Source organism: Pseudomonas sp. S2_A02 (assembly GCF_054668495.1).
The window spans coordinates 5,055,977-5,113,647 of the sequence record NZ_CP162776.1 but is presented as its reverse complement, the minus strand read 5'-3'; the positions used below and the strand labels follow the sequence as shown (position 1 = coordinate 5,113,647).

General features: G+C 59.7%; 48 protein-coding genes and 2 pseudogenes (2 of these 50 running past the window's edge). 24 read left to right on the top strand and 26 right to left on the bottom strand.

The window, feature by feature from the left end; translation table 11 throughout:
- The 5 genes from AB4O41_RS23390 to AB4O41_RS23370 all read left to right on the top strand — a co-directional run.
- A protein-coding gene (locus AB4O41_RS23390) for an RHS repeat domain-containing protein (RefSeq protein WP_460144862.1) crosses the window boundary here: on the top strand, nt 1-1,891 show its 3' portion. It extends 869 nt beyond the left edge of the window; 1,891 of the gene's 2,760 nt are visible here — the last part of the coding sequence; the start codon falls outside the window, past its left edge; the stop codon is at nt 1,889-1,891.
- Nucleotides 1,892-1,994: 103 nt separating this feature from the next.
- Nucleotides 1,995-3,755 (top strand): sensor histidine kinase, encoded by a 1,761-nt coding sequence (locus tag AB4O41_RS23385; RefSeq protein WP_460144861.1) that lies wholly within the window; start codon nt 1,995-1,997, stop codon nt 3,753-3,755.
- Nucleotides 3,755-5,089 carry a sigma-54-dependent transcriptional regulator gene (locus tag AB4O41_RS23380; protein WP_460144860.1) on the top strand — a complete coding sequence of 445 codons (1,335 nt, stop codon included), beginning with the start codon at nt 3,755-3,757 and terminating at the stop codon, nt 5,087-5,089. The genes AB4O41_RS23385 and AB4O41_RS23380 overlap by 1 nt, the downstream gene beginning before the upstream one ends.
- A gap of 283 nt (nt 5,090-5,372) precedes the next feature.
- Nucleotides 5,373-6,692 carry an MFS transporter gene (locus tag AB4O41_RS23375; RefSeq protein ID WP_460144859.1) on the top strand — a complete coding sequence of 440 codons (1,320 nt, stop codon included), beginning with the start codon at nt 5,373-5,375 and terminating at the stop codon, nt 6,690-6,692.
- A gap of 238 nt (nt 6,693-6,930) precedes the next feature.
- On the top strand, nt 6,931-7,560 hold the full coding sequence (locus tag AB4O41_RS23370; RefSeq protein ID WP_460144858.1) for a flavin reductase family protein: 630 nt from the start codon (nt 6,931-6,933) through the stop codon (nt 7,558-7,560).
- On the opposite strand, the gene AB4O41_RS23365 is transcribed toward AB4O41_RS23370, so the two are convergent.
- Complete coding sequence (locus AB4O41_RS23365) at nt 7,561-7,791, bottom strand: hypothetical protein (protein ID WP_007938844.1); 231 nt, start codon at nt 7,789-7,791, stop codon at nt 7,561-7,563.
- Nucleotides 7,792-7,832: 41 nt separating this feature from the next.
- Nucleotides 7,833-8,186: a putative quinol monooxygenase gene (locus AB4O41_RS23360; RefSeq protein ID WP_447793880.1), complete on the bottom strand. Its 354-nt coding sequence runs from the start codon at nt 8,184-8,186 to the stop codon at nt 7,833-7,835.
- Between the two features lie 425 nt (nt 8,187-8,611).
- On the opposite strand from AB4O41_RS23360, the gene AB4O41_RS23355 reads away from it, so the two are divergent.
- Nucleotides 8,612-9,541, top strand: a complete 930-nt coding sequence (locus AB4O41_RS23355) for an AraC family transcriptional regulator (protein WP_460144857.1) — start codon at nt 8,612-8,614, stop codon at nt 9,539-9,541.
- Nucleotides 9,542-9,694: 153 nt separating this feature from the next.
- Here the strand turns inward: AB4O41_RS23355 and AB4O41_RS23350 are convergent, their stop codons facing one another.
- From AB4O41_RS23350 to AB4O41_RS23325, 6 genes are all read right to left on the bottom strand, one after another.
- Nucleotides 9,695-10,750 carry an ABC transporter ATP-binding protein gene (locus AB4O41_RS23350; RefSeq protein ID WP_460144856.1) on the bottom strand — a complete coding sequence of 352 codons (1,056 nt, stop codon included), beginning with the start codon at nt 10,748-10,750 and terminating at the stop codon, nt 9,695-9,697.
- Nucleotides 10,751-10,763: 13 nt separating this feature from the next.
- Nucleotides 10,764-11,612, bottom strand: a complete 849-nt coding sequence (locus AB4O41_RS23345; protein WP_460144855.1) for an ABC transporter permease — start codon at nt 11,610-11,612, stop codon at nt 10,764-10,766.
- Nucleotides 11,609-12,517: an ABC transporter permease gene (locus AB4O41_RS23340; protein ID WP_030128156.1), complete on the bottom strand. Its 909-nt coding sequence runs from the start codon at nt 12,515-12,517 to the stop codon at nt 11,609-11,611. Before AB4O41_RS23340 ends, AB4O41_RS23345 begins: the two co-directional genes overlap by 4 nt.
- A 193-nt stretch (nt 12,518-12,710) precedes the next feature.
- On the bottom strand, nt 12,711-13,814 hold the full coding sequence (locus AB4O41_RS23335) for an ABC transporter substrate-binding protein (protein WP_008010017.1): 1,104 nt from the start codon (nt 13,812-13,814) through the stop codon (nt 12,711-12,713).
- 218 nt (nt 13,815-14,032) lie between these two features.
- Nucleotides 14,033-15,493: an aldehyde dehydrogenase family protein gene (locus tag AB4O41_RS23330; RefSeq protein WP_460144854.1), complete on the bottom strand. Its 1,461-nt coding sequence runs from the start codon at nt 15,491-15,493 to the stop codon at nt 14,033-14,035.
- Nucleotides 15,490-17,127: a 5-guanidino-2-oxopentanoate decarboxylase gene (locus tag AB4O41_RS23325; RefSeq protein ID WP_460144853.1), complete on the bottom strand. Its 1,638-nt coding sequence runs from the start codon at nt 17,125-17,127 to the stop codon at nt 15,490-15,492. The genes AB4O41_RS23330 and AB4O41_RS23325 overlap by 4 nt, the downstream gene beginning before the upstream one ends.
- Before the next feature lie 158 nt (nt 17,128-17,285).
- Here AB4O41_RS23325 and AB4O41_RS23320 point away from each other — a divergent pair, with 158 nt between their 5' ends.
- Nucleotides 17,286-18,167: a LysR substrate-binding domain-containing protein gene (locus AB4O41_RS23320; protein WP_460144852.1), complete on the top strand. Its 882-nt coding sequence runs from the start codon at nt 17,286-17,288 to the stop codon at nt 18,165-18,167.
- Nucleotides 18,168-18,302: 135 nt separating this feature from the next.
- On the opposite strand, the gene AB4O41_RS23315 is transcribed toward AB4O41_RS23320, so the two are convergent.
- A complete protein-coding gene (locus tag AB4O41_RS23315) occupies nt 18,303-18,917 on the bottom strand; it encodes an NAD(P)-dependent oxidoreductase (RefSeq protein ID WP_460144851.1) in 615 nt (204 codons plus the stop codon).
- A 163-nt stretch (nt 18,918-19,080) separates the two neighbouring features.
- The gene (locus AB4O41_RS23310; RefSeq protein ID WP_460144850.1) at nt 19,081-19,962 is read right to left on the bottom strand and encodes an MBL fold metallo-hydrolase; all 882 of its coding nucleotides are present in this window, start codon (nt 19,960-19,962) and stop codon (nt 19,081-19,083) included.
- Between the two features lie 114 nt (nt 19,963-20,076).
- Here AB4O41_RS23310 and AB4O41_RS23305 point away from each other — a divergent pair, with 114 nt between their 5' ends.
- Entirely contained in the window at nt 20,077-20,982 is a 906-nt protein-coding gene (locus AB4O41_RS23305; RefSeq protein WP_460144849.1) for a LysR family transcriptional regulator, read from the top strand.
- Between the two features lie 532 nt (nt 20,983-21,514).
- Here AB4O41_RS23305 and AB4O41_RS23300 read toward each other — a convergent pair.
- Nucleotides 21,515-22,411 (bottom strand): helix-turn-helix domain-containing protein, encoded by an 897-nt coding sequence (locus tag AB4O41_RS23300; RefSeq protein ID WP_401174156.1) that lies wholly within the window; start codon nt 22,409-22,411, stop codon nt 21,515-21,517.
- Nucleotides 22,412-22,599: 188 nt separating this feature from the next.
- Here AB4O41_RS23300 and pobA point away from each other — a divergent pair, with 188 nt between their 5' ends.
- Both pobA and AB4O41_RS23290 read left to right on the top strand, forming a co-directional pair.
- Nucleotides 22,600-23,784: a 4-hydroxybenzoate 3-monooxygenase gene (gene pobA, locus AB4O41_RS23295; protein ID WP_460148410.1), complete on the top strand. Its 1,185-nt coding sequence runs from the start codon at nt 22,600-22,602 to the stop codon at nt 23,782-23,784.
- 77 nt (nt 23,785-23,861) lie between these two features.
- Nucleotides 23,862-25,379, top strand: a complete 1,518-nt coding sequence (locus AB4O41_RS23290) for an MDR family MFS transporter (RefSeq protein ID WP_460144848.1) — start codon at nt 23,862-23,864, stop codon at nt 25,377-25,379.
- 135 nt (nt 25,380-25,514) lie between these two features.
- Here the strand turns inward: AB4O41_RS23290 and AB4O41_RS23285 are convergent, their stop codons facing one another.
- From AB4O41_RS23285 to AB4O41_RS23270, 4 genes are all read right to left on the bottom strand, one after another.
- Nucleotides 25,515-26,363, bottom strand: a complete 849-nt coding sequence (locus AB4O41_RS23285) for a cache domain-containing protein (RefSeq protein ID WP_460144847.1) — start codon at nt 26,361-26,363, stop codon at nt 25,515-25,517.
- Nucleotides 26,364-26,634: 271 nt separating this feature from the next.
- A complete protein-coding gene (locus tag AB4O41_RS23280) occupies nt 26,635-27,504 on the bottom strand; it encodes an ATPase (protein WP_460144846.1) in 870 nt (289 codons plus the stop codon).
- 117 nt (nt 27,505-27,621) lie between these two features.
- Nucleotides 27,622-28,614 (bottom strand): NAD-dependent epimerase/dehydratase family protein, encoded by a 993-nt coding sequence (locus AB4O41_RS23275; protein ID WP_460144845.1) that lies wholly within the window; start codon nt 28,612-28,614, stop codon nt 27,622-27,624.
- An 82-nt stretch (nt 28,615-28,696) separates the two neighbouring features.
- Nucleotides 28,697-29,590 carry a LysR family transcriptional regulator ArgP gene (locus AB4O41_RS23270; protein WP_048395587.1) on the bottom strand — a complete coding sequence of 298 codons (894 nt, stop codon included), beginning with the start codon at nt 29,588-29,590 and terminating at the stop codon, nt 28,697-28,699.
- A gap of 96 nt (nt 29,591-29,686) precedes the next feature.
- On the opposite strand from AB4O41_RS23270, the gene AB4O41_RS23265 reads away from it, so the two are divergent.
- The 3 genes from AB4O41_RS23265 (at nt 29,687) to AB4O41_RS23255 (ending at nt 31,469) form a co-directional block, all read left to right on the top strand.
- Nucleotides 29,687-30,088 (top strand): ACT domain-containing protein, encoded by a 402-nt coding sequence (locus AB4O41_RS23265; RefSeq protein WP_460144844.1) that lies wholly within the window; start codon nt 29,687-29,689, stop codon nt 30,086-30,088.
- Nucleotides 30,089-30,093: 5 nt separating this feature from the next.
- Nucleotides 30,094-30,696, top strand: a complete 603-nt coding sequence (locus AB4O41_RS23260) for a LysE/ArgO family amino acid transporter (protein ID WP_038981898.1) — start codon at nt 30,094-30,096, stop codon at nt 30,694-30,696.
- A gap of 176 nt (nt 30,697-30,872) precedes the next feature.
- Complete coding sequence (locus AB4O41_RS23255; protein ID WP_007898423.1) at nt 30,873-31,469, top strand: superoxide dismutase; 597 nt, start codon at nt 30,873-30,875, stop codon at nt 31,467-31,469.
- Nucleotides 31,470-31,682: 213 nt separating this feature from the next.
- Here AB4O41_RS23255 and AB4O41_RS23250 read toward each other — a convergent pair whose 3' ends face one another.
- The gene (locus tag AB4O41_RS23250) at nt 31,683-32,051 is read right to left on the bottom strand and encodes a DUF6124 family protein (protein ID WP_460144843.1); all 369 of its coding nucleotides are present in this window, start codon (nt 32,049-32,051) and stop codon (nt 31,683-31,685) included.
- 628 nt (nt 32,052-32,679) lie between these two features.
- Here AB4O41_RS23250 and AB4O41_RS23245 point away from each other — a divergent pair.
- The 7 genes and pseudogenes from AB4O41_RS23245 (at nt 32,680) to AB4O41_RS23215 (ending at nt 44,653) form a co-directional block, all read left to right on the top strand.
- Nucleotides 32,680-34,737 carry a putative bifunctional diguanylate cyclase/phosphodiesterase gene (locus AB4O41_RS23245; protein WP_460144842.1) on the top strand — a complete coding sequence of 686 codons (2,058 nt, stop codon included), beginning with the start codon at nt 32,680-32,682 and terminating at the stop codon, nt 34,735-34,737.
- A gap of 313 nt (nt 34,738-35,050) precedes the next feature.
- The gene (locus AB4O41_RS23240) at nt 35,051-36,394 is read left to right on the top strand and encodes an imelysin family protein (RefSeq protein ID WP_460144841.1); all 1,344 of its coding nucleotides are present in this window, start codon (nt 35,051-35,053) and stop codon (nt 36,392-36,394) included.
- Between the two features lie 267 nt (nt 36,395-36,661).
- Nucleotides 36,662-38,089: a di-heme oxidoreductase family protein gene (locus AB4O41_RS23235; RefSeq protein WP_460144840.1), complete on the top strand. Its 1,428-nt coding sequence runs from the start codon at nt 36,662-36,664 to the stop codon at nt 38,087-38,089.
- A gap of 27 nt (nt 38,090-38,116) precedes the next feature.
- The gene (locus AB4O41_RS23230) at nt 38,117-39,181 is read left to right on the top strand and encodes an imelysin family protein (RefSeq protein ID WP_460144839.1); all 1,065 of its coding nucleotides are present in this window, start codon (nt 38,117-38,119) and stop codon (nt 39,179-39,181) included.
- 14 nt (nt 39,182-39,195) lie between these two features.
- Nucleotides 39,196-40,296 (top strand): DUF1513 domain-containing protein, encoded by a 1,101-nt coding sequence (locus tag AB4O41_RS23225; RefSeq protein WP_460144838.1) that lies wholly within the window; start codon nt 39,196-39,198, stop codon nt 40,294-40,296.
- A 169-nt stretch (nt 40,297-40,465) separates the two neighbouring features.
- On the top strand, nt 40,466-41,614 hold the full coding sequence (locus AB4O41_RS23220) for an efflux RND transporter periplasmic adaptor subunit (RefSeq protein ID WP_460144837.1): 1,149 nt from the start codon (nt 40,466-40,468) through the stop codon (nt 41,612-41,614).
- 13 nt (nt 41,615-41,627) lie between these two features.
- A pseudogene (locus tag AB4O41_RS23215) lies at nt 41,628-44,653 on the top strand (multidrug efflux RND transporter permease subunit).
- A gap of 181 nt (nt 44,654-44,834) precedes the next feature.
- Here AB4O41_RS23215 and AB4O41_RS23210 read toward each other — a convergent pair.
- The 5 genes and pseudogenes from AB4O41_RS23210 to colR all read right to left on the bottom strand — a co-directional run bounded on the left by AB4O41_RS23210 (nt 44,835) and on the right by colR (nt 48,079).
- A complete protein-coding gene (locus AB4O41_RS23210) occupies nt 44,835-45,062 on the bottom strand; it encodes a hypothetical protein (protein ID WP_460144836.1) in 228 nt (75 codons plus the stop codon).
- Nucleotides 45,059-45,151 (bottom strand): annotated as a pseudogene (locus AB4O41_RS23205) (lipopolysaccharide kinase InaA family protein); the annotation flags it as partial. The pseudogene AB4O41_RS23205 and the gene AB4O41_RS23210, both read right to left, overlap by 4 nt.
- Before the next feature lie 106 nt (nt 45,152-45,257).
- A complete protein-coding gene (locus AB4O41_RS23200; protein WP_460144835.1) occupies nt 45,258-45,929 on the bottom strand; it encodes a class I SAM-dependent methyltransferase in 672 nt (223 codons plus the stop codon).
- Nucleotides 45,930-46,125: 196 nt separating this feature from the next.
- On the bottom strand, nt 46,126-47,406 hold the full coding sequence (locus AB4O41_RS23195; protein ID WP_460144834.1) for a sensor histidine kinase: 1,281 nt from the start codon (nt 47,404-47,406) through the stop codon (nt 46,126-46,128).
- Nucleotides 47,396-48,079 (bottom strand): two-component system response regulator ColR, encoded by a 684-nt coding sequence (gene colR, locus AB4O41_RS23190; protein ID WP_123358022.1) that lies wholly within the window; start codon nt 48,077-48,079, stop codon nt 47,396-47,398. The genes AB4O41_RS23195 and colR overlap by 11 nt, the downstream gene beginning before the upstream one ends.
- A 214-nt stretch (nt 48,080-48,293) precedes the next feature.
- On the opposite strand from colR, the gene AB4O41_RS23185 reads away from it, so the two are divergent.
- Nucleotides 48,294-49,037, top strand: coding sequence for a phosphatase PAP2 family protein (locus AB4O41_RS23185; protein ID WP_460144833.1), 744 nt, complete (start codon nt 48,294-48,296; stop codon nt 49,035-49,037).
- A gap of 174 nt (nt 49,038-49,211) precedes the next feature.
- On the opposite strand, the gene groL is transcribed toward AB4O41_RS23185, so the two are convergent.
- The 4 genes from groL to AB4O41_RS23165 all read right to left on the bottom strand — a co-directional run bounded on the left by groL (nt 49,212) and on the right by AB4O41_RS23165 (nt 52,720).
- On the bottom strand, nt 49,212-50,855 hold the full coding sequence (gene groL, locus AB4O41_RS23180; RefSeq protein ID WP_074874047.1) for a chaperonin GroEL: 1,644 nt from the start codon (nt 50,853-50,855) through the stop codon (nt 49,212-49,214).
- 49 nt (nt 50,856-50,904) lie between these two features.
- Nucleotides 50,905-51,198 carry a co-chaperone GroES gene (locus AB4O41_RS23175; RefSeq protein WP_030128183.1) on the bottom strand — a complete coding sequence of 98 codons (294 nt, stop codon included), beginning with the start codon at nt 51,196-51,198 and terminating at the stop codon, nt 50,905-50,907.
- 247 nt (nt 51,199-51,445) lie between these two features.
- Nucleotides 51,446-51,922, bottom strand: coding sequence for an FxsA family protein (locus AB4O41_RS23170; protein ID WP_038981886.1), 477 nt, complete (start codon nt 51,920-51,922; stop codon nt 51,446-51,448).
- Nucleotides 51,923-51,988: 66 nt separating this feature from the next.
- Nucleotides 51,989-52,720, bottom strand: a complete 732-nt coding sequence (locus AB4O41_RS23165; protein WP_460144832.1) for a HugZ family pyridoxamine 5'-phosphate oxidase — start codon at nt 52,718-52,720, stop codon at nt 51,989-51,991.
- 163 nt (nt 52,721-52,883) lie between these two features.
- Between AB4O41_RS23165 and AB4O41_RS23160 the strand changes: the two genes are divergently transcribed.
- Entirely contained in the window at nt 52,884-53,642 is a 759-nt protein-coding gene (locus AB4O41_RS23160; protein ID WP_460144831.1) for an SDR family oxidoreductase, read from the top strand.
- Between the two features lie 108 nt (nt 53,643-53,750).
- On the opposite strand, the gene apbC is transcribed toward AB4O41_RS23160, so the two are convergent.
- Complete coding sequence (apbC, locus tag AB4O41_RS23155; RefSeq protein WP_008069516.1) at nt 53,751-54,845, bottom strand: iron-sulfur cluster carrier protein ApbC; 1,095 nt, start codon at nt 54,843-54,845, stop codon at nt 53,751-53,753.
- A 366-nt stretch (nt 54,846-55,211) separates the two neighbouring features.
- Between apbC and metG the strand changes: the two genes are divergently transcribed.
- Complete coding sequence (metG, locus tag AB4O41_RS23150; protein WP_460144830.1) at nt 55,212-57,263, top strand: methionine--tRNA ligase; 2,052 nt, start codon at nt 55,212-55,214, stop codon at nt 57,261-57,263.
- A gap of 143 nt (nt 57,264-57,406) precedes the next feature.
- On the top strand, nt 57,407-57,671 hold the 5' portion of the coding sequence (locus AB4O41_RS23145; RefSeq protein WP_460144829.1) for an Rnf-Nqr domain containing protein. The gene runs 305 nt beyond the window's last position; only the first 265 of its 570 coding nucleotides appear in the window; its start codon is at nt 57,407-57,409; its stop codon lies beyond the right edge, outside the window.

Sequence of the window (57,671 nt, the reverse complement as noted above, 5' to 3'; positions counted from 1 at the left end):
CACCCGCATCCTCGACCATGCGTTCATCACCAGCCACTTCGGGAATCAGCGCGTCGATGGCCACCGTGAATTCAGCTACGACTCCCTATACCAACTGATCACCGCGACCGGTTACGACGACGCTCCGCCTTCAGACCTTCCGGGCCGGCCGGCACCGACCGCCCCAGATGATCGACGCAACTACACCCAGACTTACACTTACGATCCCGGCGGCAACCTGATCGGGCTACGCCATGTGCGCGACGGTGCCAGCCATACCCGCGAGATGTTTATCGATCCTGACAGCAACCGTGGTGTGCGTTGGACTGAGGGTGATCCCATCCCGGATTTCGACAGGCTGTTCGACCGTCACGGCAACCTGCTGGCACTGCAGTCCGGCCAGCCAATGCAATGGGACGCCCGCGATCAATTAACGTCGATGACGCTGGTGCATCGCGAAAACGGTCCTGACGACGAAGAGTCCTACCGCTACAGCCAGGGCGTGCGGGTATATAAACGCCACGACACACACACCGCAACGACCAGCCATTTTCACGAGGTTCGCTATCTACCCGGTCTGGAAATCCGCGCCAAGGACAATGGCGAAGAACTGCACGTCATCATCCTCGCGGCCGGCCTCGGCAGCGTCCGCTGCCTGCACTGGGAGAAAGACCCGGCGAACATCGGCAAAACCCAGATGCGCTATACCTTGGATGACCATTTGGGCTCGTGCCTGATGGAACTGGATCAACAGGCACAACTGATCAGCCACGAAGGCTACTACCCGTTCGGCGCCACCGCATGGATGACAGCGCGCTCGTCGGTGGAGGTCGATTACAAGACCGTACGTTATTCGGGCAAGGAAATGGATGTCAGCGGGTTGTATTACTACGGCATGCGTTATTACGCACCGTGGCTGGGTCGCTGGACGCAGCCGGATAAATCCGGAACCGTGGATGGATTGAATCTGTACCGGATGACTGGAAACAACCCGATCAACTTTATTGATGAGCAAGGGGCCATGATGGCGCCCCCTCCTTTAACCCCTGCACAAACAACAATTAATATGTCATCCCCATCGTCTAATGCGACATCCCCATCGCCTTCACGCAGAAGTTCCGTCGCAAGCAGTACGTCGCAAGCCTCTAATTCACCTGCGTTGGTGGACAATCCTGAAGCAAACCCTCCCGGCCACTTGCCGCCCAAGCCTGAGCAGTCGTGGCGTGAATGGGGCAAGGAAATGGTTTTGGCGGCCGTCAACTCTAAAGTCGGGTTAGCCGTGCTTCCGACCGCAACCTCGTCTCCTGCTTCCCCAGTGATCGTTACGGTGCTTGCCACCAATGCAGTATTGTTCGCGGTAAACGCAACTCTCTCTAATCCGGGTTGGTCTATGGCTGGCACTTGGCCTGAAGCAATAGATGGTACACCCCCACCCTATGAGGTAACCCAAGCTGTCAATCGCAGTTATCAGTTAACCGTAGCTGCCGCAAACCTCGTCGCTGCGGCGGTCGGGCCTCCACTGGCCCTACTCGTCGGCGGTTATATCGACGAGCTCAGAGGCACCAAGGCAAAAGGTGAAAAAAAAGCCATGGCCGCTGAGATGACAACCACAATCAACAGACTAACTGCCGAGCAACGTTTGTTAGAGAACGTGACCAAGAAGGCGCAGGACTCGCTCCATGAGCAGGTACTGGAAGTCGAAAGCTTGATCGGCATTACGTGGAACACCATGGCGATGCTTGAGAGAATTCAAAATCTGAGGCCTGGAATCGATAGTGTGAGCGGCGCGTCCTCGCGTCGAAGCTCGGCTTCCTCTCGAACGTCCGTTAGCAGCAGCATTCGTCAAAGACCTCAACTAAACCGAACCCCGCTGCGCTCCAGTAACAGTTCCGTGCAGCACACTCGCCTTTAACAAACAGGGCATTCGGGACTCCAGAATTTCTGGTTTCCCTTTCTCTTACGGCGGGCACACCATGCTATGGTGCCCGCCCGACTTTCTACCTGTTTGCGCCAGCATGCTGCCGACTTCCCGTACCGTGCGTTTTTCGTTGTACACCCTGCTAATCCTCGCGGGTGCAGCACTCGCCGCCACCCTGGCCATCCGCCACACCGAACGCCAGGCGTTGGTGGAAGATGCCGCACGCGCCAATCAGCAACTGGCGCTGTACGCCAACTCCCTGCACACCCTGATTGACCGCTACCGCGCCCTGCCCGCCGTATTGGCGCTGGACCCGGAATTGCGCGCCGCGCTAAACGGTGAAGTGAGCCCCGAAGAGCAGCTTGCATTGAATCGCAAACTGGAAAAAATCAACGGCGCCGCGCAGTCCTCGACCCTGGAACTGCTAGACCGCACCGGTCTGGCCGTGGCCGCCAGCAACTGGCGCTTGCCCAGCAGCTACGTCGGCCACAATTATGGCTTTCGCCCTTACTTCAGCCAGACCCGAACCCAGGGCACCGGGCGCTTTTACGCGGTGGGTGTGACCAGCGGCATTCCCGGCTACTTTCTCTCCAGCGCGGTGACCAGCGACGGTGGTGAGTTCCTCGGGGCCATGGTGGTCAAGCTCGAATTCCCGGAACTTGAGCGCGAATGGCGTCAGGGCAGTGACACGTTGCTGGTCAGCGACGCACGCGGAATTATCTTCATCGCCAATCAACCTGGCTGGCGCTATCGCCAATTGAAACCGCTGAGCGACAGCGACCGCGCCGAGCTCAAAGCCACCCGCCAATACGACAAACAGCCGCTGACCCCGCTTGACTATCAATCGGTGCGACGTTTCGACGACAACAGTGCCCTGACTCGCGTCGTTGGCCCCGACGGGACGGCGGATTACCTCTGGGAATCGCTGCCGCTGGCCGCCGAAGGCTGGACGCTGCACCTGTTGCGTCGCCCGCAGGTCGCGTTCGAAGACCGGCGCAACGCCGGGCTCGCCGCCGCTGGTGCCTGGCTAACGCTGGTGTTTTTGCTGCTGTTCCTGAACCAGCGCTGGCGCCTGGCCAAGATGCGTCAGCGCAGCCGCGAAGAACTCGAGCGACTGGTTGAAGAACGCACCCGGGATTTGCGCACCGCCCAGGACGGGCTGGTGCAATCGGCGAAACTCGCGGCGCTCGGCCAGATGTCTGCGGCGCTGGCCCATGAAATCAATCAGCCGCTGACCGCCCAGCGCATGCAGCTTGCTACTCTGAGGCTGCTACTCGATCACGGCCGGGTCGAGGACGCCTACAAGGCGCTCAAACCGGTAGACGACATGCTCACCCGCATGGCCGCTCTCACCGGCCACCTGAAAACCTTCGCCCGCAAAAGCCCCAGCGGTTTGCGCGAACGGCTGGACCTGGCGGCGGTGGTCGATCAATCCTTGCAGTTGCTGGATGCGCGCCTGCGTGACGAGCACATCAGCACCGTGCTGCATCTGACTCGCCCGGCCTGGGTGCGTGGCGATGCGATTCGTCTGGAACAGGTGCTGATCAACCTGCTGCGCAATGCCCTGGATGCGATGCATGACAAACCCTGCAAACGTCTGGAAATCCGCCTCGAAGCCGATGAACAATTGTGGCGCCTGACCGTCGCCGATAACGGTGGCGGCATTGCCGAAGAAAACCTGGGTAAAGTGTTCGACCCGTTCTTCACCACCAAACCGGTGGGCGACGGACTGGGCCTCGGGCTGGCCGTCTCCTTCGCTATCGCTCACGAAGCGGGCGGACGCCTGAGTGCCGATAATGGCGAAAACGGCGCGGTGTTTACCCTGACGTTGCCCATTGATCTGGAGGTGTCTGGCTGATGCTCAATTCGGTGATGGTGGTTGATGACGAAAGCAGCATCCGCAGCGCCGTCGAACAGTGGCTGAGCCTCTCAGGTTTCGAAGTGCAACTGTTCAGTCGCGCCGATGAGTGTCTGGCGCAACTGCCGAAGCATTTCCCCGGGGTGATTCTCAGCGACGTGCGCATGCCAGGGATGACGGGGCTGGAGCTGCTGGCCGAAGTCCAGCGCCGTGATGCTGACTTGCCGGTGATCCTGCTGACCGGTCACGGTGATGTGCCGATGGCCGTCGAAGCGATGCGCGACGGCGCTTATGATTTTCTCGAAAAACCTTTCAGCCCGGAAACCCTGCTGAGCAGCCTGCGTCGCGCGCTGGACAAGCGTCGGCTGGTACTGGAAAACCGTGCCCTGCATGAGCAAGCGGACAATCGCGCCAAACTCGATGCCACTCTGCTGGGGGTTTCCCGTGGTTTGCTGACATTGCGCCGGCAGGTGCTGGACCTCGCGACGTTGCCGGTCAATGTGCTGATCCGTGGCGAAACCGGCAGCGGCAAGGAATTGGTTGCCCGTTGCCTGCACGACTTCGGCCCTCGCGCAGACAAGCCTTTTGTGGCGCTGAACTGCGCGGCGATTCCCGAGCAGTTGTTCGAGGCCGAACTGTTCGGCCATGAGAGCGGCGCGTTCACGGGCGCCCAGGGCAAACGCATCGGCAAGCTGGAATACGCCGACGGCGGCACGCTGTTTCTCGATGAAATCGAAAGCATGCCGCTGGCCCAGCAGGTGAAACTGCTGCGGGTGTTGCAGGAGCAGAAGCTTGAGCGTTTGGGTTCCAACCAAAGCATCCACGTGGACTTGCGGATCATTGCCGCGACCAAACCCGACTTGCTGGATGAAGCCCGGGCCGGACGTTTTCGCGAAGACTTGGCGTATCGCTTGAACGTCGCCGAGTTGCGTTTGCCGCCGTTGCGCGAGCGGCGTGAAGACATTCCCCTGCTGTTCGAGTTCTTCGCGCAGAGTGCCGCCGAGCGTTTGGGCCGCACCTTTGCGCCCTTGAGCGGGCCGCAACTGAGCCACCTGCTGAGCCACGACTGGCCGGGCAATGTGCGCGAACTGGCGAACGTCGCCGAGCGACAAGTGCTGGGCCTCGGCGAGCCGGAACCGGCGGGGATCGACCCCGGCCAGTCACTGGCGGCGCAGCAGGAAGCCTTCGAAGCGCACTGCTTGCGCGCGGCACTGACTCGGCATAAAGGTGATGTGAAAGCGGTGCTTGAAGAGCTGCAACTACCGCGCCGTACCTTTAATGAAAAGATGCAGCGGCATGGACTGACGCGCGAGATGTTTTTGCAAGACAGCTGAATGATCGTTCCCACGCTCCGCGTGGGAATGCAGCCCGGGACGCTCTGCGTCCCAAAAGCCGAACGCGGAGCGTCCGTTGAGGCATTCCCACGCGGAGCGTGGGAACGATCAGCTCCGGCGGATTTCCGCTTGCCAACCCCAATTCCATAAGCGGATTTCCGCTCAATAAAACCCGCTCCCCCCTCTAAACCGGCCCTCCTTTCCTTGGCACAGCTCCTGCTATAGCTCTAGCAGGCTGCGTTTTAACGCGCTCCACAAAAACAATTAAATGAAGGATCCTTCAATGGATAACTCCAACGCCTTGCCTCTTGGGTCGGCTGCTGCGCCGGCTAAAGAAAGAACCACCGCTAGCCGGATCAAATCGATCTTCAGCGGCTCTGTCGGCAACATGGTCGAGTGGTACGACTGGTACGTCTACGCCGCCTTCTCCCTGTACTTCGCCAAAGCCTTTTTCCCTAAAGGCGACACCACCGCACAACTGCTCAACACCGCCGCGATCTTCGCCGTGGGCTTCCTGATGCGCCCGATCGGTGGCTGGTTGATGGGTCTCTACGCCGACAAGGCGGGTCGCAAACGTGCGTTGATGGCTTCGGTTTACCTGATGTGCTTCGGCTCGCTGCTGATCGCCCTGAGCCCGGGTTATGAAACCATCGGCATCGGCGCGCCGATCCTGCTGGTGTTCGCCCGCCTGCTGCAAGGTTTGTCGGTCGGGGGTGAGTACGGCACCTCGGCGACTTACCTCAGTGAGATGGCGACCAAGGAACGTCGCGGCTTTTACTCCAGTTTCCAGTACGTGACCCTGATCTCCGGCCAGCTCATCGCCCTGGCGGTGTTGATCGTGCTGCAACAGACCCTGACCACCGAGCAGCTGTATGCCTGGGGCTGGCGCATTCCGTTCGCCATCGGTGCGCTGTGTGCCGTGGTCGCGCTCTACCTGCGTCGTGGCATGGAAGAAACCGAGTCGTTCACCAAGAAAGAGAAAGCCAAGGAAAGCGCGATGCGCACCTTGCTGCGTCATCCGAAAGAACTGATGACCGTGGTCGGCCTGACCATGGGCGGCACGCTGGCGTTCTACACCTACACCACGTACATGCAGAAATACCTGGTGAACACCGTCGGCATGAGCATTTCCGACTCCACCACGATTTCCGCGGCCACGCTGTTCCTGTTCATGTGCCTGCAACCGATCATCGGCGGGCTGTCGGATAAAGTCGGGCGTCGGCCAATCCTGATCGCCTTCGGTATTCTCGGGACGCTGTTCACCGTGCCGATCCTGACCACACTGCACACTGTCCAGACCTGGTGGGGCGCGTTCTTCCTGATCATGGCGGCACTGATCATCGTCAGCGGCTACACCTCGATCAACGCGGTGGTTAAAGCCGAACTGTTCCCGACCGAAATCCGTGCGTTGGGTGTTGGTTTGCCGTACGCACTGACCGTGTCGATCTTCGGCGGCACCGCTGAATACATCGCGCTGTGGTTCAAGAGCATCGGCATGGAAACCGGTTACTACTGGTATGTCACGGCGTGCATCGCGGTGTCGTTGCTGGTGTACGTGACCATGAAAGACACCCGCAAGCATTCGCGGATCGAGACGGACTGATCCCTGAACACAACACCACAGCCCGGCCTTGGTCGGGCTTGGTCGTTTCTGGGGAAGCATACAAAACCTTGTGGGAGCGGGCTTGCCCGCGATGAGGCCATAACATTCAACATCTGTGTTGACTGTAAAACCGCTATCGCGGGCAAGCCCGCTCCCACAGTGATCGAGGATGGACTGGAAATATGTCTCCGGTCCTTGCACCATGACCGCCTCCCGATAGACCGCAGGAATTCACTGTATGCCCGACGACATCCACTTCTACGAACCCACCAATGGCCATGGCCTGCCGCATGACCCGTTCAACGCCATCGTCGGCCCACGTCCTATCGGCTGGATTTCCTCCCAGGACGCCAACGGTCGCTTGAACTTGGCGCCCTACAGCTTCTTCAACGCCTTCAACTACATTCCGCCGATCATTGGGTTTTCCAGTGTCGGGCGCAAAGACAGCCTGAACAACATCGAGCAGACCGGCGAATTCGCCTGGAACCTGGCGACCCGACCACTGGCCGAGCAGATGAACCAGAGCTGCGCCATGGTCGGACCTGAGGTCAATGAATTCGAACTGTCCGGGCTGACCACCGCCGCGTCGAAAATCATTCAGGTACCACGGGTTGCCGAAAGTCCGGTGTCCTTCGAGTGCAAGGTCACGCAGATCATTCAGTTGCAGCGCGCAAACAAGGAAGTGGTGCCGAGCTGGCTGATTCTCGGCGAAGTGGTCGCCGTGCATATCGCCAAATGGCTGTTGAAGGATGGGGTGTACGACACCGCCGCGGCAGAACCGATTCTGCGCGGCGGCGGGCCGGCGGATTACTTTCAGCTGGGGCCAGAGGCACTGTTCAAAATGTTCCGCCCGGGGGCGGTCAAGTAATTACCAGAGCAGATCGGCGTCTTCTTTAACGTCTTTGAGGCGGGTCAGCTCTTTGGCCGCGGCCTCGTCGGCTTCATGAGCGGTCTTGAAGGTCTGGCCTTCCAGCACTTTGTGAAAAACCGGGGCACCGGAACCGCCGAGGGCTTTGACGGCAATCGCGGCGTGGTAACCGCCCTCGCCCGGTACTACTGCTGAAACGGCTTCGAAGTGTTCAAAGGCTTTGCGTGCCATGTCGCGGATCCTGGCTAATGGAGAATTGCGCCATTAAACCCTCAACCGGCGAGTTTGTGTACCGCTGCCTTGGACTGACCAAGGGCCTGAGCCGCCGAGACATCCTTGAAGGTATGGAAATCCAGGCTGTTGACCACCAGCTCCTGCACCAGCTCGGCAAAAATCTGCATCGCCGGGCTGCCGAAGTAAGCGGTCATGGCCTGTTGGTTGTCCCAGAAACCGGACACCAGCCACAGCTCCGGATCGCATTGCGAGTGCTGCAGGGCAAAGCTCAGGCAACCGGGCGCGTTGCGCGATGGCTCGATCAGGGCGCTCAGGCGCGCACCGAGTTCTGCCGAACGCCCGGCACGGGCGCGAACGAAGGCCATATGACTGACGGGGATTTGCGTAGACATGTTCAACCCTCCCAGGTCATCCAGTGGCAGCCGGGGACGGGCTGCGACAGGATCCAAGATTAGGCGGCACTCCCTGGTCGTCGTTAGTCGATTCCTGCCGGCTTGTTGCACAATCCTGCGCGGCCGTCATCGCCACCTGCAACAAGCTGTAAACCACGGTCATGGCACTGTCATATGAGATTCGAGCAAGTGTGCTGAACTCAAGTAGGAGCTGCCGTAGGCTGCGATCTTTTGATTTTGAAAGACCAAGTCAAAAGATCGCAGCCTGCGGCAGCTCCTACGCAAGCAAAGACGCGCCAGGCAAACGTTGGAGCGCAGAGCCACCCCATGCAGAATCAGGCAAGCATTTCGCAGAATGTGTCTACCGCCTCGGCTTGCACAAACTTATGCTCTGCACCATTCCACCTCCTCTGAGGAAGCCGTGCATGCCTTCACTCGATCACCTTCAGGCCCCGCTGGATGCCGACATGGAAAAACAGCGTGCGGAACTGGCCGCCCTCATCCGCCGTAACACGATGGAGGATGGCACTTATGCCACCGCCGTAGGTTCGCTGTTCATGTCGCGCCACAGCCAGAACCACGACTTCGCCCCGGTGCTGGCGCAGCCGGCCCTGTGCATCATGGCCCAGGGGCGCAAGGAAGTACGGCTGGCGGACGAATACTTCAATTACGACCCGCTGAATTACCTGGTGGTGTCGGTCTCGATGCCGTTGAGCGGGCGGGTGGTGAATGTCTCGCCCGAGGAGCCGATCCTCGCCGTACGGCTGGACATCGACCCCGCGGAAATCAGTGCGCTGATTGCCGACGCCGGCCCCATCGGCGTGCCCACGCGGCCCACTGGCCGCGGCCTGTATGTCGAGCAGATCGACACGGCAATGCTCGATGCCGTGCTGCGTCTGGCGCGTTTGCTGGACACACCGAAAGACATCGCGATGCTGGCGCCGCTGATTCGTCGGGAGATTCTGTATCGGCTGTTACGCAGCCAGCAGGGTCATCGGCTGTATGAGATTGCCATTGCCAACAGCCAGAGCCATCGCATCAGCCAGGCGATCAAATGGCTCAACGGAAACTTTGAACAACCGCTGCGCATCGATGATCTGGCGCGGGAAGTGAACCTGAGCGTGTCGACATTGCATCACCGGTTCAAGGCGATGACGGCGATGAGTCCGCTGCAGTATCAGAAGCAGTTGCGTCTGCAAGAGGCGCGGCGGTTGATGCTGGCCGAAGGGCTGGAAGCTTCGGCGGCGGGTTATCGGGTGGGGTATGAAAGTCCTTCGCAATTCAGCCGGGAGTACAGCCGATTGTTCGGGGCGCCGCCGCTCCGGGATTTGGCGCGGTTGCGGTTGTCGGTTTGATCCGACTTTTTCTGTGCTGCTACTGACGCCTTCGCGAGCAAGCCCGCTCCCACATTGGATCTGCGGTGTTCACTTATTTTGTGTCCACCACAAATCCCCTGTGGGAGCGGGCTTGCTCGCGAAGGGGTCGGCAAAGGCAACCCTCCTCTAAAGTCAGGCGCTTAGTACGCGGCAAGCCTCAGACGGCAATGTCACCGACACCGGATTGCCAATGCTCAACCCAACCCCCTGACACGGCGTGCTCAACGCGGTAAACGACACTCCGGAACACTCGACGGTGGTTTCAATCGTCGCCCCGATATCCCGCACAAACGTCACGTTCCCGAGCAGACGATTCCCCGCCGTGGCCTGGGGTTGCGACAGTTGAAGGTCTTCCGGGCGAATCAGCATTTTCACCTTCTCCCCCACCACAATGCTGCTGCAGATTGGCACTTGCAGCGCATCGCCACCGGGCAAGCTGACCTTGCCGTTGCCCAACACCGTGGCCGGAAAAATGTTCCCCGAACCGATAAAGTCCGCGACAAATTCATTGGCCGGATGCCGATAGATTTCAATCGGCGTACCCACCTGCTGCACCCGATGCTCACCCAACACCACCACGATGTCGGCCATGGTCATGGCTTCGCGCTGGTCGTGGGTGACCATGATGGTGGTGATGTTCAAACGCTGTTGCAGCTGACGGATTTCCACCTGCATCGATTCACGCAACTTGGCGTCCAGCGCCGACAGCGGTTCGTCGAGCAGCAGGATTTTCGGCCGCGAGGCAATCGCCCGGGCAATCGCCACGCGCTGACGTTGCCCGCCAGAGAGTTTCGCCACCGGGCGATCAATCATTTCCTGCAGCTGAATCAGCTCCAGCAACTCCACTACCCGCGCCTGTTGATCAGCCTTGCTGACCCCGCGCAGTTTCAGCGGATAGGCGATGTTCTCCCCCACCGTCATGTGCGGAAACAGCGCCAGCGATTGAAACACCATGCCGAAATTACGCTGGTGCGCCGGCGTATGGCCGATGTCTTCACCGTCCAGACGAATCTCGCCACCAGTCAGGGTTTCGAGCCCGGCAATCATCCGCAGCAAGGTGGTTTTGCCGCAGCCCGAAGGGCCGAGAAAACACACCAGTTTGCCCTCGGGCAAATGCAGGTTCACATCCTTTACCGCGCAAGCCGAGCCGTAATGTTTCTCGACGTTTTCCAGAATCAGACCAGTCATGTTGCACCTCAAATCAAAAGGAAACGCCACCTTCACCGACTAGCTTCTCCAACGCCCAAATGAGGACGAAGTCGATCAGCACAATCAGCACGGCAAACGAGAAAACGGTTGGGTCGAGCGAAGACACGGTGCGGCTGTACATCCAGATCGGCACGGTCATGACGTCGATGGTGTAGAGGAAATAGGTCACGGTGAATTCGTTGAACGAGACGATGAACGCCAGCAGCATGCCCGCCAGAATCCCTGACTTCATCAGCGGCACCACCACATCGACAATCGCCCGAGTCGGTGAAGCGCCGAGCATTTGCGCGGCCTCCTCGACTTCGCTGCCGATGGAGAGCATCGCCGCCGTGCAGTTTTTCACCACGAACGGCAGCGCCAGAATCACGTGGGCAATTACCAGCCGCGAGGTGGTGATCTGGAACGGCAGGCTGTCGAACACCAGCAGCAAGGCCAGGCCCAACACCACCATAGGGAACACCAGCGGCAGCGACATCAATTGCAGCGCCACGGCCTTGCCGCGGAACTCGCAACGGGTCAGGGCGTAGGCTGCCGGCACCGCGATAATCGTGGCGAAAACCATGGTCAGGCAGGCCACCATCAAACTGGTGGTCATGGCTTTGCCGAGGCTCAGCACGTCGCTGGAGTCTGGTGACACGAAGGTGTTCCAGGCAGCCTTGTACCATTGCAGGCTATAACTGCTGGGCGGGAAGTCGAGGTTCGACGCACCACTGAACGACATGACGATCATGGTCAGAATCGGCAACACCGCCAGCAGCAAAATGAAACCCGACAGGATGCCGGCGAACTTGCCGGTATCGCCCGGCAGCAGCGAGTGGCGCTTCTTGATCACAGAGCTCATTGCGAAGCCTCCAGCATGCGCCGACGACGGCCAGTGATGTATTCGGACAAGGTCATGATCGCCAGGGTGGTAACGATCAGCACCACACCGGCAGCAGACGCGGCGGGCCAGTTCATCAGCGGAGCGATCTGGTCATGCACCATCACCGCCAGCATCGGCACGCGTCGACCACCGAGCAGCAGCGGCACCACAAAACTGCTGGCGTTGTAGGCGAACACCAATGTCGCGCCGGTGATGATCCCCGGCAAACTCATCGGCAACACCACCTGGCGAAACACCTGCAAGCGACTGGCGCCGAGGGTGGCAGCGGCTTCTTCGTAAGTGCGGGCAACGCCGCGCATGGCGCTGGCAATCGGCAGCACGGCCAACGGGAACGCGGTTTGCACCAGGCCCATCAACACGCCGTTCTGGTTGTACAGCAGCATGATCGGGCGCTTGATCAGGCCCAGGCCCATCAGCGCCTGATTGAGCATGCCGCCGGGGCCGAGAATCACCAGCCAGCCGTAGCTTTGCAGCAGCAGGTTGACCAGCAAGGGCAGCAGCACCGCCGCGAGGAAGATCCGCCGCACAAACGGTGAGGTCAGTCGTGACATGGTGTAAGCCACCGGGATCGCCAGCAGCACCGCGATCACCGCGCTGATCAGCGCCAGGCGCAACGTCAGCAGCAACGATTTGAGGTAATAGGGTTCCAGCAATTGGGCGTAACTGGCCAGGCTGAACCCGGTCCACTCCGCGCCTTTGGTACCGACGCTCATGCGCAGCACCAGCAGGCTGGCGGCAATCAGCACGCCGAGAAACAGCATCGACGGCGAGAGGAAAAGCCAGGCACGCGCCGTCGGTGAGACACCCCGATTGATGCGCACGGGTGCGGCGCTTACCGGATGGGTCAGAGGTTGGTGTTCCATAGCAAAGGGTCTCGTCAATGGAAAGCAGCTGACAAACACAAGACTTGAAACCACATTGGCCCCTGTGGGAGCGGGCTTGCCCGCGATAGCAATCTGTCAGTCACATCGTTGTCGACAGGGAGGCCGTCATCGCGGGCAAGCCCGCTCCCACAGGGATCTTCAGTGGTTTGAAGATCCTGTATTCGCCACTCGATCAGGAAGAAAAGATTTCCGTGTAACGACGAATCCATTGGTCATGCACGGTGGCCAGGAAGGCGTTGTCATGCATGATCGCCTTCTCGGCAATCTGCTCCGGCGTGAGGATGTACGGGCTCTTGCGTGCTTCGGCGGAGATGATTGCCTTGGCGTTGACCGGGCCGTTGTAGATGTCTTCGGCCATCTTGCCCTGTACCAGCGGGTCCAGAGAGTGGTTGATGAAGGCGTAGGCCAGGTCGGTATCGCCCGGACGATTCTTCGGCATCACCGACAGCATCAGGTCGGTGTAGAAGCCTTCCTTCATGCCGAAGGTGGCGCCCAGACCGTAGGCCGGATCGCGAATCTGTTTCGGGAAAAACGCCGGCGCGTACAAGCCACCCATGTCCAGCGAACCGGTGCGGAACAGCTCGGCGATCTGGTTCGGGTTTTCGCCCAAGGTCACGACGCGATCCTTCAGCTCGGCGAGTTTCTTGAAGCCTGGCTCGATGTTGTGTTCGTCACCACCAGCCAGTTTGGCGGCGATGATGATCAGGTCCATGGCCTCGGTCCAGTTCGGCGGCGGCAGGAAGATGTTCGGTGACAGCTCCGCGTCCCACAGGGCGGCGTAGCTGTCTGGCGCTTCTTTGATGGTGCGGGTGCTATAGACCAGGCTGTTGCACCACAGCAGGTAACCGATGCCGTGACCGTTGGCGCCAGTGCGGTATTGCTCCGGCACGTCGATCAGGTTGGGGATGCGGTTGAGATCGGGTTTTTCCAGCAGGTTGGCGGCGGCCAGACCTTCAGCGCCGACGCCGGCCAGAGTGATGATGTCGTACTGCGGACGATCGCCGCCGGCCTTGAGTTTGGCGACCATTTCCGAGGTGCTGCCGGTGCGGTCAGCGATGACCTTGCAGCCGTACTTGGCTTCGAAGGTTGCCGCGATATTGCGCAATGCTGCAAGGCCGGTGTCATCGGACCAAGTCAACAGGCGCAGGGTCTTGCCCTGGAAACGTGTGTCGCTGGCATTGGCCTTGATGAACGGCATGCTCATGGCCGCCGCAGCCACGGACGCGACGCCCACGGTTTTGATGAATTGACGTCTGTTCAGATCGTGCTCGCCCATGAAGGACTCCCTTTGTTTTTTTAAGTATGAGGTTGGTCGCAACCGTTGCATCCGCGCGGCCAGATCAGCTTCAAGCCCCCGGTTTCAATGGGCCTTGGCGATGCCAGCGGGTTCATCCTGAGGTCGTGCAAAACACCTGACTATCGATAAAAACTCATTGAAGCCATGACGCTGGCGCATGCCTCATCGCGAGGCATGCGCTCACCTTTTTCGTGCCTTCAGACGGCCCGAATCACGTGTTTGATTTCCTGGAAAGCCTGCAAGCCCCACGGCCCCAATTCGCGACCGATGCTGCTCTGTTTGTAGCCACCCCAAGCGGTTTGCGGGAAGATCACTTGCGGCGCATTGATCCACACAAGCCCCGCCTGCAAAGCGTTGGCAACCCGATTGGCCGCTTCGGCGTCGCGCGTGACCACGCTGGCCACCAAGCCAAACTGGCTGTCGTTGGCCAAGGCAATTGCCTCGGCTTCAGAGGTGAAACTACGCACGCAGATCACCGGGCCGAAAATCTCTTCGCACCACAACGCACTGTCGAGGGGCGCGTCGATGAAAATAGTCGGCTGCAAAAAATAGCCGCGTGGCAGATCCGCCGGACGATTGCCGCCGCAGATCAACTTCGCGCCAGCGCTCAAACCGCGATCGATGTGACCCAGCACACGTTGGTATTGCGCCTGATTGACCAGTGCGCCCATTTCCACGTTGGGGTTGAACGGGTCGGCCACACGAATGGCTTCGGCGCGGGCCTTCAATCGTGCTACAAATTTATCCGCCAGCTCATCGGCGACCAGCACGCGGCTGGTGGCGGAACACATCTGCCCGGCGTTGAAGAAACCACCGCCACAGGCCACTTCCACGGCCAGCTCGATGTCGGCATCGGCGAGTACCAGCAGCGAAGATTTGCCGCCCAGTTCGAGGCTCACACCTTTCACGGTTTCTGCCGCCCGCTGCATCACCTGCACGCCCACCGCGTTGCTGCCGGTGAAGGAAATCTTGGCGATGCGCGGATCAGCCGACAGCGGCGCGCCAACAGCCAAGCCGGTGCCGCAGACCAGATTGAACACACCGTTTGGCAGGCCCGCCTCGGCAATGATCGTTGCCAGTTCCAATTCCGGCAGCGGTGTCACTTCAGACGGTTTAAGCACCACGCAGCAACCGGCGGCCAGGGCCGGGGCGAGTTTCCAGGCGGTGGTGACCATCGGGAAATTCCACGGCACGATCAGCCCCACCACTCCGCATGGCTCGCGGCGCAAACGGGCGCTGAAATCGTCGCTCGGCAATGCCACGACGCTGTCCTGTTTCGCGTCCAGGCCTTCGGCCAGCTCGGCGTAATACTCGAACGTGGCGATTACATCGTCGACATCAATGGCCGCTTCAAACAGCGGTTTGCCGTTGTTGCTCGACTGCAATTTCATCAACTGCTCACGACCGGCGTGTACGCCAGCGGCGATTCTGCGCAGGATCACCCCGCGTTCGGCGCCGGTGGTTTTCGACCACGCTTTGAAAGCATGAGTCGCCGCCGTAACAGCCTGATCGACAGCGCGTTCATCGCCGCCGTTAACGGTTGTCAGCAGTGCTTCCGTCGCAGGGTTGATCACGCGCAGATGTTCGTTGCCGGCCGACCATTGACCGTCGATGTACAGACCATCAAGCGTGGTCGGAAACGTCGCAGAAGAACTCATTTCGACACCGCCTTCATCCATTGGGCCTGATCGATTTCAATCAGGGTCGGGCCCTGGCGATCGGTGGCGAGACGCAATGCACTGCGCAGTTCTTCGACACCGTTGACCGCCTCGGCCGCGCAACCCAGCGCCTTGGCGACACCAATGAAGTCCGGGGTGTAGATGTCCACGCCAACCGGCTCGATGTCGCGGTTGACCATGTATTTCTTGATCTCTTCGTAGCCCTGGTTATTCCACAGCAGGACGATTACCGGGGTGCGTGCTTCCACCGCACTGGCCAGTTCCGGCAGGGTGAATTGCAGACCGCCGTCGCCGATCAGGCACACCACCGGAGGGCGTGCGCCGCCTTCGAAGCTGCCACCAAGCCAGGCACCAATCGCTGCCGGCAAGGCGTAACCGAGAGTGCCGTAACCGGTGGACGAGTTGAACCAGCGGCGCGGGCGTTCCGGGTTGAACGTGAGGTTGCCGGTGTACACCGGTTGGGTCGAATCGCCGACGAACACCGCGTTCGGCAATTCGTGCAAAACGGTTTCCAGGAAGCGAGTCTGGGTCAGCGTCGGGGCGTCCCAGGTTACGGCCAGTTCATCGCGTAAACGCGCGGCACGCACCTGGCCCCAATCGTTGCGGCGCTCGGCCAGCGACTGGTGGGAGAGCGCACTCAGCAAGGCCTGGGCGGCGTTGCGCGAGTCGGCCACCAACGCGACTTTCGGCGGATAATTACGTACGGTCTGGTCGGGGTCGATGTCCACGCGCAGCAACACGCCGGGAATGTCGAAGCCGCCGGCGAAGGTGACGTCGTAATCGGTTTCGGCCAATTCGGTGCCGATGGCCAGCACCACATCGGCCTCGGCGACCAGCGCGCGAGTGGCTACCAGGCTTTGGGTCGAGCCAATCAGCAGCGGGTGACTGGATTCGAGCATGCCTTTGGCATTGATGGTCAGGGCTACTGGCGCGTCCAGTAGTTCCGCCAGTTCGGTCAGCTCGGCCGACGCATTGATGGCGCCGCCACCGGCGAGAATCAATGGGCGCTTGGCACCGGCAAGCAAGTCGCTCATGCGGCTGATCGCGCTTGGCGAAGCACCGGCGCGATCAATGTTCACCGGCACGCTGGCGAGCAAGCCATCGGCCTCTTCGACCAATATGTCCAACGGGATTTCGATGTGCACCGGACGTGGACGGCCAGCCTGGAACAGCGCGAAGGCGCGGGCCAACACGCCCGGCAATTCAGCCGCCGACATCAAGGTGTGGGAGAACGCCGCCACGCCGCCGACCAGTGCGCTCTGGTTCGGCAACTCATGCAACTTGCCGCGCCCGCCGCCCAATTGACTGCGCGATTGCACGCTGGAAATCACCAGCATCGGGATCGAGTCGGCGTAAGCCTGGCCCATGGCGGTGGTGATGTTGGTCATGCCAGGGCCGGTGATGATGAAGCACACGCCCGGCTTGCCGCTGGTGCGCGCATAACCGTCGGCCATGAAACCGGCGCCCTGTTCGTGACGCGGAGTGACGTGGTTGATGCTCGAACGGGCCAGCCCGCGATACAGCTCCACGGTGTGCACCCCGGGAATGCCGAACACCTGCTCGACCCCGTAATCTTCGAGTAACTTGACCAATACTTCGCCGCACGTCGCCATGTCTTTGCCCTTTTTGTTCGTTTGAGACGCCGGCCTGCGCAGTGTTTATGATGGGTTGGCAGGTCCAGGGATGGCCTCATTGGAACGGGCGACACGTAGCCGCAACAATGGATAAAAAGTCATACTAGCCATGTCCTCACGTCATACCTTGGGTCCCCATGAAACGATTGCCTCCCCTGCCGGCACTGCACACTTTTCTGATCACCGCGCAGTGCTGCAACTTCACCCGGGCCGCCGAACAGCTGCACATCACCCAAGGCGCGGTGAGCCGGCAGATCGCCGGGCTGGAAGATCATCTGGGTTATGAGCTGTTCATTCGCCAGGCGCGGGGCTTGAGCCTGACCGCCGAAGGACGGGAATGGCTGCCACGGGTGCAGCAGATTTTTGGCCTGATCGACGAGGCCGTGGAGCAGATCGGCGAGAAGCGCGAAACCCTGCAACTCAAGGCGCCGACCTGCGTGATGCGCTGGCTGTTGCCGCGCCTGTTGCAGTGGCAAAGGGAACGACCGGATGTACCGGTGGAATTGACCACCACGGTGAAACACGGCGTGGATTTCCATCGTGAGCAGTTCGATGCGGCGGTGATGTATGGCGCGCCGCCGGACAGTTCACTGGCCTGCCAGCATCTGTTCGATGAGCAACTGACGCCCGTGTGTTCCAGACCGATGCTTGAAGGGCCGATGGCTTTGCAAACACCGGCCGACCTGCAACAGCACTTGTTGCTGCACCCCACCCGCGATGAACGGGACTGGAACGCCTGGCTGAAGGCTGCGGATATTCGGCTGAGCAATGTCGGCAAAGGTCAGCATTTCGAAACCCTGGACCTGGCGATGTCGATGGCGTCCCAAGGGACAGGTGTAGCCATTGGCGATTGGTCGTTGATCGGCGATGACCTGAGTGCCGGACGGCTGGTCATGCCTTTTGATTTGAAGGTGAAAACCGGGTTGGCGTATTACCTGGTGTTCCCCGAGAAACCTGCGCCTTCACCGAAGTTGCGCGAATTGATGGGGTGGTTAGTGGAACAGGCGCAAAGCCGCTAAGAGATGCTCATAGATCGTTCCCACGCTCTGCGTGGGAATGCCTCAACGGACGCTCCGCGTTCGGCTTTGGAAGGGACGCGGAGCGTCCCGGGCTGCCTTCCCACGCAGAGCGTGGGAACGATCAGATCAGTGAACTCAATACCCGACAGTAAACCGCTGACGGGAATGCTTCGGCGTTTCCACTTCATCGATCAGCGCAATCGCGAAGTCAGCAAAGGTAATCCAACTGCGGCCTTCGGCACTCACCAGCAAGTCATCCTTGCCGACCCGAAACGTGCTCGTGCGCTCACCTTCGACGAATTCCGCCGACGGCGACAGGAAGGTCCAGTCCAGGTCCTTCTCCTGACGCAAGGCATTCAGGAACGCGGCACCAGCGCTGGCCTCGGCTTTGTATTCCTCCGGAAAGCCTTCGCTGTCGATCACCCGTGAGCCATCCGGCAGCAACAGCGAACCGGCACCGCCGACCACCAGCAGACGCTTGACCCCGGCCTTCTTCACCGGTTCGATGACCGCGCTGGCAGGGATGGTGGAGAAGTGCGCAGCGCTGATCACCGCATCATGCCCGGCCACGGCGGCTTGCAATGCAGCAGCGTCGAGCACGTCCACGTTTTTGCTCACGACCCCGGCACGCGGGGCGATTTTCGAGGTGTCGCGGGCGATGGCAGTGACGCTGTGACCGCGACGCAGGGCTTCTTCCAACAGTTGGCTACCGGCACGACCGGTGGCACCGATGATTGCGATATTGCTCATGAAATTTCTCCAGTTGGCTTGGGTGTACGCGAAGTTGATCGTTCCCACGCTCCGCGTGGGAATGCAGCCAGGGACGCTCCGCGTCCCATCAAGAACCGAACGCGGAGCGTCCGTTGAAGCATTCCCACGCAGAGCGTGGGAACGATCAGTTGAGTGCGGCGAATTACCACTTCATCTCGCCCTTGGCGACTTTGGCGCTCAGCTCGAGCGAGCTTTCTTCGCCCAGGCTCGGGTAGCGTTTTTTCATCGCGGCGATCAGCTCGGCAGCGTCTTTCGCCTTGGCGGTTTCTTCGTCGAACGCCTTGATGTAATCGGCGGTGAACTGCACCGCCGCCAGAGAGCGAGCGCTCTCACCGAGGTAGTGACCCGGCACGATGGTGTTCGGCTTCAGCGCTTCGATCGCCTGCAACGTCGTCAGCCAATCGGCATGGGATTGCGGGGTCTGGGTGTCGGCCATCCACACGTGAATGTTTTCGGCGACAACCACGCCACCGACCACTGCCTTGATCGACGGGATCCACACAAAGCTGCGATCCGGCTGCTTGCCGTCCAGGCCGATCACCTGCAATTTCTGCCCTTCCAGCATCAGGCTGTCGCCCTTGAGTACGTGCGGCACGATGGTTTTGTTCGGCACGTCAGCACCCATTTTCGGGCCCCAGAACGCCAATTTGCCGTTGACGGTTTTTTTGATGTGATCGACCGTCGGTTGCGAGGCCAACACCTTGGCTTTCGGGAACGCTTGGGTAAGGGTGTCGAGGCCGAAATAGTAATCCGGGTCACCGTGGCTGATGTAGATGGTGGTCAGTTGCTTGCCGCTGGAGCGGATTTTTTCCACCACTTGTTCGGCCTGGGCTTTGCCAAATTGCGCGTCCACCAGAATCGCTTCTTTCTCGCCGCTGACCAGCACCGAGGTCACCGGGAAGATCGCATTGGCGCCAGGGTTGTAGACGTCCAGCGTCAGGGTAGACGCCGCAGCGGCATGGGCCGCGAAGCCGAGCGTGGCGGTTGCCAGAAGAATACGTTTGATTGAGGTGAAGCCGATCATCTGTTGCTCCGTTGTCCGAATGCCATGCTTGGCGATGGGACAGAGCTTAGTTGCCTGGTTCGATACAAAAAATGCGATGCTTGAACATAGTTTGTTTCTGAAAGCGGGCAAATCATGGATCGTCTACAAGCAATGCGGGTGTTCGTCACGGTGGTGGACCTGGGCAGCCAATCGGCCGCCGCCGATCACCTGGACCTGTCACGGCCGGTGGTTTCACGCTATCTGGCGGAGCTGGAAGATTGGGTCGGCGCGCGCCTGATGCACCGCACCACGCGCAAATTGAGCCTGACCGCCGCCGGCAGTGAGATCCTGCCTCGCTGTCGGCAGATGCTCGATTTGTCCACCGACATGCAGGCCGCGGTCAGCGAACCGGACGACGCACCGCGAGGCCTGCTGCGGATCAGCGTCAGCACCTCGTTCGGTCAGGCGCAACTAGCGGACGCCATGGCGGCCTACGTCAAACGTTACCCCGGCGTCAGCATCGATATGCAAATGCTCGACCGCACAGTGAACCTGGTGGATGAACGCATCGACCTGGCCATTCGCACCAGCAATGACCTGGACCCGAACCTGATCGCCCGGCGGCTGACGGTCTGCCGTTCAGTGATCTGCGCCTCCCCCGCTTACCTGCGCGAGCACCCCACGCCGCAACGGGTCGAGGACCTGAGCCGACATAACTGCCTGACCCACTCCTACTTCGGCAAAAGCCTCTGGCATTTCGAGCAGGACGGCGAGCCCGTCTCGGTGCCGGTGCAGGGCAACATCAGCGCCAACGAAGCCAGCACGTTATTGCGCGCGACGATGGCCGGGGCCGGCGTGGCGATGCTGCCCAGCTATCAGGCGGGTGTGCATATCCACAGCGGCGAATTGATCCGCCTGCTGCCCCAGGCCGAACCGCGGCAGATGAACATCTATGCGGTGTATGCCTCACGCAAACACATGCCGGCGGCGTTGCGCAGCATGCTGGATTTTCTGGTGCTCAGATTTCCGGAAGAACCTGCGTGGGATGTCGGCCTGTAACCGGAACAAAATGTGGGAGCGGGCTTGCTCGCGAAAACGGTGGATCAGGCAACATCATTGTTGAATGTCACACCGCATTCGCGAGCAAGCCCGCTCCCACATGGGGTCATCATTGTTCTGAATATCGCGCCAACCGCAAAACCGGACTTGCTGGCAACTCACCGGCGCTGACCTATGCTCAAAACAGTACCGAAAGGTATTCGTTCAGAGGTCAACGCCATGAACATCAAAACAAAAAGATACCTCGCCATTTTCATCACTTGCACAGCGACACTAGCGCTGTATGGCGCGGCAGCCTGGCGTGTCGAACAGTTGCGAAAAGTGCCCCATGACCATGCGAGCTGCTACTTCGAGCGCTGCATTCCCCACAACGCGACCCTTAACGCCCTCCGGTAACGAACACACCTGTGGCTAGAGGGCTTTTGTGGCGAGGGAGCTTGCTCCCGCTGGGTCGCGAAGCGGCCCCCCTTATCCCCAAAAAGAGGGGGACTGCTTCGCAGTCCAACGGGAGCAAGCTCCCTCGCCACAGGATTCAGGCCTCGTTGTCCTGATCGGCCTTCAAGCGGTCGCGAAAAGCCTTGGGAGATATCCCCACGCGACGCCTGAACAGACGTGTGAAGTTGGTCGGATCGGAAAACCCCAACACGTCGGACATTTCATAAATGGTCATGCTGGTGTAGGTCAGCAAGCGCTTGGCCTCCAGCAATTGACGCTCATGCATGATCTGCAACGCCGGTTGCCCCGCCAGCTCACGGCATGTGCCGTTGAGATGGGACACGGAAATCCCCAGCCGATGAGCCAGGTCCTCGACCTTGACGTGCTGGCGATAGGTTTCTTCCACCAGCTGAATAAAGCCGTTGAGATATTCCCGAGCCCGCTGCGGACGCTGAGTGGCGGTTTGGCGCTGAATCACCTGACGGCTGATCCACACCATGATCACGCTGACCAGCGAATGCATGAGCATTTCGCGCGCCGGTTGATGGCCGGTGTATTCGCTTTGTAGCGCTGAAAACAAGCTGTTGAGGTACTCGCTGTCCTTGCCCGCCGGGTAGCTTTCGGCCTGTGCCAGAGCGTTCACCGAATTGCCCAGTTGTGCTTGCAAGTGGGCGATCAGCGGCGCGGCCAGCGTGACGACGAACCCTTCGACGTCCTCGGAAAACCGATAACCATGCACCGATAACGGCGGCAGAATCAGGATGGCCGGCTCGGTCAATTGTGAGCGTTTGCCTTCGATCTCAAGCTCTGCCTGACCTTTGAAGACGAAGAGCAACTGACACAAATCGGCATGGCGGTGGGGTTTGATTTCCCATTGATGTTCGCGGCTGCGTTTGGAAATGGTTTCACAGTGCAACAAGTCAGGGGTCGGCCAGTCCAGGCTTTCACCATAAAGTTTGAACACCGGAATCGATGGCAGGTCAGGCTTGTTCATCACTTCAATCCAGGCCTCGAGGGTAACGGGGCGATAATCGCACCGATTGGCAGAATGTACAGGTATCGGCTCAGTTTTCCCCTTCAATTGACAGACTCGCAAGTGAAAAATGCAAGTACTCGATCCATAAAAATCATTCACCGGCCTTGGTCGCGTGGAGCTTGCGAGTCATAAAAACAATGAAAACACTGAAAACCCAAGTCGCGATCATCGGTGCCGGCCCCTCTGGCTTGCTACTCGGCCAATTGCTGCATAACGCCGGCATCGACACCCTGATCCTCGAACGCCAGACCCCGGACTACGTGCTCGGACGCATCCGCGCCGGTGTCCTCGAACAAGGCATGGTAGAGCTGTTGCGTCAGGCCGGGGTGGGTCAGCGCATGGACGCCGAAGGGCTGGTCCATGCAGGCTTCGAACTGGCCCTCGACGGGCGCCGGGTACACATCGACTTGCAGGCGCTGACTGGCGGCAAAACCGTAACGATCTATGGCCAGACCGAGGTCACCCGCGACCTGATGGCCGCCCGTCGGGACGCCGGTGCGCAGACAATTTATCAAGCCAGTAATCTCGTCCCCCACGGCATGAAAACCGCTGAACCCTTTGTCACCTTCGACAAGGACGGCGAAACGTATCGACTCGATTGTGATTACATCGCCGGTTGCGATGGTTTCCATGGCGTGGCGCGGCAGTCGATTCCTACGGACTGCCTGAAAGTGTTCGAGCGGGTTTATCCGTTCGGCTGGCTGGGGATTCTCGCCGACACGCCGCCGGTGCATGAAGAGTTGGTCTACGCGCGGCATGAACGGGGTTTTGCGCTGTGCAGCATGCGTTCGCCGACACGTACCCGTTACTACCTCCAGGTTCCGGCTCAGGACAAAGTCGAGGACTGGTCCGATCAGCGCTTCTGGGATGAGCTCAAATCCCGTCTGCCGACCGCCCTCGCCGCCTCTCTGGTGACCGGTCCGTCGATTGAAAAAAGCATCGCGCCACTGCGCAGTTTCGTGGTCGAGCCAATGCAGTACGGGCGGATGTTCCTGGTCGGCGACGCCGCGCACATTGTTCCGCCCACCGGCGCCAAGGGTTTGAACCTGGCGGCCAGCGACGTCAGTACGTTGTTTAATATTCTGCTGAAGGTTTACCGCGAAGGGCGTGTGGATTTGCTGGAGAAGTATTCCGAGGTCTGCTTGCGTCGGGTGTGGAAAGCCGAGCGGTTTTCCTGGTGGATGACCTCAATGTTGCATCGCTTCGACGAGCACGATGCGTTCAGCCAGCGCATCAGCGAATCGGAGCTGGCCTATTTCGTGGACTCCGAGGCGGGCCGAAAAACCATTGCAGAAAACTATGTCGGTCTTCCATACGAGGCTATCGAATAGCCTGCTATCGACTTACACTGGCGAGCATTCCGACTCGCCTTGCCACTGCGGGTCCATCACTGCCCGCAGGTTTACCCGTGACCAATCTCAACCAGCCTGAAACGCCCAAACCGGCTATTCGCAGCGTGTTGATCGCCCTGATGCTGGCGATCTTTCTGGGCGCGCTGGATCAGACCATCGTCGCCGTGTCGATGCCGGCCATTTCCGCGCAATTCAAGGACGTCAGCCTGCTGGCCTGGGTGATTTCCGGATACATGGTGGCGATGACCGTGGCGGTGCCGATTTACGGCAAACTCGGCGATCTGTATGGCCGCCGCAAGTTGATGCTGTTCGGCATGGGGATGTTCACCCTTGCGTCGTTGTTCTGCGGCATGGCGCAAAGCATGGAGCAACTGGTGCTGGCGCGGATCCTTCAGGGCATCGGCGCCGGCGGGATGATTTCGGTGAGTCAGGCAATCATCGGCGACATCGTTCCACCTCGCGAACGCGGTCGCTATCAGGGTTACTTCAGCAGCATGTACGCAGTGGCCAGCGTGGCCGGCCCGGTTCTCGGTGGCTACATGACCGAATACCTGTCCTGGCGCTGGGTATTTCTGATCAACCTGCCATTGGGCCTGGGCGCCTGGCTGGTGGCCCACCGCACGCTGGTGGGGCTGCCGGTGCCACAGCGCAAGCCGATCATCGACTACGTCGGCACCTTGTTGATGATCATCGGCCTGACGGCGTTACTGCTGGGCATTACTCAGGTTGGCCAGGGCTATTCGTGGCGCAGCACCGAAGTGTCGGGTTTGCTCGGTTGTGCGGTGGTGGTGCTGGCCGTCTTCGTCTGGCATGAACGGCGGGCGCGGGAACCGTTGCTGCCGATGCACTTGTTCGCCAACCGCAGTGCGATTCTTTGCTGGTGCACGATTTTCTTCACCAGTTTCCAGGCGATTTCCTTGATCGTGCTGATGCCGCTGCGCTTCCAGAGCATCACTGGCGCCGGGGCCGACAGCGCCGCGCTGCACCTGTTGCCGCTGGCCATGGGTTTGCCGATAGGCGCGTACTTCGCCGGACGCCAGACCTCGGTGACCGGTCGTTACAAACCGATGATTCTCACCGGCGCCCTGCTCATGCCGTTCTCGATCCTGGGCATGGCACTCAGTGCGCCTCAGGCGTTTGTGCTGAGCAGCCTGTTCATGTTGCTCAGCGGCATCGCCAGCGGCATGCAGTTCCCGACATCGTTGGTGGGTACGCAAAACTCGGTGGAGCAACGGGACATCGGCGTCGCCACCAGCACCACCAATCTGTTCCGTTCCCTGGGTGGTGCAATGGGTGTGGCGTTGATGTCGGCGCTGCTGCTGGCGTTGTTGCAGGATTCAAGTTTCGCTCACTTGGCCGGCTCGTCGTTAATGGCCGAAGGGAGTTCGGGGAATGTCTTGCTCGATGGTTTGAACGCCGCACCGGGGGACGCACAAAACGCCTTGCGCGCTGAGCTGTTGCTGACCTTCCGGCATTTGCTGATGGTCAGCGCGGCGGTGTCGCTGCTGGGGCTGGCGGCGGCGATTGCCATGCCGAACAGAGTGCTGCGGGGGCGGGAGGACACGGCGCGATAGGAAGACCGAGGCGCCTGCAATCGCGAGCAGGCTCGCTCCCACATTAGATCTCGGCCGTATGCAACATCTGTGACCAATGGAGATTTACTGTGGGAGCGAGCCTGCTCGCGATTGCGGTCTTTCCGTCACCTTGAATCAAGGGCTGTAATACCCTACCGCCACCAGAAAGTGCCCGACCTTTTTCAGGTAGGCATGCTTGTCTTCCACTTTGCCGGTTACCGGGTTTTTCCAGCGGTACTCGTATTCACCGTCATCCTGTTTGGCCATCAGCGCCAGAATCGGCTCGCCCACCGGTTTGCCTTCCGGGTCTTTGATCTTGCTGAAATCGGTGTTAATCAGTCGCAGATTGGTGCCATGGGCCACATAACGCTGGGTATCCAGGTCGACGACAAACACGTACAGGTCATCCTGCAAGTAACCGCCCTTGAGGGAGTTGATCGCTGTGAGCGTGCCCTTTTCGTTTTTGGCCAGATCGACCGCTGCTTTATCGAGCAACGCTTGTGCCTGTTGCGGCGAGGCCCGTGGCAGGTAGTAACCGACCGCCAGAATCCGCTGGCCGATGCGCTGATAGAACACATGCTTGCGTTCAACCTTACCGTCAGCCCAGTTCTGCCAGCGGTATTCGGCTTGCTGAATGCCGTTGCCCTCCGGCACTTTCAAGGCGTCCTTGAAGGCTTTCTGCACATCAGGCCCAAGCACCTCGGACACATCACGACCGATCAACGCCGAAGATGGCCCGCCGCTGGCGAGCATCACGCCCTTGGTGTCGACCACGAAGACATAGCGATCCTTGTCGACAAAGTCGCCCTGACGGCTGAAGGCCGCGAAAGCCTTGTCACCCTGCTCGTGGTAATAGGCCAGGGCTTTTTCCAGCAAGGCTTTGGCAGCCTGGCTGTCAGCGTTTTCCGTCGTGGCGGCGTGAATCGGACCCAGGCACAGCAAAAGCAATCCGCCCAGCCAGGCTAGCTTGTGAAGAACCCCCATTGCGCATTCCCCATTCTTATTAGTGTTTCAAGAGCGTAGACGGCTTGGGGCTATGTATGAATATTCAGGAAACGGTGGGGAGGTTTGTGCTTTGAAGGGCATATGTGGCGAGGGAGCTTGCTCCCGCTGGGTGGCGCAGCCGCCCCCAACCCATTCACCACAATTCTTCAGGTAATCCGCGGTGCCTGATTTGCGACTGCTACGCAGCCGAGCGGGAGCAAGCTCCCTCGCCACAAAAGCCCCACTCCCCAGGCCCCATCACTGCATCGAGCTATTGAGGCCGGGCGCGCAGCTGTTGCTGCAGATTCTGAATCTGCGCCTGCAGGGTGTTGATGTTGCGGGTGACCTGGCCGCGGAAGGCGTCGAACTCAGCAGTGTTGGTGCCACCTTGTGCGGCGGCCGGGCGGTTGTCCTGCTGGCTTTTGAGCACGATCATGTCTTGCTCCAGGCGCTCGATGGCGGCGCTCGGGTTGTTTTGTTTCTTCAGCGCGACAATGTCAGCACCCAGGCTTTTGAGTTGGGCGTCGAACTTGCTGGTATCGTCCGGCGCGTTCTTCAATGCCGCCAGTTCGCCGCTCAAGGCTTTGACCTGGGCCTGCAACTGAGCATTGGCGGTTTGTTGTTCGGTGGCTTGCGCGGTCATTTGCGCCAGGCGCTTGTCCAGATCGGAGGTCTGGCCGAGTACGCCTTGCTGCTGTTTGCTCTGATCCTGAAGCTTGCTTTCCAGCTGCTTGCTCTGATCCTGGAGTTTGCCTTCAAGCTGTTTGATTTGCAGCTTTAACGCTTCACTGCCGGTGTTGACGTTGGACTGGCTGGCCACGACCTTGCCGGAAATGTCCTGCAGGCGCCCCGCCGCTTCCTCACTGATGCGCGCGAAACTTTCCTGGGTCGCCACCAGTTGCTGTTCCATCAGCGAGATCTGCTGAAAACTCCACCAGGCAAGGCCGGCGAAGGCAAAGAACAACGCGCCGACCAATGCCCACAGAGGGCCAGTGCTCGGGCCTTTGACCTTCACCACCGGCGTGGTGCGCGAATGCACGGAAGTGCGAGCGGTGGTCGGAAAATCATCGTCATCGAGGCTGTCGGCGCGCAGGCTCGGGACATCGTCGAAGTCGTCGTTGGCATCGTTACGCATGGGCATTAGGGTCAACCTTTGTGGAACGCGGTGATGGCTTGATGCGGCGAAGTATAACCCCCGCTGCCGCACCGGTTGACCCTGAACCCAGAACTCGGTTCAGTAAGGGGTCACCCTTGTGTGTCAGCGAATGTCCTGAGCCTTCCACCAGCCGCAGAATTCATCGAGGGCGGTCCAGAGGCTGACTTTCGGATCGTAGTCCAGATAATGCCGTGCGCGGCTGATGTCCAGGGTGAAGTTTTTGTTCATGACCTGCATGCCCAGCCGCGACAGCGTCGGCTCGGGCCGACCTGGCCACAGCTTGCACACGCCCTCGTTGAGCGCGGCAAGGCTGTAGGCCAAACCGTAGGAACGATAGCGGGTAACCTGTGGGACATCCATTTGGCGCATCACGTAATTGACCACATCCCACAACGGCACCGGCGCTCCGTTGCTGATGTTGTAAGCCTTGCCCAAGGCCGAACCGCTGGCCAGCAAGCTGCTGAGCAACGCTTCATTGAGGTTTTGCACGCTGGTGAAATCGACCTTGTTCAGGCCATTGCCGATAATCGCCAGCCGCCCTTTGCGCTGCATCTTCAGCAATCTGGGGAAAATACTCATGTCGCCGGCGCCCGTCACGAAACGCGGGCGCAGGGCCAGGGTTTCGAGGCCGAATTCCTGCGCCCCAAAGACTTTTTGCTCAGCCAGATATTTGGTCGCGGCGTAGGGATGCTTGAAGCGCTTGGGCACCTGTTCTTCAGTCAACCCCAGATGATCGCGGCCATCGAAGTAGATCGACGGCGAGGACAAGTGCACCAGACGCCGCACCCGCTGTTTCAGACAGGCCTCGACCACATTCTCGGTGACTTCGACGTTGCCTTGATAAAAGTCCTGATACCGCCCCCACAACCCCACTGCACCGGCGCAATGCACCACGGCTTCGACGTCTGAACACAGATCGCGCGCCAGTTGCGGGTCGCTCAAGTCGCCCTGAATGAACTCGGCGCCACGGCGCACCAGATGCTCGACGCTCTCGGCCCGGCGACCGTTGACCCGCACGTCCAGGCCCTGCTCCAGGGCAAAACGCGCAAAGCGTCCGCCAATGAAGCCGCTTGCGCCGGTGACCAGAATCTTCATGAATTGCTCCGAATATTTCGTTTTGCGTTTTGCGTTTTGCGTATTGCGTATTGCGTAGGGCGTGAGGTCTTGACGCTACCCGTCAGTCCAACGGCACCAGCCATTGTTTCGATGAGCGCACCAATTGATCGGTGAGTAACCCCAAAAGCTGACCGCCATTGCGCCAATGATGCCAGTACAGCGGCACATCGATCGGCTTATCTGGCAAAAGCTCCTGCAATTGGCCGCGCTCAAGTTGCTCGCGCACCTGCAATTCAGGCACCAGGCCCCAGCCAAGCCCTGCTTCCGTGAGACGAAGAAACCCTTCGGACGATGGGCATAAATGGTGTTCGAAACCGCCATCCACACCGAGGGATGCGAGGTAGCGATGCTGTAGGAAATCATCCGGGCCAAACACCAGGGCCGGGGTTTTGGCTAACTGATCGGCGCGCACACCATCGGGAAAATGCCGGGCAATGAACGCAGGGCTCGCCATCGCACGGTAGCGCATCGCCCCCAACAGAACGCTGCGCGCACCGGCCACCGGCCGCTCACTGGCACAGACACACCCCGCCACTTCGCCTGCGCGCATGCGTTTGAGGCCGACGGTCTGGTCTTCTACCACCAAGTCGAGCAGCAGATGTTGTTCCGCACAAAAGTCCCCCACCGCCTCAGCCCACCAAGTCGCAAGGCTGTCTGCATTCAGCGCGATACGCAGGCGTTCCGGCAGGCCTTCTTCGTCCAGCGCCGGGACCAACGTTTGTAGATCGCGCTCAAGCAATCGCACCTGCTGCACATGGTTGAGCAATCGCCGGCCAATCTCCGTCGGCGCCGGAGGTGTGACCCGCACCAGCACCGGTTGGCCGACCCGTGCCTCCAGCAGTTTGATCCGCTGGGAGATGGCCGATTGGGACAAACCCAGCACCTGCGCAGCGCGTTCGAATCCGGCCTGCTCGATTACGGCGGCGAGCGCGGAAAGTAATTTGTAGTCGAACATCAGTTTTCCTAATGGGCGATCAGGACTATTGGTTTTTCTTATACAGCGTTCATCCGGAGAATGGCCAGCAAGAACTCTTGAACAAGGATCACCGACATGGCTGGCGAAACGTCATTGGCAACCCTGCTGCGCAGCATGAGCCCGCAACTCAACGATGGCGAATACGTGTTCTGCACGTTGCGCGACGGCAAGCTGCCCGCCGGCCTTGAGATTGTCGGCAGCTTTCGCGAACGGGAAGGCCTGACGGTGATTCTGGAACGTTCCCACGCCCAAAAGGCCGGTTTCAGCTTCGACTATGTCGCCGCCTGGATCACCTTGAACGTGCACTCGGCCCTTGAAGCCGTCGGCCTGACCGCCGCATTCGCCACGGCGCTGGGCCAGGCCGGCATCAGTTGCAACGTGATCGCCGGGTATTACCACGACCATTTGTTCGTCGGCCAGGCCGATGCTGAACGCGCCCTGCAGGTACTGCGGGATCTGGCGACCAACGCGGAGTAAAACGTATGTGGCAAAGCTATGTGAACGGCCTGTTGGTGGCCGCGGGTCTGATCATGGCGATCGGCACCCAGAATGCGTTTGTGTTGGCGCAGAGCCTTCGGCGCGAACATCACCTGCCGGTGGCGGCGCTTTGCGTGACCTGCGATGCGCTACTGGTGGCTGCCGGGGTATTCGGCCTGGCGACGGTGCTGGCGCAAAACCCGACTCTGTTGGCCATCGCTCGTTGGGGTGGCGCGGCGTTTTTACTGTGGTACGGCAGCCTGGCGCTGCGTCGGGCCTGCTCGAAACAAAGCCTGCAACAGGGCGAGAATCAGACAGTACGCTCGCTACGAGCGGTGCTGCTCAGTGCGTTGGCGGTGACGCTGCTCAATCCACACGTCTATCTGGACACTGTATTGTTGATCGGTTCCCTCGGCGCCCAACAAACCGAGCCCGGCGCTTATGTGGTGGGCGCGGCCAGTGCGTCATTGTTGTGGTTTTTCACTTTGGCCCTTGGCGCGGCATGGCTGGCACCGTGGCTGGCACGGCCAAGCACCTGGCGAATCCTCGACCTGTTGGTCGCCGTCATGATGTTCACCGTAGCGTTCCAGTTAATCATCGCTTCATGATTTATTCCAAAAGGCTCTGGAACCTCTATTCCACACAGTTGTTGCGTGGTTATGCCGCACCCCCGGTGCTATGATCCGATCCCTGCGCCGCAAAGAGTACAAACTCCCCGGCGCATGTCTGGCCGCCCGTGATCGGCCTTGCGCTCACCGCAACTGACCTGATTAGGAGAATCATCATGGCTTTCGAATTGCCGCCGCTGCCTTACGCACACGATGCCCTGCAGCCGCACATTTCAGAGGAAACTCTGCAGTACCACCACGACAAGCACCACAACACCTATGTCGTGAACCTGAACAACCTGGTGCCAGGCACCGAGTTCGAAGGCAAGACCCTGGAAGAAATCGTCAAGACTTCCTCGGGCGGTATCTTCAACAACGCCGCTCAGGTCTGGAACCACACTTTCTACTGGAACTGCCTGGCGCCAAACGCCGGCGGTCAACCAACCGGCGCGCTGGCTGATGCCATCAACGCAGCGTTCGGTTCGTTCGACAAGTTCAAGGAAGAGTTCAGCAAAACTTCCATCGGCACCTTCGGTTCCGGTTGGGGCTGGCTGGTGAAAAAGGCTGACGGTTCCCTGGCCCTGGCCAGCACCATCGGCGCCGGCAACCCGCTGACCAGCGGCGACACCCCGCTGCTGACCTGCGACGTCTGGGAACACGCTTACTACATCGACTACCGCAACCTTCGTCCGAAGTACGTCGAAGCGTTCTGGAACCTGGTCAACTGGAAATTCGTGGCTGAGCAGTTCGAAGGCAAAACCTTCACCGCTTAAGCTTCGCGCCAGTCAAGAAACCCGGCTTTTGCCGGGTTTTTTTATGGGCTGTGGGAAAGCTCGGGAACCTGGATTGCCTGACAAGAAAGCGGCGCCTGCCAAGCCGCCTTCGCGAGCAAGCCCGCTCCACAGGGGTACATCGTCGTTTACAGATTCGGTTTACGACACAAATCCTGTGGGAGCGGGCTTGCTCGCGAAGAACGATAACGCGCTCTATACCGGATCGACGTTATCCAGCGCCCGGTTCACCGCCAACTCCGCCACCATGATGATCTGCTGAATCGCCAACGCTATATGGCGCTGCGGACCGATCAAATTGTTGGCGAAATCGCTGGCCAGGACACTCGCTGAGGCCAATGATTCACAGGCGTGGGCCAGCAGGCTTTCGGTGTCGGCACCCGGGGCGACCATGAACATCGTGCTGGGGCGACGGGTTTTTTCGGTGTATTGCGTCGGGGGATCGAGGTAGTAGTCGAGGGCGCGTTTTATGGCTTCGCGATCCTTGAGTAATTCTTCGGTACGCGAAGCTTCGGCGTTGGGTGTGGTGGTATTGAAGGGTGGGTCGGGGATTAATTTGTCCATTGAAAAATTTCTCCAGCGTTGGAGCCTCCACTTGCCGCTTCTCACACGGAAAGAGGTGGCAGCTATGTGCGAGGTGAGAAGACCGGTTATGGACACCCGGCCGGACCGAAGTCCGCCCGCACACAGCCGCCATAACGCATTTGCAGGCAGCTAATAAACTGGCGGCGATTATGCGTGTACAGACACTGGATGACCATAAGTTGCCGGGCTTCTCACACCCGATCGCTGAGTTTTCAGCGACAGCCAAAGGTTAGGGAATCCGCTTCCCACCCGGCAACCTGAAAAATGCGTGGGAAAGATCTGCGTTCTGACAAGTCGGTTAAACAGCCCATGCCAGACGCCGGTCTCTGTAGGAGGGAACATTCCCACAACGCGAGTGGCATTCGCCCTCTTGCCCCCACCTCACAGCCGTCTAACATCAACCACAAGGAAAAATTGTCCCGTTCCCCTCAAGTTGAGGGCCTCAACAACCGACACAGTGCTAATAGGGCAAATACTCCAAACAGCAACATATCGGCCAAGCTACCGGCAAAATCCCCTGGGTTGGAATGTCCCTTTGACTGACATCACGGGATTGCCAATACTCATGGCAACTTGACGCTACCCGCACGGAACAAGGAATAACCCTTTGAAGCTGGAACTCAAGAACAGCTTGTCGGTGAAGTTGCTCCGGGTCGTGCTCCTGTCGGCATTGATCGTCGGCGTAGTCTTGAGCTGCGCGCAGATCGTTTTCGATGCCTATAAAACACGTCAGGCCGTAGCCAGCGATGCCCAGCGCATCCTCGACATGTTCCGCGACCCCTCGACCCAGGCCGTCTACAGCCTGGACCGGGAAATGGGCATGCAGGTGATCGAAGGCCTGTTTCAGGACGATGCCGTGCGCATGGCCTCCATCGGCCATCCTAACGAAGCCATGCTTGCGCAAAAAACCCGTGAACTGCAGCACTCCAACAGCCGCTGGCTGACTGACCTGATCCTCGGCAACGAACGCACCTTCACCACCCAACTGGTGGGCCGCGGGCCCTACAGCGAGTACTACGGCGACCTGAGCATTACCCTCGACACGGCCACCTACGGCAAGGGCTTCATTGTCAGCTCGGTGATCATCTTCATCTCTGGTGTATTGCGCGCCATGGCCATGGCCCTGGTGCTGTATCTGGTCTATCACTGGTTGCTGACCAAACCGCTATCGCGGATTATCGAGCACCTGACCGAAATCAACCCGGACCGGCCCAGCGCCCACAAGATTCCGCAGCTCAAGGGTCATGAGAGAAACGAGTTGGGCGTGTGGATCAACACTGCCAACCAGTTGCTCGAATCCATCGAGCGCAACACTCACCTGCGCCACGAAGCGGAAAACAGCCTGCTGCGCATGGCCCAGTACGACTTCCTCACCGGATTGCCTAACCGCCAGCAATTGCAGCAACAACTGGACAAAATCCTCGTCGATGCCGGCAAATTGCAGCGTCGGGTCGCGGTGCTGTGTGTCGGGCTCGATGACTTCAAAGGCATCAACGAACAGTTCAGCTATCAGACCGGCGACCAGTTACTGCTGGCCCTGGCCGATCGCCTGCGGGCTCATAGCGGTCGCCTCGGCGCGCTCGCCCGTTTGGGTGGCGACCAGTTTGCACTGGTCCAGGCCGACATCGAACAACCCTATGAAGCGGCCGAACTGGCCCAAAGCATTCTTGATGATCTGGAAGCGGCGTTCGCCCTCGATCATCAGGAAATCCGCCTGCGCGCCACCATCGGCATCACCCTGTTCCCCGAGGACGGTGACAGCACCGAGAAGTTGCTGCAAAAAGCCGAGCAGACCATGACCCTGGCCAAGACTCGCTCGCGCAATCGCTATCAGTTCTATATCGCCAGCGTCGACACAGAAATGCGTCGGCGCCGAGAGTTGGAAAAAGACCTGCGCGATGCCTTGATCCGCGACCAGTTCTACCTCGTTTATCAACCGCAGATCAGCTACCGCGATCATAGCGTGGTGGGCGTCGAGGCGTTGATTCGCTGGCAGCATCCCGAACACGGCCTGGTACCGCCGGACCTGTTTATCCCGCTGGCCGAGCAGAACGGCACCATCATCGCCATCGGCGAATGGGTGCTGGATCAGGCCTGCAAACAATTGCGCGAATGGCACGATCAGGGTTTCGACCTGCGCATGGCGGTGAACCTGTCCACTGTGCAATTGCACCACGCCGAGTTGCCGCGGGTGGTCAATAACCTGCTGCAGATGTACCGCCTGCCACCGCGCAGCCTGGAGCTGGAAGTCACCGAAACCGGCCTGATGGAAGACATCAGCACCGCCGCCCAGCACTTGTTGAGCCTGCGTCGCTCCGGCGCGCTGATCGCCATCGACGACTTCGGCACCGGCTATTCATCTCTGAGCTATTTGAAAAGCCTGCCGCTGGACAAGATCAAGATCGACAAGAGCTTCGTTCAGGACCTGCTCGATGACGACGACGATGCGACCATCGTTCGCGCCATCATCCAGTTGGGCAAGAGCCTGGGCATGCAGGTGATCGCCGAAGGCGTGGAAACCGCCGAGCAAGAGGCCTACATCATCTCCGAAGGCTGCCACGAAGGTCAGGGCTATCACTACAGCAAACCGCTGCCGGCCCGGGAGTTGAGCGCCTACCTCAAACAGGCGCAGCGCAGTAACGCGGCAATCCTAAACAGCCTTTGAAGTAGCTGGCACAGCCCTGTGGCGAGGGAGCTTGCTCCCGCTCGGCTGCGCAGCAGTCGCAATCAGGTTGACGCGATACTTCTGACAGAACCGGGTTGCAGAATTTGGGACAGCTTCGCCGTCCAGCGGGAGCAAGCTCCCTCGCCACAGGGCTGTGCCAGCTGCTATAGCTCATGTTCCTGGCATTCAGCCGCGCGAATAAGAAATATTTACAAGCACAACCCTTTACACATAATGCGAAAGATTTGCATTATGTCGCAGTTTTGCGCGCCCTCCACGCGCGTCCATTAATCACCGAAGCAGGATGTTCGCCATGATTCGTATGCCTCTGGCCACCGCCAGTCTGCTGGCCATCGCTATTTCCCTCGCCGGTTGCGGCGAAGGCAAAGACAAGGCTGCCGCTCCACAAGCGCCGACCCCGGCCGCCAGCACCGCTGCCCCGGCTGCGCCTCCTGCTACCGGTAAAGTCGATGAAGCCGCCGCCAAGGCTGTGGTCGCGCACTACGCCGACATCGTCTTCGCCGTTTATAGCGATGCCGAATCCACCGCGAAAACCCTGCAAACCGCCGTCGACGCATTCCTCGCCAAGCCGAACGCCGACACCCTGAAAGCCGCCAAGGCTGCCTGGGTCGCGGCCCGCGTGCCTTACCTGCAGAGCGAAGTGTTCCGCTTCGGCAACACCATCATCGACGACTGGGAAGGTCAGGTGAACGCCTGGCCACTGGACGAAGGCCTGATCGACTACGTCGACAAATCCTACGAACACGCACTGGGTAACCCTGGCGCCACCGCCAACATCATCGCCAACACTAAAGTTCAGGTCGGCGAAGACAAGGTCGATGTGAAAGACATCACCCCGGAAAAACTCGCCAGTCTGAACGAGCTGGGCGGTTCCGAGGCCAACGTTGCCACCGGCTACCACGCCATCGAATTCCTGCTCTGGGGCCAGGATCTGAACGGCACCGGCCCTGGCGCCGGCAACCGTCCGGCTACCGACTACCTGCAAGGCAAAGGCGCTACCGGCGGTCACAACGATCGTCGTCGCGCTTACCTGAAATCCGTGACCCAACTGTTGGTCAACGACCTGCAAGAAATGGTCGGTAACTGGAAGCCGAACGTGGCCGACAACTACCGCGCCACCCTGGAAGCAGAACCGGCTGAAACCGGCCTGCGCAAAATGCTGTTCGGCATGGGCAGCCTGTCCTTGGGCGAACTGGCGGGCGAGCGCATGAAGGTTTCCCTGGAAGCCAACTCCCCGGAAGACGAACAGGATTGCTTCAGCGACAACACCCACAACTCGCACTTCTACGACGCCAAAGGCGTGCGTAACGTGTACCTGGGCGAATACACCCGCGTCGATGGCACCAAAATGACCGGCGCCAGCCTGTCGTCGCTGGTCGCCAAAGCCGACCCTGCTGCCGATACCGCGCTGAAAGCCGACTTGGCCGCCACCGAAGCCAAGCTTCAGGTCATGGTCGATCACGCCAACAAGGGTGAGCACTACGACCAACTGATCGCTGCTGGCAACACCGCTGGCAACCAGATCGTGCGCGACGCCATCGCTTCGCTGGTCAAGCAGACCGGTTCGATCGAAGCGGCCGCCGGCAAACTGGGCATCAGCGACCTGAACCCGGACAACGCTGATCACGAGTTCTGATCAACGCTGGCTGAGTAAAAAAGGCGACTTTCGGGTCGCCTTTTTCATGTCTGTTTTTGGGTGATGCTGACGGCCTCATCGCGGGCAAGCCACGCTCCCACAGGTTCAGTGCAAAACCCTGTGGGAGCGTGGCTTGCCCGCGATGGCCGCGATGCGGTCTGACGTCAAACCCTGCCCCACATCAACCAAACGATAATTCCTCTTATTCAAACTCCCCTGCCCTGTTAGACTTTGCGCCCTTGTTTTGCTCCTCTTGCAGGATATCCGATGCCCTCGCTGCCTCTTCGCTTGTCCGCTCTGTTGCTGGCCCTGGGCCTGAGTGCCTGCGATGACGCCCCGCGTTTTACCCAGGCCGAACCCGGTGAAGCCCGCTCCGGCGGCAGTGCGACGGTGCGCAAGACCGATCAAAACGCATTCTCCCTGCCGTCCGCCAATCTGCCACCGTCACGGCGCGTCGATTTCAGTGTCGGCAACAGTTTCTTTCGCAGCCCTTGGGTGATTGCCCCATCGACCACCACCGCCCGCGATGGCCTTGGCCCGTTGTTCAACACCAATGCCTGCCAGAACTGCCACATCAAGGACGGGCGCGGTCACCCGCCCGCGCCCGATGCGCCGAATGCGGTGTCGATGCTGGTGCGTCTGTCGATCCCTGATGCGCCGGCCTACGCCAAAGTCATCGAACAACTGGGTGTGGTTCCGGAGCCTGTCTATGGCGGGCAGTTCCAGGACATGTCGGTGCCCGGCGTCGTCCCGGAAGGCAAGGTGCGCGTCGATTACACGTCGGTCCCGGTGCGTTTCAAGGACGGCAGCGAAATCGAGTTGCGCAAGCCGACCCTGCAGGTCACCCAACTCGGCTACGGCCCGATGCATCCCGATACGCGTTTCTCGGCGCGCATCGCACCGCCAATGATTGGCCTAGGCTTGCTTGAAGCGATCCCCGACGAGGCCATTCTGGCTAACGCCGAGGCTCAGTCCCGGGAGAAGAACGGCATCGCCGGACGACCGAACCGGGTCTGGGACGACGCGCAGCAGAAAACCGTCCTCGGGCGATTTGGCTGGAAGGCCGGGCAACCGAACCTCAATCAACAAAACGTTCACGCGTTCTCTGGTGATATGGGCCTCACGACCAGCCTGAGAACCGTTGATGACTGCACCGACGCGCAAACCGCTTGCAAGCAGGCGCCCAACGGCAATGGCCCGGATGGCTCGCGGGAAGTCAGCGACAACATTCTGCGGCTGGTGCTGTTCTACAGCCGTAACCTCGCGGTGCCGGCCCGTCGCGATGTCGGCGCGCCGCAAGTGCTGGCCGGTAAGAATCTGTTTTTCCAGGCAGGGTGCCAGTCCTGCCATACCCCGAAATACACCACCGCCGCCAACGCTGCGGAACCTGAATTGGCCAATCAAGTGATTCGCCCTTACAGCGACCTGCTGCTGCATGACATGGGCGACGGCTTGGCCGATAACCGCAGCGAATTCCAGGCCAGCGGCCGCGACTGGCGCACTCCGCCGTTGTGGGGCATCGGCCTGACGCAGGCGGTCAGCGGCCACACCCAGTTTTTGCATGACGGCCGCGCCCGTAACGTGCTCGAAGCCGTGCTCTGGCATGGCGGCGAGGCAAAAGCGGCGCAGCAACAGGTTTTATCTTTCAATGCCGAGCAGCGTGCGGCGTTGCTGGCGTTTTTGAATTCCCTTTAATACGTTTTCCTTCAGCGGGAGCCCGACATGTTCCGTCCCAAATTGTTGTTCACCAGCCTTGCCGCCCTCGCCCTGGGCGCCTGTTCGCCCCAGGACCCGCAAGCGGTCACGTCGGCGGCCATCGCCAAGCAAGTCATCCTGCCGACCTACAGCCGCTGGGTCGAAGCCGACCGGCAACTGGCGGTCAGCGCCCTGGCCTTCTGCCAAGGCAAGGAAAACCTCGAAACCGCCCGCGCCGACTTCCTGCACGCGCAGAAAGCCTGGGCCGAGTTGCAACCGCTGCTGATCGGGCCGTTGGCCGAAGGCAACCGTTCGTGGCAGGTGCAGTTCTGGCCGGACAAGAAAAACCTCGTGGGCCGTCAGGTCGAGCAACTGGTCACCGCGCAACCGCAGATCGATGCCGCCGCCCTGGCCAAGTCCAGCGTTGTGGTGCAAGGCCTCTCTGCCTACGAATACATCCTGTTCGACAGCAAAGTCGACATGGCCGACACCGCGCAGAAAGCCAAATATTGCCCGCTGCTGGCCGCCATTGGCGAACGCCAGAAGCAACTGGCTGAAGAGATCCTGTCGCGCTGGAACACCAACGACGGCATGCTCGCGCAGATGAGCAAATTCCCGAACCAGCGTTATGCCGATTCCCACGAAGCAATCGCCGATCTGCTGCGCGTGCAAGTGACGGCGCTGGACACCCTGAAGAAAAAACTCGGCACGCCGATGGGCCGTCAGAGCAAAGGCACGCCCCAGCCGTTCCAGGCCGATGCCTGGCGCAGCCAATCCTCGCTGAAAAGCCTGGAAGCGAGCCTGAGCGCGGCGCAAACCGTCTGGGTCGGTGTCGACAACAAAGGCCTGCGCGGTCTGTTGCCGAGCGAGCAGAAACCCTTGGCTGACAAGATCGACGCGGCCTACGCAGCGTCCCTGAAACTGCTCGCCAGCAACCAGCGCTCACTGACCGACATGCTCACTGACGATGCCGGGCGCCAACAGCTCAACGCGATCTACGACAGCCTCAACGTTGTCCATCGCCTGCACGAAGGCGAGCTGGCCAAGGCGCTGGGCATCCAACTGGGCTTCAACGCCAACGACGGTGACTGATGAGGGCAAGTGCCATGCTGCGACGCCAGGCTCTGACGTTAGGGAGTTTGCTGCTGGGTGCGGTGACACTGGGCGGCTGGACGCTGTTCAAGCAAAAAGACAAAAGCCCTCTGCTGCTCTCGGCGCGTGACGACGGTGACGGCAAGCACTACGCCGTCGGTTATCGGCTGGACGGCACCCGGGGGTTTGCCACCCAGGTCGGCCAGCGTTGCCACGACATCATCAACCACCCGACGCTGCCGATAGCGCTGTTCGTCGCTCGGCGTCCGGGGACCGAGAGTTACCTGATCGACCTGCGCGACGGCACGCTGCTGCAAACCGTGGTCTCGCAGCCGAACCGGCACTTCTATGGTCACGCGGTGATTCACCAGAGCGGCGACTGGTTGTACGCCACCGAGAACGACACCTCCGATCCGGGCCGTGGCCTGCTCGGCGTGTATAAGTTCGAAGGTGAGCGGCTGATACACAGCGGCGAGCTTTCCACCCACGGTGTCGGCCCGCATCAGGTGTCGTGGATGCCCGATGGCGAGACACTGATTGTGGCCAACGGTGGCATTCGCACCGAGGCCGAAAGCCGGGTCGAGATGAACCTCAACGCGATGGAACCGAGCCTGGTGTTGATGCAGCGCGATGGCACTTTGTTGAGCAAGGAAACACTGGCCCAGCAGATGAACAGCGTGCGGCATTTGGGCGTCGCCAGCGACGGTACCATCATCGCCGGCCAGCAGTTCATGGGCGATGCCCACGAGTCATCGGAGCTGCTGGCGATCAAGCGTCCCGGCCAACCGTTCGTGGCGTTCCCGGTGCCCGAGCATCAGTTGCAGGCCATGGGGCATTACACCGCCAGCGTCGCCGTGCACAGCGAACTGCGTCTGGTCGCCCTGACCGCGCCGCGGGGCAACCGCTTTTTTATCTGGGACCTGGACAGCGGTGAAGTACGCCTGGACGCGCCACTTCCCGACTGCGCCGGCGTCGGCGCCGTGGCCGATGGTTTTGTCGTGACCTCCGGTCAAGGACGATGCCGGTACTATGATTGCCGCCAGACAACCCTTGTCGCAAAACCTCTGGAGTTGCCTGCGGGACTCTGGGACAACCATCTTCATCTGATGGTTTAAAAGATCGCAGCCTGTTTGCGCTCCTACAGGGGAATGCGTACCTGTAGGAGCGCAAACAGGCTGCGATCTTTTTCGTAAGATCACGCAAAAAACATCCATTGGAATCCCCCTCACACTCAGAGTAATGTTCCCGCCTGTACCACCTGATTTTCTCCAAGGAACTGGAAATATGCTGCGTCGCCGCATGCTGATCATGTTGGGTGTTGTTCTGCTAATCGTGCTGGTCCTGGCCGGTTACAAAGCCTTCTCCATCTATACGATGATGCAGGGCTTCTCCGCGCCGAAACCGCCGATAAGTGTCGCCGTGGCCACCGCCACCGAACGTCCGTGGCAAAGCCGTTTGCCAACGGTCGGCACCCTCACGGCGCTGCAAGGGGTCGACCTGAGCCTGGAGACCGCCGGCACCGTCAAGGAGGTGCAGTTCGAGTCGGGACAGAAGGTCAAGGTCGGTCAGCCGATCCTGCAACTCGATACCGCCGTTGAAACTGCCCTGCTGGCAACCGCTCAAGCCGACCTGGGACTGGCGCAACTGGATTACGGACGTGGCAGCCAATTGGTGGGCAGCCAGGCTATTTCCAAAGGCGAGTTCGACCGACTCTCGGCGGTGTTGCAAAAGAGCCGGGCCACGGTCAATCAACTCAAGGCGGCACTGGAAAGAAAACGCATCCTCGCCCCGTTCAGCGGGACCATCGGCATTCGACAGGTAGACGTTGGCGACTACGTGGCCAGCGGCACGATGATCGCCACCCTGCAAGACATCAGCAGCCTCTACGTCGACTTCTTTGTGCCCGAACAGGCCGTACCGAAAATCGCTCTCGGCCAACCGGTACAGATCACGGTCCCGGCCTACCCGACAGAGAACTTCCCCGGGACCATCAGTGCGATCAACCCGAAAGTCGAGAGCAGTACCCGCAATGTGCAAGTGCGCGCAACCCTGGCCAACCCCGATGACAAATTGCTGCCGGGGATGTTCGCCAGCCTGCAGGTGATATTGCCTGATCCGCAGCCACGCATCGTTGTGCCGGAAAGTGCGATCACCTACACCCTGTATGGCAACTCGCTGTACGTCGTCGCGCAGAAAAAGGCCGAAGACGGCAGCCTCGAAAAAGACGACAAGGGCGAGCCGATTCTGATCGCCGAGCGGCGCTTCATCGAAACCGGCGAGCGCCGCGATGGAATGGTCATGATCACCAAAGGCGTGCAGAACGGCGAAAAAGTGGTCACGGGGGGCCAGATCAAACTGGACCACGGCGCGCACATTGCCATCAGCGACGACAAGACCCTAGCCGAGAAGAGCAGTCAGCCGCGCGCTGACTGATCAAGGAATCCCCATGGCTTTTACCGACCCGTTCATCCGCCGCCCGGTGCTCGCCACCGTGGTCAGCCTGTTGATTGTGCTGCTGGGCTTCCAGGCCTGGAGCAAGTTGCCGCTGCGCCAATACCCGCAAATGGAAAACGCGCTGATCACGGTGACCACCGCTTACCCCGGGGCCAACGCCGAAACCATCCAGGGTTACATTACCCAACCGATGCAGCAGAGCCTGGCCAGTGCCGAGGGCATCGACTACATGACCTCGGTCAGTCGCCAGAACTTCTCGGTGATCTCGATCTACGCGCGCATCGGCTCCAACAGCGACCGCCTGTTTACCGAACTGCTGGCCAAGGCCAACGAGGTCAAGAACCAGCTGCCCCAGGACGCCGAAGACCCGGTGCTGAGCAAGGAAGCCGCCGACGCCTCGGCGCTGATGTACATCAGTTTCTTCAGCGACGAGTTGAGCAATCCGCAGATCACCGATTACCTGTCACGGGTCATCCAGCCGAAACTGGCGACCTTGCCGGGCATGGCCGAAGCCGAGATTCTCGGCAATCAGGTGTTCGCCATGCGCCTGTGGCTGGACCCGGTGAAACTTGCCGGTTTCGGACTGAGCGCCAGCGACGTGACCAACGCCGTGCGCCAGTACAACTTCCTCTCCGCCGCCGGTGAAGTGAAAGGCGAGTACGTGGTCACCAGCATCAACGCCAACACCGAACTCAAATCCGCCGAAGCCTTTGGGACGATTCCGCTCAAGGTCGAGGGCGACAGTCGCGTACTGCTGCGGGACGTAGCGCGGGTCGAGATGGGCGCGGAGAACTACAATTCCGTCAGCTCCTTTGGTGGCACGCCCTCGGTGTACATCGGCATCAAGGCCACGCCAGGCGCCAACCCGCTGGACGTGATCAGGGAAGTGCGCAAGATCATGCCGGAGCTGGAAGCTCAGCTGCCGCCGAACCTGAAAGGTGAAATCGCCTACGACGCCACGCTGTTCATCCAGGCCTCCATCGACGAAGTGGTGAAAACCCTGTTCGAAGCGGTGCTGATCGTGATCGTGGTGGTGTTCCTGTTCCTCGGCGCCCTGCGCTCGGTGGTGATCCCGGTGGTCACCATTCCGCTGTCGATGATCGGCGTGATGTTCTTCATGCAGATGATGGGTTACTCGATCAATCTGCTGACCTTGCTGGCGATGGTATTGGCCATCGGGCTGGTGGTGGACGACGCCATCGTGGTGGTGGAAAACATCCATCGGCACATCGAAGAAGGCAAGACGCCGCTGGATGCCGCGCTTGAAGGCGCTGCGGAAATCGCCATGCCGGTGGTGTCGATGACCATTACCCTGGCGGCGGTCTATGCGCCGATCGGCTTCCTGACCGGCCTGACGGGGGCGCTATTCAAGGAGTTCGCCCTGACCCTGGCCGGGGCAGTGGTAATTTCCGGCGTTGTAGCCCTGACGCTGTCGCCGATGATGTGTGCCCTACTGCTGCGCCACGATGAAAACCCTACCGGCCTGGCCCATCGCCTGGACGTGATCTTCGAAGGCCTCAAGCGCCGTTACCAGAGTGTGCTTCATGGCACCCTCAACACCCGGCCGGTGGTGCTGGTGTTCGCGGTAATCGTGCTCTGCCTGATTCCGGTACTGCTCAAATTCACCCAGTCGGAACTGGCGCCGGACGAAGACCAGGGCGTCATCTTCATGATGGCCAATGCCCCGCAACCGGCCAACCTTGACTACCTGAACGCCTACACCGACGAGTTCCTCGCGATTTTCAAGGAGTTCCCCGAGTACTACTCCTCGTTCCAGATCAACGGTTTCAACGGCGTGCAATCGGGGATCGGCGGCTTCCTGCTCAAACCCTGGAACGAACGCGAGCGGACCCAAATGCAGATCCTGCCCGTGGTCCAGGGCAAACTGGCAAGCATTCCGGGCTTGCAAATTTTCGGCTTCAACCTGCCTTCCCTGCCGGGCACCGGCGAAGGCTTGCCGTTTCAATTCGTGATCAACTCGGCCAACACCTACGAGTCATTGCTGGATGTGATGGACCGGGTGAAAAAAGGGCGATGGAGTCCGGCAAGTTTGCTTTTGTCGATGTCGACCTTGCCTTCGACAAACCCGAAGTCGTGGTGGATATCGATCGCGCCAAGGCTGCACAGATGGGTGTGTCGATGCAGGACCTGGGTGGCACCCTCGCGACGTTGCTGGGTGAGGCAGAGATCAACCGCTTCACCATCGAAGGTCGCAGCTACAAAGTCATTGCGCAGGTGGAACGCCCCTTCCGGGATAATCCCGACTGGCTGAACCATTATTACGTCAAGAACACAAAGGGCGAGTTGCTGCCCCTGTCGACCCTGATCACCGTGACCGACCGGGCGCGGCCGCGCCAGTTGAACCAGTTCCAGCAACTCAATTCGGCCATTCTTTCCGGGGTTCCACTGGTCAGCATGGGTGAAGCCATCGACACCGTGCGCCAGATCGCTCGCGAAGAAGCGCCGGCGGGATTCGCCGTCGACTATGCCGGTGCGTCACGGCAATACGTTCAGGAAGGCAGTGCGCTGTGGGTCACCTTTGCCCTGGCGTTGGCGATCATCTTCCTGGTGCTGGCGGCCCAGTTCGAAAGTTTCCGCGATCCGCTGGTGATTCTGGTCACCGTGCCGCTGTCGATCTGTGGCGCGTTGATACCGTTGTTCCTCGGCTGGTCGAGCATGAACATCTATACCCAGGTGGGGTTGGTGACGTTGATCGGGTTGATCAGCAAGCACGGGATTCTGATCGTTCAGTTCGCCAACCAGTTACGCAAGGAGAAGGGCCTGTCGCCTCGCGAAGCGGTGGAGGAAGCGGCGGCCATTCGCCTGCGTCCGGTATTGATGACCACGGCGGCAATGGTGTTCGGCATGGTGCCATTGATCATCGCCACGGGTGCGGGTGCCGTCAGTCGGTTCGACATCGGCACGGTGATCGCGACGGGGATGTCGATCGGAACGCTATTCACCTTGTTCGTGTTGCCGTGCATCTACACATTGCTGGCCAAGCCTGATAAGCCCTGAAGAACATATCCCTGTGGGAGCAAGCCTGCTCGCGATAGCGGTATATCAGGCACCTCAATGCTGACAGTGCCACCGCTATCGCGAGCAGGCTCGCTCCCACAATGGATCGCGCAAGACTTGAGCCATCGGACACAAAAAAGGCCTCGCATCTGCGAGGCCTTTTATTTGGGCTTCAATCTGTTCAACTCTGTGGCCTCAGTCCCTGAGAAAGTCCGAACATGAACAGTAACAAGTCATGATCGGGTTGAGTGGCCACGGGTGCTTTGGCAACCCGGGGCAACGGACAATGCGCGTCACCATGCACGGAGCTCAGGACTTGAATACGGGGCTGCTCCCAGGCCGCCACCGCCAATGAAGCAACTGCCAAGGCTCCGGCTAAAAACAAACCTCGTGCAATTTCGAGTTTCATTGATATAAGCCTTTGATAGCGCTGCCAAACGCCGTTTGATAAAAATAGACGAGTTTTTCCCACTCTGTATCGCTGAACGACGAGTGGCGAGGCACGTCGGTTTTTTCTACCCATTCATCACTCAGGTTCCAGAAGGAGTCGAAATAATCCTGGGGAACGACTTCCGTTTCTGTTGCACCTTGCACTGCCATCCCGTTACCTCTTCTTGCGTAATACGTAGACACGCCACATGGCAAAAAGCGGTAAAAAATCCAGTTGCTTTTGGATACTGAAACCCGCCTGCTCAAATTCGTTTTCAACCGTGGCAGCCGGTAACACAAATCGATTCTGGTAACCCTCCTGCCCACACCTTTTCTCGGCGCGCTTGCGTGTCCAGGCTTTCAAATTGCCGTCCACCCACAACGAAACAATCACGCTGTCACGGGTGACACGCTCGAATTCGCGCAGGATGGCCAGCCGATGCTCGGCTTCACCGATGTGATGAAACAAGCGCAGGCAGAAAATACTGTCGACAGCGTTATCGGGCAAGGCAATGTCAAATGCAGAAGTGTGCAAGGGTTGTACCCGTTTTGCCACGTCGGCGAGTTGCGCCTGCATGGCAGTCTTCAACATGGACCTCGAATCATCAGCCCCGATGATGATGCGGTTGTGTTTTTCCGCCAGCAGCGGCCAGAAACGCCCCGCATCGCACGGCAAATCGAGGACTAAACCAGGCTCACCGGCTAGCGCCAGCGCCTTTCGCGCCAGTTGTTCATCACGCCAGTGGGACAGTCGACGGGCGAGACCAGCCTGATGCTTGCGCAGATACTTCCGGGCGTCTTGATCGTCGTATTTTTCGGAAAAATCGACCTTGATCGGACCAGCCATCACAGCCTCCTGAACTTCTGATGACCACCATCTTAGGGAGTGCGGTGTCAGTGTCAGGTCGTGCGTTTGTGAAAAAGTTGTCATGTAAACCCGGAGTTATTTCAGGGTTTTACAGGGCCTGATTCAGGATCGCCGCCTTCGTGACTGTGGGCACCGCCGAAGACTGCGATCTTTTCGGTTTTTCGATCAGATCAGATCAAGTCGGGGACGGACTCAATACCACCTGAAAACGGCAGCCGTTGGGTTCCATGTTCGTCAGGCTGACGCTCCAGCCCTGGTTCTCGCAGATCCGCTGCACCAGCGACAGCCCCAGCCCCAGCCCTTCGCCGCGTTTTTCGTTGCCACGCACGAAAGGCTCGAACATCGCCTCGCGTTTTTCCTCGGGAATGCCCACTCCACTGTCCTCGACCATGAACCCCGTATCCGTCAGGGCCAAACGGATAAATCCACGCTCGGTGTAATGCAGCGCATTACGCAACAGGTTGCCCATCACCGCATGCAGAAGGGTCGCGTTATAGCGGGTGTCCGGCGGATTGCCCGGCTCAAAGTTCAGCGTCAGGCCTTTGGCTTCGATTGGCTCGCGCCATTGGCTGAGCAGCCCGTCGGCTACCTGGCTCAGGGTCTGCTGGGGAGCCATGCTGGCGTCTTCATGTTGAGCACGCGCCAGCATCAGGAAGGTTTGCACCAGCTCGCGCATCTCGGCACACGCACGGGCAATTCGCTCGACCTGGGCACGACCGCGCTGATCGATACCAGGGTTTTCCAGCAATAGCTCACAGGAACTTGCCAACACCATCAACGGCGTGCGCAGCTCATGGCTGACGTCACTGGTGAACAATCGCTCGCGGGTCAACGCCTGACGCAAGCGCCCGAGGGTGGCGTCGAAAGCCACGGCCAGTTCGCCCACTTCATCAGCGGCATAGTCCGGCGCCAGTGGCGGTGCCAGGCCCAACAATTGATCGCGATGACGCACCTGACGGGCCAGACGCACTACCGGCGCCATCACCTTGCGCGCCAGCACCCAGCCAAGAAACACCGCCAGTGCCAGACTCAGCACGAAGCCCACCAGCACCACAGCAAACAGCACCCGCTCACGCTCTTCAAAATCGCTCTGGTCTTGCAATAGCACGTAACGCCGACCGTCAACGACTTCGACCATCGCGTGATACGACAGCTGCTCGCGAAAGACTTCATGAAAGCCCGAGTCCAGGTGCCGCAAATCCTTGGGCAAGTCAAAGTCGCCCGGCCCGCCGCTGAAATAGAACAATTGATCCGGCTCGGGGCGGTGGCTCCAGTCCGAGACACTGTCCATCAACAACAGACGTTGCAAATCGCCGCCCAGGCCTGCCGAGATCAGTTTCTCTTCCACCAGGTGCACGGTCGCTATAATGCCGATGGCGAAGGCCCCCGCCACCAGTGCGCTCATCAACGCAAAGGCGATGATGATCCGTTGAGCAAGGCTCTGCTTAAACTCCATCACGGCCCTCGGCCAAGCGATAACCGACACCATGCACCGTATGTAGCAAGGGCTTGGCAAACGGTTTGTCGATCACTTGGCGCAGTTGATGAACGTGACTGCGCAAGCTGTCGCTGTCCGGGCAGTCATCCCCCCACAAAGCCTCTTCGAGCACCTCACGGCGTAACACATGGGGGCTTTTCTGCATCAACACGGCCAGCAACTTCAGGCCCACAGGGTTGAGTTTCAGCAGACGACCTTCGCGCGTCACTTCCAGCGTATCGAGGTCGTAGCTCAGATCACCAACTTGCAAGGATCGGCGACCGCCTCCTTGGGTTCGGCGCATGACTGCTTCGATACGCGCTGCCAGTTCAGACAGGGCAAAGGGCTTGATCAGGTAGTCGTCGGCACCAGACTTGAAGCCTTGCAAACGGTCGTCCAGTTGGTCGCGGGCGGTGAGCATGATCACCGGTGTGTCGCGGCGGGCGTCTTCGCGCAGGCGTTTGCACAGGGTGTAGCCGTCGATGCCGGGCAGCATGATGTCGAGCACGATCAAGTCGTAATGCTCGGTGGCGGCCAGGTGCAGGCCCGACAAACCGTCCTGCGCGCAATCCACGGTGTAACCCTTGAGCCCCAGATAATCGGCCAGATTGGCCAGGATATCGCGGTTATCTTCAACCAATAGAATTCGCATCGGCACCTCCTTCGTACACAACGGCTGTCTTGGCGCGCAGCTTAAGGCCAAGTGTGGCTCAGGGATAGGGTGGCGTGCAGGGGTAAGTTTGAGAAGAAAAGCCCGAGACAGCCTTAACAACTTTTTCACCATCGATTCACGGGCTGACGACAGAAGTGTGTTCAGACTCCCGCGGTTGTGCTCTTCAGAACATTTCACTCACCAAGGATTTGCCATGGTTTCGACCGCTGCCCGCCCCGCTTCCAGGCCACTGAATGTATGGCTATGTCTGGGAGTGCCCGCCATTGCGGCGATCACTCTGCTGTTGCTTGAACTGACGTCCCTGGACATGGACCTTGCCAGGCTGTTTTATGACCCGATCGCCGGGGCGTTCATCGGGCGACACAGTTACTTCCTGGAAGACATCCTGCATGACCGGGCCAAGCAACTGGTCATCGCCTTTTCGGTGTTCGCCATCCTGGGCTTCATTGGCTCCTTTTTCATGGACCGGCTCAAACCGTTCAAGCGTGAACTGGGTTGCCTGGTGTTGTCTCTGGCGCTGGCAACGTCATTCGTCACTCCGGTCAAAGCCGTGACCGCAGTGCAATGCCCATGGAGCCTGGAGCAATTCGGCGGGCACGAAACCTACAGCGAACTGCTCAGCCCTCGCCCGCACACCGATAAGCCAGGCCGCTGCTGGCCCGGTGGTCATGCGGCGACTGGCTTCACGTTGTTTGCGCTGTTTTTCGTATTGCGCGACCGTCGTCCGCGTCTGGCGCGCAAGGCGTTTGTCTTCGCCTTCGCGTTGGGCTCGGTGTTTTCCATCAGCCGGATGATGCAGGGCGCGCATTTCTTTTCGCACAACGTGTGGACCGCGATTTTCTGCTGGCTGATTTGTCTGGGGGCGTATTACTTCATCCTCTATCGACCGGCCTCCAAGGCTGAACGGGTAAGCGAGGTAGAACCGGTCAGCGCCTGAGCCGACGCCATCGCGGGCAAGCCCGCTCCCACAGGTTCAACGCAATCCACTGTGGGAGCGTGGCTTGCCCGCGATGGCCGCGACTCGTTCTCCAGACCTACCAAAAATGAAGGCAATAAAAAACCCCGCCTGCTTAGCGCAGGCGGGGTTTTTTATGTACGGGGTGAGGCTGGCTTACATCATGCCGCCCATGCCGCCCATACCGCCCATGTCTGGCATGCCGCCGCCAGCTGGTGCGTCGTCCTTGATCTCGGCGATCATGGCTTCAGTGGTGATCATCAGGCTGGCAATCGACGAAGCCGCTTGCAGAGCCGAACGAGTCACTTTAGCCGGGTCCAGGATACCCATTTCGATCATGTCGCCGTATTCGCCGGTAGCAGCGTTGTAACCGTAGTTACCCGAACCCTGCTTGACCTTGTCGACAACTACGCTTGGCTCGTCGCCGGAGTTGGCAACAATCTGGCGCAGTGGCGCTTCAACAGCGCGACGCAGCAACTGGATGCCAACGTTCTGGTCATCGTTGTCGCCTTTCAGCTCGGAGATAGCCTGCAGAGCGCGAACCAGTGCCACGCCGCCGCCAGGTACCACGCCTTCTTCAACGGCTGCACGGGTAGCGTGCAGGGCGTCTTCAACGCGGGCTTTCTTCTCTTTCATTTCAACTTCGGAACCCGCGCCAACCTTGATCACTGCAACGCCGCCGGACAGTTTGGCCAGACGCTCTTGCAGTTTTTCACGGTCGTAGTCGGACGAAGTATCAGCCACTTGCTGACGGATCTGCAGAACGCGAGCCTGGATGTCAGCCTCAACGCCGGCACCGTCGATCACGGTGGTGTTTTCTTTGGACAGGATCACGCGCTTGGCATTACCCAGGTGTTCCAGGGTAGTGCTTTCCAGGCTCAGGCCGATCTCTTCGGAGATAACGGTACCGCCAGTCAGAACAGCGATGTCCTGCAGCATGGCCTTGCGACGGTCGCCGAAGCCTGGAGCCTTGACGGCTGCGACTTTAACGATACCGCGCATGTTGTTCACAACCAGAGTCGCCAGGGCTTCGCCTTCAACGTCTTCGGCCACGATCAGCAGTGGACGGCCGGCTTTGGCAACGGCTTCCAGTACTGGCAGCATTTCGCGGATGTTCGAGATCTTTTTGTCGACCAGCAGGATCAGCGGACCGTCCAGCTCGGCAGTCATGGTCTCTGGCTTGTTGACGAAGTACGGGGACAGGTAGCCACGGTCGAACTGCATGCCTTCAACAACCGACAGTTCGTTTTCCAGGCCCGAGCCTTCTTCAACGGTGATCACGCCTTCTTTACCGACTTTTTCCATGGCTTCGGCAATGATGTCGCCGATGGAGCTGTCGGAGTTGGCCGAGATGGTACCGACCTGAGCGATGGCCTTGGTGTCAGCGCAAGGCTTGGACAGGGCTTTCAGCTCTTTGACGATTGCGATGGTCGCTTTGTCGATACCGCGCTTCAGGTCCATCGGGTTCATGCCGGCAGCGACGGCTTTCAGGCCTTCGTTGACGATCGATTGAGCCAGAACGGTAGCGGTGGTGGTGCCGTCGCCTGCGTCATCGTTGGCACGGGAGGCAACGTCTTTGACCAGCTGCGCGCCCATGTTTTCGAAGCGATCTTTCAGCTCGATTTCTTTGGCAACGGAAACGCCGTCCTTGGTGATGGTCGGAGCGCCGAAGCTCTTCTCGATGATCACGTTACGGCCTTTAGGGCCCAGGGTCGCTTTTACTGCGTCAGCCAGGACATTGACACCGGCGAGCATTTTCTTGCGGGCGGAATCGCCGAATTTAACTTCTTTAGCAGCCATGATCGATATTCCTTAAATACTTTGTAGTAGCGGGAAAATGAGCGGGGAATCAGCCTTCGATGACAGCGAGGATCTCGCTTTCGCCAATAACCAGCAGGTCTTCGCCGTCAACTTTCACAGTGTTGCTGCCGGAGTAAGGGCCAAACACAACCTTGTCACCCACTTTCACGGCCAGCGCACGCACTTCACCGCTGTCCAGTGCTTTGCCTGGGCCTACGGCGAGGACTTCACCCTGGTTTGGCTTTTCAGCAGCCGAACCTGGCAGGACGATACCGCCAGCGGTTTTCTTTTCTTCTTCGCTGCGACGGACGACGACGCGGTCATGCAGAGGACGAAGCTTCATTGTCGATCTCTCCTAATTGTGGTTTTCATCGGCCGGTGTAATCCCGGCGGGTTTAACAAATCCGGCGGCGCCGGGTGCGGTTCGTCGAGCGAACCGCGGAAGTCTGTCTGGCGCAATTGCCAGAAACCTTGCGGTGACCGTTACATAAGGGCGCACAAGCTTATTTCAAGGGCGGGGCGCGAAAAATTTTTATCTCAATGCCCTGAAAATGAACACGGCACCCGAAGGTGCCGTGTCGATGGAAGTGTTACTTGGAATCGCGGTGTTCGAACTCGCCTTCGATCACATTGGGCTCACGGCCCAGTGGCTGCTGCGGAGCAGGACCGCCCCGTGGCTGAAGGTCATCGGCAAACGCACGCTGACGCATCGCTTGTTCCTCGGCGCGCAGACGCATTTTGTTGGCCAGCAGTCGACGAGAGATCGGCAGCAACATGATCAAACCCAGCACGTCGGTGACGAAGCCCGGCAGGATCAACAAACCGCCCGCCAGGGCCAGCATCAGGCCTTCGAGCATGGTCTGAGCCGGCAGCTCGCCGCGGTTCAGGCTTTCACGGGCGCGCAGTGCAGTTGCCAGACCGGCGATACGCAGCACGAACACGCCGAGCATCGAGCCGAGAATGATCAGCAGCAGGGCCGGGAAAAACCCGATCGCCCCGCTAACCTTGACGAATACGAACAGCTCCAACACCGGGAACAGTACAAAGAGCAATAAAAAAGGGCGCATCAAATGGTTCCTCAACGCAAGAATGCCTTGCCAGTCTTCCCTAGATGACGTCGCCGTTTCGTGAATTCAAGCGTCGGCCACTTCATTTTTCGGCCAATGCTCGGCGTGAGCCAGGAAAACCAAGGCTTCCCGGACTTGTGTCGGCGTATTACAAGGCGTTTGAAACGGTAGCCAATAGAGTCCCTGACCGATGCGCAGATGCATGCCTTCAGAGTCGATGCCGGTCAATTGAGCCGGGGCGGTTTTCGGCAGGCCCGCCAGTTCGACGTAGTGGGCGATGGCTTTGGCGTGATCGGCGTTCATGTGCTCGACCATGCTGACTTCGGCTTTGCCAGCGAACGGGTTGGCGAGGGTCAACTGATCGATCCAGTGGATTGCACCGAAACCGCCGATGTAGCGGTGACGTACCTCGTTGAGTACCCAGAAATCGAAATCATGGGCCTTGTGATAGTTCTGCGAATCGGGGAAATAACGGTAGTAACGCTCGGCTGCTGCCTCGATGGCAGCGGTGTCTTGCAGCTTTTCTGCCTCGGCGAGGTAAGTCAGGCGACCAACGGCTTGTACGTCTTCTGCCTCCCGTTCACCCACCAGCAGCGAGCATTTCGGATCTTTCTGCAGATTGTGAGTGTGCTGAGCGATGCGGCTGATAAGGATCAGCGGCCGGCCCTGCTCATCCAGGCAGTAGGGAACCACGGAGCCAAACGGAAAACCGGGCATCGCTTTGGAGTGCGTCGAGAGCACTCCACGGTATTCCTTGAGAAGCAATTCTCGGGCATGCTTAGCCACTACAACGCTCAATTTATGACTCCTTATTTAGAATCCGTCAAAAACGGACAGGCGCCTGGGTAAAAGTTCCAGCACGCCATAGGGCAGTTCTCATGTGCAGCCAGGCCATCATCAGGCTCAGATCGAGAGGCCCTCTAGAAGGAAACCCACTCCGATCTGCCATGGGGCTATGCGAATGCAACTCACTGACAAAGTAATCATTATCACCGGCGGTTGCCAGGGTTTAGGCCGCTCGATGGCCGAGTATCTTGCGGGTAAAGGCGCGAAGCTGGCGCTGGTGGACCTGAATCAGGAAAAACTCGACGCCACCGTCGCGGCGTGCAAGGCCAAGGGTGTAGAGGCCCGCGCCTACCTGTGCAACGTCGCCGATGAAGAGCAAGTGACCCACATGGCTGCTCAGGTGGCCGACGATTTCGGCGCGATCCATGGCCTGATCAACAACGCCGGCATTTTGCGCGACGGCCTGCTGCTGAAGGTCAAGGACGGCGAAATGACCAAGATGAGCCTGGCCCAATGGCAGGCAGTCATCGACGTCAATCTGACCGGCGTATTCCTGTGCACCCGTGAAGTCGCGGCAAAAATGGTCGAGCTGAACAACAGCGGCACGATCATCAATATCTCGTCGATTTCGCGCGCCGGCAACATTGGCCAGACCAACTACTCCGCCGCCAAGGCCGGTGTCGCTGCGGCGACCGTGACCTGGGCCAAGGAACTGGCACGTTATGGCATTCGCGTGGCGGGCATTGCGCCGGGTTTCATCGAAACCGAGATGACCCTGAGCATGAAGCCCGAAGCGCTGGAGAAAATGACCTCCGCGATTCCGCTCAAGCGCATGGGCAAACCTGAAGAGATCGCTCAGTCGGCGGCCTACATTTTCGAGAACGACTACTACACCGGTCGGATTCTGGAATTGGATGGCGGGTTGCGGATTTAAAGCAAGATCAAAAGATCGCAGCCTCGCTTCGCTCGACAGCTCCTACAGGTGTAAGCCTATCCATGTAGGAGCTGTCGAGCGAAGCGAGGCTGCGATCTTTTCAGCGAATCAGTCGTCGCTGACGGTAATGTTCGGCATCGCCGGCGTTGCCGCTTCCTGCAACACAATCCGCGCGCCGACATGGCGGGCCAGCTCCTGGTAAACCATCGCAATCTGGCTGTCGGGCTCGGCGATCACCGTTGGCTTGCCGCCATCGGCCTGTTCGCGAATCAGCATCGACAGTGGCAATGAAGCCAACAGTTCGACACCATACTGGTTGGCCAGCTTCACACCGCCGCCCTCTCCGAACAGATGCTCGGCATGCCCGCAGTTGGAGCAGATGTGCACGGCCATGTTTTCCACCACTCCCAGCACCGGGATGTTGACCTTGCGGAACATTTCCACGCCCTTGCGCGCGTCCAGCAATGCCAGATCCTGCGGGGTGGTCACGATGACCGCACCGGCCACCGGGACTTTCTGCGCCAGGGTCAACTGGATATCGCCGGTGCCTGGCGGCATGTCGATAACCAGATAATCCAGGTCGCCCCAAGCTGTTTGCGTGACCAGTTGCAACAGGGCGCCGGACACCATCGGCCCGCGCCAGACCATCGGCGTGTTGTCGTCGGTCAGGAAGGCCATGGACATCACTTCGACACCATGGGATTCAATCGGAATGAACCACTTCTGATCCTTGACCTTTGGTCGGGTGCCTTCAGGGATGCCGAACATGATGCCCTGGCTCGGGCCGTAGATGTCCGCGTCGAGAATTCCGACCTTGGCGCCTTCACGGGCCAGCGCCAGGGCCAGGTTGGCAGCCGTGGTGGACTTGCCCACACCGCCCTTGCCGGATGCCACGGCCACGACGTTCTTGACGTTGGCCAAGCCTGGAATCTGAGCCTGAGCCTTGTGCGCGGCGATCACGCTGGTGATCTCGACGCGCGCGGTGACGACGCCGTCCAGGCCTTCGATGGCCAGTTGCAGCAATTGCGCCCAGCCGCTCTTGAACAAACCGGCGGCATAACCCAGCTCCAGCTGGACGCTGACGCGATCACCCTGGATGTCGATGCTGCGCACGCATCCGGCGCTGACCGGATCCTGGTTCAGGTAAGGGTCGGTGTACTGGCGAAGGACGGCTTCCACCGCTGCGCGATTGACGGCGCTCATGGGCAACTCCGATAGCAAGACTGGAAAATCAGGCGGGTATCCTAACCGTTCTACATCATAGACGGCATGCCCCACGATGATTTGTGGCAAACATATCCCTGTGGCGAGGGAGCTCGCTCCCGCTCGGCTGTGCAGCAGTCGTAATCACGTTGACGCAATCCTTCTGTCGGAACCGGGTTGCAGGGGTGGGGCGGCTTCGCCACCCAGCGGGAGCAAGCTCCCTCGCCACAAAAGCCCTCTAGCACCCGGCAAACTCATCGCCCCCTTTTTCAGGGTCGATGCATCCGGAAACAGGCCCGAAGGGTGAAAAATATGCGCTGGCGCTTTATAGTGGCCGACCTCCGTTTCATCAAGTAGCCGAGCCCCATGTCCGAGCCACGCAAGATCCTCGTCACCAGCGCCCTGCCCTATGCCAATGGTTCGATCCACCTCGGCCATATGCTGGAATACATCCAGACCGATATGTGGGTGCGCTTCCAGAAGCATCGCGGTAACCAATGCATTTATGTCTGCGCCGACGACGCCCACGGTTCGGCCATCATGCTGCGCGCGGAAAAGGAAGGCATCACCCCGGAACAACTGATCGCCAACGTCCAGGCTGAACACAGCGCCGACTTTGCCGAGTTCCTGGTGGATTTCGACAACTTCCACTCCACTCACGCCGAAGAAAACCGTGAGCTGTCGAGCCAGATCTACCTGAAGCTGCGCGACGCCGGGCACATCGCCACGCGCTCGATCACTCAGTACTTCGACCCGGAAAAGAAAATGTTCCTGGCCGACCGCTTCATCAAAGGCACCTGCCCGAAATGCGGCACCGAAGACCAATACGGCGACAACTGCGAAAAATGCGGTGCGACCTACGCGCCGACCGATCTGAAGGATCCGAAGTCGGCAATCTCCGGCGCCACGCCGGTGCTCAAGGATTCCCAGCACTTTTTCTTCAAGCTGCCGGACTTCCAGGAAATGCTGCAAGCCTGGACCCGCAGCGGCACGTTGCAAGAAGCCGTGGCCAACAAGATCGCCGAATGGCTGGATGCCGGCCTGCAACAGTGGGACATCTCCCGCGATGCGCCGTACTTCGGCTTCGAGATTCCCGACGAGCCAGGCAAATATTTCTACGTATGGCTGGACGCACCAATCGGCTACATGGCCAGCTTCAAGAACCTCTGCGCCCGCCGCCCAGAACTGGACTTCGACGCATTCTGGGGCAAGGATTCCACCGCCGAGCTGTACCATTTCATCGGCAAGGACATCGTCAACTTCCACGCCCTGTTCTGGCCCGCCATGCTCGAAGGCGCCGGTTTCCGCAAACCGACTGGCATCAACGTGCACGGCTACCTGACCGTCAACGGCCAGAAGATGTCCAAGTCCCGCGGCACGTTCGTCAAGGCGCGGACTTATCTGGATCACCTGTCGCCGGAATACCTGCGCTACTACTACGCCGCCAAGCTGAGCCGTGGCGTCGACGACCTGGACCTGAACCTCGAAGACTTCGTGCAGAAGGTCAATTCCGACCTGGTCGGCAAAGTCGTCAACATCGCCAGCCGTTGCGCAGGATTCATCCAGAAAGGCAACGCCGGAGTACTGGTGGCCGGCAACGCCGCGCCGGAACTGACCGATGCCTTCCTGGCCGCAACGCCAAGCATTGCCGAAGCCTATGAAGCTCGCGACTTTGCCCGCGCCATGCGCGAAATCATGGGCCTGGCCGACCGCGCCAACGCCTGGATCGCCGACAAGGCGCCGTGGTCGCTGAACAAACAGGAAGGCAAGCAGGATGAAGTCCAGGCCATTTGCGCCTTGGGCATCAACCTGTTCCGCCAGCTGGTGATTTTCCTCAAACCGGTACTACCGCTGCTGGCCGCCGATGCCGAGGCATTCCTGAACGTCGCACCGCTGACCTGGAACGACCACGCCACCTTGCTCAGCAATCATCAGTTGAACGAGTTCAAGCCGTTGATGACCCGCATCGACCCGGTAAAAGTACAAGCCATGACCGACGCCTCGAAAGAAGACCTGACCGCCAGCGCAACCGACACCGGCCAAGCAGCACCTGCCGGCAATGGTGAACTGGCCAAGGATCCGCTGTCGCCAGAGATCGAGTTCGACACCTTCGCCGCTGTAGACCTGCGCGTGGCGCTGATCGTTAAAGCCGAAGCCGTGGAAGGCGCCGACAAGCTGCTGCGCCTGACCCTGGACATCGGTGACGAGCAACGCAACGTGTTCTCCGGGATCAAGAGCGCTTACCCGGACCCGTCCAAGCTCAATGGTCGCCTGACCATGATGATCGCCAACCTCAAGCCCCGCAAAATGAAATTCGGGATCTCCGAAGGCATGGTGATGGCGGCAGGTCCTGGCGGGGAAGAAATCTACCTGCTGAGCCCCGACAGCGGCGCCAAGCCGGGTCAGCGTATCAAGTAAAGTTCTGCGGTAAACCGATCCCACAGTCGTGCCCGGCGCGACTGTGGGATTTTCATGTCTGGCCCACCCTCCTTCCTTGCCGGATAATGCCTAATCTCTTTTTAGAGAGCCTTTAAGAAAGCCCTGTCCTTACCGGCACGATCATGACCGAACTGCTTTTTACGCTTATCAGCGCCGCCCTGATCAACAACCTCGTGTTGCACTGGCCACTGGGCGTCGATCCGGTGCTGGGCAGCGAGCGGCCGCAGGTCCACGCGCTGGGCATCGCGACAACGTGTCTGATGCTGATCGTCGGCACACTTGGCTATGCGCTCTATCACTGGCTATTGGGGCCGCTGGGGCTGACGTCGCTGCGTCTGTTCGTGTTCCTGCCGTTGAGCGTTCTGCTGATCGGCCCGCTGCTGAAGC

Coding starts and splice junctions, on each gene's coding strand:
- AB4O41_RS23385 (WP_460144861.1), top strand. CDS start 1,995: ATGCTGCCGACTTCCCGTACCGTGCGTTTTTCGTTGTACACCCTGCTA.
- AB4O41_RS23380 (WP_460144860.1), top strand. CDS start 3,755: ATGCTCAATTCGGTGATGGTGGTTGATGACGAAAGCAGCATCCGCAGC.
- AB4O41_RS23375 (WP_460144859.1), top strand. CDS start 5,373: ATGGATAACTCCAACGCCTTGCCTCTTGGGTCGGCTGCTGCGCCGGCT.
- AB4O41_RS23370 (WP_460144858.1), top strand. CDS start 6,931: ATGCCCGACGACATCCACTTCTACGAACCCACCAATGGCCATGGCCTG.
- AB4O41_RS23365 (WP_007938844.1), bottom strand. CDS start 7,791: ATGGCACGCAAAGCCTTTGAACACTTCGAAGCCGTTTCAGCAGTAGTA.
- AB4O41_RS23360 (WP_447793880.1), bottom strand. CDS start 8,186: ATGTCTACGCAAATCCCCGTCAGTCATATGGCCTTCGTTCGCGCCCGT.
- AB4O41_RS23355 (WP_460144857.1), top strand. CDS start 8,612: ATGCCTTCACTCGATCACCTTCAGGCCCCGCTGGATGCCGACATGGAA.
- AB4O41_RS23350 (WP_460144856.1), bottom strand. CDS start 10,750: ATGACTGGTCTGATTCTGGAAAACGTCGAGAAACATTACGGCTCGGCT.
- AB4O41_RS23345 (WP_460144855.1), bottom strand. CDS start 11,612: ATGAGCTCTGTGATCAAGAAGCGCCACTCGCTGCTGCCGGGCGATACC.
- AB4O41_RS23340 (WP_030128156.1), bottom strand. CDS start 12,517: ATGGAACACCAACCTCTGACCCATCCGGTAAGCGCCGCACCCGTGCGC.
- AB4O41_RS23335 (WP_008010017.1), bottom strand. CDS start 13,814: ATGGGCGAGCACGATCTGAACAGACGTCAATTCATCAAAACCGTGGGC.
- AB4O41_RS23330 (WP_460144854.1), bottom strand. CDS start 15,493: ATGAGTTCTTCTGCGACGTTTCCGACCACGCTTGATGGTCTGTACATC.
- AB4O41_RS23325 (WP_460144853.1), bottom strand. CDS start 17,127: ATGGCGACGTGCGGCGAAGTATTGGTCAAGTTACTCGAAGATTACGGG.
- AB4O41_RS23320 (WP_460144852.1), top strand. CDS start 17,286: ATGAAACGATTGCCTCCCCTGCCGGCACTGCACACTTTTCTGATCACC.
- AB4O41_RS23315 (WP_460144851.1), bottom strand. CDS start 18,917: ATGAGCAATATCGCAATCATCGGTGCCACCGGTCGTGCCGGTAGCCAA.
- AB4O41_RS23310 (WP_460144850.1), bottom strand. CDS start 19,962: ATGATCGGCTTCACCTCAATCAAACGTATTCTTCTGGCAACCGCCACG.
- AB4O41_RS23305 (WP_460144849.1), top strand. CDS start 20,077: ATGGATCGTCTACAAGCAATGCGGGTGTTCGTCACGGTGGTGGACCTG.
- AB4O41_RS23300 (WP_401174156.1), bottom strand. CDS start 22,411: ATGAACAAGCCTGACCTGCCATCGATTCCGGTGTTCAAACTTTATGGT.
- AB4O41_RS23285 (WP_460144847.1), bottom strand. CDS start 26,363: ATGGGGGTTCTTCACAAGCTAGCCTGGCTGGGCGGATTGCTTTTGCTG.
- AB4O41_RS23280 (WP_460144846.1), bottom strand. CDS start 27,504: ATGCCCATGCGTAACGATGCCAACGACGACTTCGACGATGTCCCGAGC.
- AB4O41_RS23275 (WP_460144845.1), bottom strand. CDS start 28,614: ATGAAGATTCTGGTCACCGGCGCAAGCGGCTTCATTGGCGGACGCTTT.
- AB4O41_RS23270 (WP_048395587.1), bottom strand. CDS start 29,590: ATGTTCGACTACAAATTACTTTCCGCGCTCGCCGCCGTAATCGAGCAG.
- AB4O41_RS23265 (WP_460144844.1), top strand. CDS start 29,687: ATGGCTGGCGAAACGTCATTGGCAACCCTGCTGCGCAGCATGAGCCCG.
- AB4O41_RS23260 (WP_038981898.1), top strand. CDS start 30,094: ATGTGGCAAAGCTATGTGAACGGCCTGTTGGTGGCCGCGGGTCTGATC.
- AB4O41_RS23255 (WP_007898423.1), top strand. CDS start 30,873: ATGGCTTTCGAATTGCCGCCGCTGCCTTACGCACACGATGCCCTGCAG.
- AB4O41_RS23250 (WP_460144843.1), bottom strand. CDS start 32,051: ATGGACAAATTAATCCCCGACCCACCCTTCAATACCACCACACCCAAC.
- AB4O41_RS23240 (WP_460144841.1), top strand. CDS start 35,051: ATGATTCGTATGCCTCTGGCCACCGCCAGTCTGCTGGCCATCGCTATT.
- AB4O41_RS23235 (WP_460144840.1), top strand. CDS start 36,662: ATGCCCTCGCTGCCTCTTCGCTTGTCCGCTCTGTTGCTGGCCCTGGGC.
- AB4O41_RS23230 (WP_460144839.1), top strand. CDS start 38,117: ATGTTCCGTCCCAAATTGTTGTTCACCAGCCTTGCCGCCCTCGCCCTG.
- AB4O41_RS23225 (WP_460144838.1), top strand. CDS start 39,196: ATGCTGCGACGCCAGGCTCTGACGTTAGGGAGTTTGCTGCTGGGTGCG.
- AB4O41_RS23220 (WP_460144837.1), top strand. CDS start 40,466: ATGCTGCGTCGCCGCATGCTGATCATGTTGGGTGTTGTTCTGCTAATC.
- AB4O41_RS23210 (WP_460144836.1), bottom strand. CDS start 45,062: ATGAAACTCGAAATTGCACGAGGTTTGTTTTTAGCCGGAGCCTTGGCA.
- AB4O41_RS23200 (WP_460144835.1), bottom strand. CDS start 45,929: ATGGCTGGTCCGATCAAGGTCGATTTTTCCGAAAAATACGACGATCAA.
- AB4O41_RS23195 (WP_460144834.1), bottom strand. CDS start 47,406: ATGGAGTTTAAGCAGAGCCTTGCTCAACGGATCATCATCGCCTTTGCG.
- colR (WP_123358022.1), bottom strand. CDS start 48,079: ATGCGAATTCTATTGGTTGAAGATAACCGCGATATCCTGGCCAATCTG.
- AB4O41_RS23185 (WP_460144833.1), top strand. CDS start 48,294: ATGGTTTCGACCGCTGCCCGCCCCGCTTCCAGGCCACTGAATGTATGG.
- groL (WP_074874047.1), bottom strand. CDS start 50,855: ATGGCTGCTAAAGAAGTTAAATTCGGCGATTCCGCCCGCAAGAAAATG.
- AB4O41_RS23175 (WP_030128183.1), bottom strand. CDS start 51,198: ATGAAGCTTCGTCCTCTGCATGACCGCGTCGTCGTCCGTCGCAGCGAA.
- AB4O41_RS23170 (WP_038981886.1), bottom strand. CDS start 51,922: ATGCGCCCTTTTTTATTGCTCTTTGTACTGTTCCCGGTGTTGGAGCTG.
- AB4O41_RS23160 (WP_460144831.1), top strand. CDS start 52,884: ATGCAACTCACTGACAAAGTAATCATTATCACCGGCGGTTGCCAGGGT.
- apbC (WP_008069516.1), bottom strand. CDS start 54,845: ATGAGCGCCGTCAATCGCGCAGCGGTGGAAGCCGTCCTTCGCCAGTAC.
- metG (WP_460144830.1), top strand. CDS start 55,212: ATGTCCGAGCCACGCAAGATCCTCGTCACCAGCGCCCTGCCCTATGCC.